This window comes from Parabacteroides sp. AF21-43, assembly GCF_003635435.1.
Taxonomy (GTDB): Bacteria; Bacteroidota; Bacteroidia; order Bacteroidales; family Tannerellaceae; genus Parabacteroides; species Parabacteroides distasonis.
Genome location: NZ_QTMG01000018.1, coordinates 1 through 57052, shown reverse-complemented (window position 1 = coordinate 57052; position 57052 = coordinate 1). Strand labels below are relative to the sequence as shown.

Annotated in this window: 60 protein-coding genes and 3 tRNA genes (1 of these 63 cut by a window edge); 30 read left to right on the top strand and 33 right to left on the bottom strand. The window is 43.8% G+C overall.

Going from position 1 to position 57052, the window contains the following annotated elements; translation table 11 throughout:
* The 3 genes from DWX84_RS13355 to panC all read right to left on the bottom strand — a co-directional run.
* Positions 1 to 1287 carry the 5' portion of an MATE family efflux transporter gene (locus DWX84_RS13355; protein WP_008774105.1) on the bottom strand. Its footprint begins 36 nt before the window's first position, so only the first 1287 of its 1323 coding nucleotides appear in the window; it begins with the start codon at positions 1285 to 1287; the stop codon falls past the left edge of the window.
* 98 nt (positions 1288 to 1385) lie between these two features.
* Positions 1386 to 1736, bottom strand: a complete 351-nt coding sequence (gene panD, locus DWX84_RS13350) for an aspartate 1-decarboxylase (RefSeq protein WP_005861624.1) — start codon at positions 1734 to 1736, stop codon at positions 1386 to 1388.
* Positions 1737 to 1749: 13 nt separating this feature from the next.
* Positions 1750 to 2589, bottom strand: coding sequence for a pantoate--beta-alanine ligase (panC, locus tag DWX84_RS13345; RefSeq protein WP_005861622.1), 840 nt, complete (start codon positions 2587 to 2589; stop codon positions 1750 to 1752).
* A gap of 100 nt (positions 2590 to 2689) precedes the next feature.
* Between panC and DWX84_RS13340 the strand changes: the two genes are divergently transcribed.
* Both DWX84_RS13340 and DWX84_RS13335 read left to right on the top strand, forming a co-directional pair.
* A complete protein-coding gene (locus tag DWX84_RS13340) occupies positions 2690 to 3514 on the top strand; it encodes a glycogen/starch synthase (RefSeq protein ID WP_005865855.1) in 825 nt (274 codons plus the stop codon).
* Between the two features lie 11 nt (positions 3515 to 3525).
* Positions 3526 to 4902 carry a DUF4270 domain-containing protein gene (locus DWX84_RS13335; protein ID WP_048928017.1) on the top strand — a complete coding sequence of 459 codons (1377 nt, stop codon included), beginning with the start codon at positions 3526 to 3528 and terminating at the stop codon, positions 4900 to 4902.
* 138 nt (positions 4903 to 5040) lie between these two features.
* On the opposite strand, the gene DWX84_RS13330 is transcribed toward DWX84_RS13335, so the two are convergent.
* From DWX84_RS13330 to DWX84_RS13320, 3 genes are read right to left on the bottom strand one after another with little or no spacing between them, the layout of a single operon-like run.
* Positions 5041 to 6333 carry a glycoside hydrolase family 57 protein gene (locus DWX84_RS13330; RefSeq protein WP_005861616.1) on the bottom strand — a complete coding sequence of 431 codons (1293 nt, stop codon included), beginning with the start codon at positions 6331 to 6333 and terminating at the stop codon, positions 5041 to 5043.
* A gap of 35 nt (positions 6334 to 6368) precedes the next feature.
* The gene (locus DWX84_RS13325) at positions 6369 to 7637 is read right to left on the bottom strand and encodes a glycosyltransferase (RefSeq protein WP_005865850.1); all 1269 of its coding nucleotides are present in this window, start codon (positions 7635 to 7637) and stop codon (positions 6369 to 6371) included.
* Positions 7638 to 7651: 14 nt separating this feature from the next.
* Entirely contained in the window at positions 7652 to 9586 is a 1935-nt protein-coding gene (locus tag DWX84_RS13320) for a glycogen debranching enzyme N-terminal domain-containing protein (protein WP_048928016.1), read from the bottom strand.
* A gap of 406 nt (positions 9587 to 9992) precedes the next feature.
* Here DWX84_RS13320 and DWX84_RS13315 point away from each other — a divergent pair, with 406 nt between their 5' ends.
* The 4 genes from DWX84_RS13315 (at position 9993) to DWX84_RS13300 (ending at position 14814) form a co-directional block, all read left to right on the top strand.
* A complete protein-coding gene (locus tag DWX84_RS13315) occupies positions 9993 to 12092 on the top strand; it encodes a M3 family metallopeptidase (RefSeq protein WP_172618143.1) in 2100 nt (699 codons plus the stop codon).
* Between the two features lie 80 nt (positions 12093 to 12172).
* The gene (locus DWX84_RS13310; RefSeq protein ID WP_048928015.1) at positions 12173 to 12607 is read left to right on the top strand and encodes a dCMP deaminase family protein; all 435 of its coding nucleotides are present in this window, start codon (positions 12173 to 12175) and stop codon (positions 12605 to 12607) included.
* Positions 12608 to 12620: 13 nt separating this feature from the next.
* Positions 12621 to 14354 carry a S41 family peptidase gene (locus DWX84_RS13305; protein WP_005865846.1) on the top strand — a complete coding sequence of 578 codons (1734 nt, stop codon included), beginning with the start codon at positions 12621 to 12623 and terminating at the stop codon, positions 14352 to 14354.
* The gene (locus tag DWX84_RS13300; RefSeq protein ID WP_005865844.1) at positions 14299 to 14814 is read left to right on the top strand and encodes a 5-formyltetrahydrofolate cyclo-ligase; all 516 of its coding nucleotides are present in this window, start codon (positions 14299 to 14301) and stop codon (positions 14812 to 14814) included. Before DWX84_RS13305 ends, DWX84_RS13300 begins: the two co-directional genes overlap by 56 nt.
* Before the next feature lie 109 nt (positions 14815 to 14923).
* Here DWX84_RS13300 and DWX84_RS13295 read toward each other — a convergent pair whose 3' ends face one another.
* Positions 14924 to 15217: a DUF721 domain-containing protein gene (locus DWX84_RS13295; protein ID WP_005865842.1), complete on the bottom strand. Its 294-nt coding sequence runs from the start codon at positions 15215 to 15217 to the stop codon at positions 14924 to 14926.
* A 2-nt stretch (positions 15218 to 15219) separates the two neighbouring features.
* Positions 15220 to 16317 (bottom strand): DNA replication/repair protein RecF, encoded by a 1098-nt coding sequence (locus DWX84_RS13290; protein WP_009276542.1) that lies wholly within the window; start codon positions 16315 to 16317, stop codon positions 15220 to 15222.
* Positions 16318 to 16465: 148 nt separating this feature from the next.
* Here DWX84_RS13290 and DWX84_RS13285 point away from each other — a divergent pair, with 148 nt between their 5' ends.
* The 5 genes from DWX84_RS13285 (at position 16466) to DWX84_RS13265 (ending at position 18424) form a co-directional block, all read left to right on the top strand.
* Complete coding sequence (locus tag DWX84_RS13285; RefSeq protein ID WP_009276541.1) at positions 16466 to 17149, top strand: tetratricopeptide repeat protein; 684 nt, start codon at positions 16466 to 16468, stop codon at positions 17147 to 17149.
* 76 nt (positions 17150 to 17225) lie between these two features.
* Complete coding sequence (ribH, locus tag DWX84_RS13280; protein WP_008774114.1) at positions 17226 to 17708, top strand: 6,7-dimethyl-8-ribityllumazine synthase; 483 nt, start codon at positions 17226 to 17228, stop codon at positions 17706 to 17708.
* A gap of 54 nt (positions 17709 to 17762) precedes the next feature.
* Positions 17763 to 17845, top strand: a tRNA-Tyr gene (locus DWX84_RS13275).
* Between the two features lie 60 nt (positions 17846 to 17905).
* Positions 17906 to 17978: transfer RNA gene (locus DWX84_RS13270), tRNA-Gly, on the top strand.
* A 113-nt stretch (positions 17979 to 18091) separates the two neighbouring features.
* On the top strand, positions 18092 to 18424 hold the full coding sequence (locus tag DWX84_RS13265) for a hypothetical protein (protein WP_008774115.1): 333 nt from the start codon (positions 18092 to 18094) through the stop codon (positions 18422 to 18424).
* A gap of 9 nt (positions 18425 to 18433) precedes the next feature.
* Here the strand turns inward: DWX84_RS13265 and DWX84_RS13260 are convergent, their stop codons facing one another.
* From DWX84_RS13260 to DWX84_RS13170, 19 genes are all read right to left on the bottom strand, one after another.
* Entirely contained in the window at positions 18434 to 18634 is a 201-nt protein-coding gene (locus tag DWX84_RS13260) for a hypothetical protein (RefSeq protein WP_048928013.1), read from the bottom strand.
* 51 nt (positions 18635 to 18685) lie between these two features.
* Positions 18686 to 19006, bottom strand: coding sequence for a DUF4491 family protein (locus DWX84_RS13255; protein ID WP_008774116.1), 321 nt, complete (start codon positions 19004 to 19006; stop codon positions 18686 to 18688).
* 291 nt (positions 19007 to 19297) lie between these two features.
* Entirely contained in the window at positions 19298 to 19681 is a 384-nt protein-coding gene (gene secG, locus DWX84_RS13250; protein ID WP_022192885.1) for a preprotein translocase subunit SecG, read from the bottom strand.
* Between the two features lie 7 nt (positions 19682 to 19688).
* A complete protein-coding gene (locus DWX84_RS13245; RefSeq protein WP_022192884.1) occupies positions 19689 to 20456 on the bottom strand; it encodes a hypothetical protein in 768 nt (255 codons plus the stop codon).
* A gap of 1 nt (position 20457) precedes the next feature.
* Positions 20458 to 20994 (bottom strand): LptE family protein, encoded by a 537-nt coding sequence (locus DWX84_RS13240; protein WP_005861582.1) that lies wholly within the window; start codon positions 20992 to 20994, stop codon positions 20458 to 20460.
* A 4-nt stretch (positions 20995 to 20998) separates the two neighbouring features.
* Positions 20999 to 22189, bottom strand: coding sequence for a sigma-54-dependent Fis family transcriptional regulator (locus DWX84_RS13235; RefSeq protein ID WP_087880726.1), 1191 nt, complete (start codon positions 22187 to 22189; stop codon positions 20999 to 21001).
* 104 nt (positions 22190 to 22293) lie between these two features.
* The gene (locus DWX84_RS13230) at positions 22294 to 23121 is read right to left on the bottom strand and encodes a lysophospholipid acyltransferase family protein (protein WP_005861578.1); all 828 of its coding nucleotides are present in this window, start codon (positions 23119 to 23121) and stop codon (positions 22294 to 22296) included.
* 3 nt (positions 23122 to 23124) lie between these two features.
* Positions 23125 to 24012, bottom strand: coding sequence for a CDP-alcohol phosphatidyltransferase family protein (locus tag DWX84_RS13225; protein ID WP_005861576.1), 888 nt, complete (start codon positions 24010 to 24012; stop codon positions 23125 to 23127).
* Between the two features lie 7 nt (positions 24013 to 24019).
* Complete coding sequence (locus tag DWX84_RS13220) at positions 24020 to 24748, bottom strand: SDR family NAD(P)-dependent oxidoreductase (protein WP_005865829.1); 729 nt, start codon at positions 24746 to 24748, stop codon at positions 24020 to 24022.
* A gap of 11 nt (positions 24749 to 24759) precedes the next feature.
* Positions 24760 to 25227 carry an adenylyltransferase/cytidyltransferase family protein gene (locus DWX84_RS13215; RefSeq protein ID WP_005861572.1) on the bottom strand — a complete coding sequence of 156 codons (468 nt, stop codon included), beginning with the start codon at positions 25225 to 25227 and terminating at the stop codon, positions 24760 to 24762.
* 168 nt (positions 25228 to 25395) lie between these two features.
* Complete coding sequence (gene pdxA / locus DWX84_RS13210; protein ID WP_005865827.1) at positions 25396 to 26505, bottom strand: 4-hydroxythreonine-4-phosphate dehydrogenase PdxA; 1110 nt, start codon at positions 26503 to 26505, stop codon at positions 25396 to 25398.
* A gap of 16 nt (positions 26506 to 26521) precedes the next feature.
* A complete protein-coding gene (locus DWX84_RS13205; protein WP_008774122.1) occupies positions 26522 to 27559 on the bottom strand; it encodes a DUF4837 family protein in 1038 nt (345 codons plus the stop codon).
* A 16-nt stretch (positions 27560 to 27575) separates the two neighbouring features.
* Positions 27576 to 28607 carry a 23S rRNA (adenine(2503)-C(2))-methyltransferase RlmN gene (rlmN, locus tag DWX84_RS13200; protein ID WP_048928010.1) on the bottom strand — a complete coding sequence of 344 codons (1032 nt, stop codon included), beginning with the start codon at positions 28605 to 28607 and terminating at the stop codon, positions 27576 to 27578.
* A gap of 136 nt (positions 28608 to 28743) precedes the next feature.
* Complete coding sequence (locus DWX84_RS13195; protein ID WP_005861564.1) at positions 28744 to 30879, bottom strand: SurA N-terminal domain-containing protein; 2136 nt, start codon at positions 30877 to 30879, stop codon at positions 28744 to 28746.
* Positions 30880 to 30975: 96 nt separating this feature from the next.
* Positions 30976 to 32229: a hemolysin family protein gene (locus DWX84_RS13190; RefSeq protein ID WP_005865821.1), complete on the bottom strand. Its 1254-nt coding sequence runs from the start codon at positions 32227 to 32229 to the stop codon at positions 30976 to 30978.
* A 1-nt stretch (position 32230) separates the two neighbouring features.
* Entirely contained in the window at positions 32231 to 32896 is a 666-nt protein-coding gene (gene lptC / locus DWX84_RS13185) for an LPS export ABC transporter periplasmic protein LptC (RefSeq protein ID WP_008774124.1), read from the bottom strand.
* A gap of 2 nt (positions 32897 to 32898) precedes the next feature.
* On the bottom strand, positions 32899 to 34263 hold the full coding sequence (locus tag DWX84_RS13180; protein WP_121961293.1) for a lipopolysaccharide assembly protein LapB: 1365 nt from the start codon (positions 34261 to 34263) through the stop codon (positions 32899 to 32901).
* 85 nt (positions 34264 to 34348) lie between these two features.
* Positions 34349 to 35632, bottom strand: a complete 1284-nt coding sequence (locus tag DWX84_RS13175) for a hypothetical protein (RefSeq protein WP_121961294.1) — start codon at positions 35630 to 35632, stop codon at positions 34349 to 34351.
* Positions 35619 to 36446 (bottom strand): type III pantothenate kinase, encoded by an 828-nt coding sequence (locus DWX84_RS13170; protein WP_005865812.1) that lies wholly within the window; start codon positions 36444 to 36446, stop codon positions 35619 to 35621. The genes DWX84_RS13175 and DWX84_RS13170 overlap by 14 nt, the downstream gene beginning before the upstream one ends.
* Positions 36447 to 36482: 36 nt before the next feature.
* Between DWX84_RS13170 and DWX84_RS13165 the strand changes: the two genes are divergently transcribed.
* From DWX84_RS13165 to DWX84_RS13120, 9 genes are all read left to right on the top strand, one after another.
* On the top strand, positions 36483 to 37529 hold the full coding sequence (locus DWX84_RS13165) for a DUF2776 domain-containing protein (RefSeq protein WP_005861552.1): 1047 nt from the start codon (positions 36483 to 36485) through the stop codon (positions 37527 to 37529).
* Positions 37530 to 37872: 343 nt separating this feature from the next.
* A tRNA-Thr gene (locus tag DWX84_RS13155) sits at positions 37873 to 37946 on the top strand.
* 126 nt (positions 37947 to 38072) lie between these two features.
* Positions 38073 to 38603 (top strand): DUF4199 domain-containing protein, encoded by a 531-nt coding sequence (locus DWX84_RS13150; RefSeq protein WP_005865810.1) that lies wholly within the window; start codon positions 38073 to 38075, stop codon positions 38601 to 38603.
* Between the two features lie 21 nt (positions 38604 to 38624).
* Positions 38625 to 39575 carry a glycosyltransferase family 2 protein gene (locus tag DWX84_RS13145; RefSeq protein WP_005865808.1) on the top strand — a complete coding sequence of 317 codons (951 nt, stop codon included), beginning with the start codon at positions 38625 to 38627 and terminating at the stop codon, positions 39573 to 39575.
* Complete coding sequence (locus DWX84_RS13140) at positions 39572 to 40093, top strand: nitroreductase family protein (protein WP_121961295.1); 522 nt, start codon at positions 39572 to 39574, stop codon at positions 40091 to 40093. Before DWX84_RS13145 ends, DWX84_RS13140 begins: the two co-directional genes overlap by 4 nt.
* A gap of 1 nt (position 40094) precedes the next feature.
* Positions 40095 to 40661: a manganese efflux pump MntP family protein gene (locus DWX84_RS13135; RefSeq protein WP_008774127.1), complete on the top strand. Its 567-nt coding sequence runs from the start codon at positions 40095 to 40097 to the stop codon at positions 40659 to 40661.
* A 44-nt stretch (positions 40662 to 40705) separates the two neighbouring features.
* Entirely contained in the window at positions 40706 to 42430 is a 1725-nt protein-coding gene (gene ilvD / locus DWX84_RS13130; RefSeq protein WP_121961296.1) for a dihydroxy-acid dehydratase, read from the top strand.
* 22 nt (positions 42431 to 42452) lie between these two features.
* Positions 42453 to 43484: an FAD:protein FMN transferase gene (locus DWX84_RS13125; RefSeq protein WP_121961297.1), complete on the top strand. Its 1032-nt coding sequence runs from the start codon at positions 42453 to 42455 to the stop codon at positions 43482 to 43484.
* 8 nt (positions 43485 to 43492) lie between these two features.
* Positions 43493 to 43870 (top strand): hypothetical protein, encoded by a 378-nt coding sequence (locus DWX84_RS13120; RefSeq protein ID WP_005865798.1) that lies wholly within the window; start codon positions 43493 to 43495, stop codon positions 43868 to 43870.
* Positions 43871 to 43872: 2 nt separating this feature from the next.
* Here DWX84_RS13120 and DWX84_RS13115 read toward each other — a convergent pair whose 3' ends face one another.
* From DWX84_RS13115 to DWX84_RS13100, 4 genes are read right to left on the bottom strand one after another with little or no spacing between them, the layout of a single operon-like run.
* The gene (locus DWX84_RS13115; protein WP_008774130.1) at positions 43873 to 44454 is read right to left on the bottom strand and encodes a Maf-like protein; all 582 of its coding nucleotides are present in this window, start codon (positions 44452 to 44454) and stop codon (positions 43873 to 43875) included.
* A 37-nt stretch (positions 44455 to 44491) separates the two neighbouring features.
* Positions 44492 to 45013, bottom strand: a complete 522-nt coding sequence (locus tag DWX84_RS13110) for an HAD family hydrolase (RefSeq protein ID WP_005865795.1) — start codon at positions 45011 to 45013, stop codon at positions 44492 to 44494.
* Complete coding sequence (locus tag DWX84_RS13105; RefSeq protein ID WP_022192879.1) at positions 45006 to 45773, bottom strand: Rossmann-like and DUF2520 domain-containing protein; 768 nt, start codon at positions 45771 to 45773, stop codon at positions 45006 to 45008. Before DWX84_RS13105 ends, DWX84_RS13110 begins: the two co-directional genes overlap by 8 nt.
* Positions 45770 to 46330, bottom strand: coding sequence for a nitroreductase family protein (locus DWX84_RS13100; protein ID WP_005861528.1), 561 nt, complete (start codon positions 46328 to 46330; stop codon positions 45770 to 45772). Before DWX84_RS13100 ends, DWX84_RS13105 begins: the two co-directional genes overlap by 4 nt.
* 121 nt (positions 46331 to 46451) lie before the next feature.
* On the opposite strand from DWX84_RS13100, the gene DWX84_RS13095 reads away from it, so the two are divergent.
* From DWX84_RS13095 to DWX84_RS13070, 6 genes are all read left to right on the top strand, one after another.
* Positions 46452 to 48863 carry a TonB-dependent receptor gene (locus tag DWX84_RS13095; RefSeq protein WP_121961298.1) on the top strand — a complete coding sequence of 804 codons (2412 nt, stop codon included), beginning with the start codon at positions 46452 to 46454 and terminating at the stop codon, positions 48861 to 48863.
* Between the two features lie 128 nt (positions 48864 to 48991).
* Positions 48992 to 49402 carry a methylmalonyl-CoA epimerase gene (gene mce, locus DWX84_RS13090; protein ID WP_005861524.1) on the top strand — a complete coding sequence of 137 codons (411 nt, stop codon included), beginning with the start codon at positions 48992 to 48994 and terminating at the stop codon, positions 49400 to 49402.
* A gap of 36 nt (positions 49403 to 49438) precedes the next feature.
* Positions 49439 to 50992 (top strand): acyl-CoA carboxylase subunit beta, encoded by a 1554-nt coding sequence (locus DWX84_RS13085; protein ID WP_005861522.1) that lies wholly within the window; start codon positions 49439 to 49441, stop codon positions 50990 to 50992.
* Between the two features lie 21 nt (positions 50993 to 51013).
* Positions 51014 to 51901: an OadG family transporter subunit gene (locus DWX84_RS13080; protein WP_005865789.1), complete on the top strand. Its 888-nt coding sequence runs from the start codon at positions 51014 to 51016 to the stop codon at positions 51899 to 51901.
* A gap of 21 nt (positions 51902 to 51922) precedes the next feature.
* Positions 51923 to 52354 (top strand): biotin/lipoyl-containing protein, encoded by a 432-nt coding sequence (locus tag DWX84_RS13075; protein WP_005865787.1) that lies wholly within the window; start codon positions 51923 to 51925, stop codon positions 52352 to 52354.
* 4 nt (positions 52355 to 52358) lie between these two features.
* A complete protein-coding gene (locus DWX84_RS13070; protein WP_005861516.1) occupies positions 52359 to 53519 on the top strand; it encodes a sodium ion-translocating decarboxylase subunit beta in 1161 nt (386 codons plus the stop codon).
* 66 nt (positions 53520 to 53585) lie between these two features.
* Here the strand turns inward: DWX84_RS13070 and DWX84_RS21645 are convergent, their stop codons facing one another.
* Together DWX84_RS21645 and tsaB are read right to left on the bottom strand one after the other, a co-directional pair.
* Entirely contained in the window at positions 53586 to 53732 is a 147-nt protein-coding gene (locus tag DWX84_RS21645; RefSeq protein ID WP_005865784.1) for a hypothetical protein, read from the bottom strand.
* A gap of 68 nt (positions 53733 to 53800) precedes the next feature.
* Complete coding sequence (gene tsaB, locus DWX84_RS13060) at positions 53801 to 54517, bottom strand: tRNA (adenosine(37)-N6)-threonylcarbamoyltransferase complex dimerization subunit type 1 TsaB (protein WP_005865782.1); 717 nt, start codon at positions 54515 to 54517, stop codon at positions 53801 to 53803.
* Positions 54518 to 54706: 189 nt separating this feature from the next.
* On the opposite strand from tsaB, the gene DWX84_RS13055 reads away from it, so the two are divergent.
* The 4 genes from DWX84_RS13055 to nadD are packed head-to-tail and all read left to right on the top strand — an operon-like array spanning position 54707 to position 56930.
* Entirely contained in the window at positions 54707 to 55579 is an 873-nt protein-coding gene (locus tag DWX84_RS13055; RefSeq protein WP_121961299.1) for a YicC/YloC family endoribonuclease, read from the top strand.
* A 14-nt stretch (positions 55580 to 55593) separates the two neighbouring features.
* Positions 55594 to 56160, top strand: coding sequence for a guanylate kinase (gene gmk, locus DWX84_RS13050; protein WP_048928006.1), 567 nt, complete (start codon positions 55594 to 55596; stop codon positions 56158 to 56160).
* 3 nt (positions 56161 to 56163) lie between these two features.
* On the top strand, positions 56164 to 56343 hold the full coding sequence (locus DWX84_RS13045) for a hypothetical protein (protein WP_022192875.1): 180 nt from the start codon (positions 56164 to 56166) through the stop codon (positions 56341 to 56343).
* 11 nt (positions 56344 to 56354) lie between these two features.
* On the top strand, positions 56355 to 56930 hold the full coding sequence (gene nadD / locus DWX84_RS13040) for a nicotinate (nicotinamide) nucleotide adenylyltransferase (RefSeq protein WP_048928005.1): 576 nt from the start codon (positions 56355 to 56357) through the stop codon (positions 56928 to 56930).
* Positions 56931 to 57052: the final 122 nt, after the last annotated feature.

Genomic DNA, 57052 nt, shown 5'->3' with positions numbered 1-57052 from the left:
ATAGATTACGCTAGCGACGAGCAATCCACTATAGTAAATAGCCTCTGTCAAGAAGCATACGGCTACCGGCAAACGCAAACGCATCCCTGCGACATATACAAAAAGCACATACAGAATCAATACCGCCGCTTCCATAAAAAGCGCAGAACGTGTATTTCCCGTACCCGACACCCCGTTGAACGCCACATTAGCTACCGATCCGATCAATAAAGAACCGACAATCACGTAGACGGATGGAACCGAGGCCGCCACTAATGAAGCGTCATTCGTATAAACAGACACGACCCATCCCGGCATCAAACTGACAATAGCGGCAAACACGACCATAATGCCCAACGATAACTTACAGATCTTCCAGATAGTCGGTATAACTTGATTGATCGCTCCCGCCCCGATACTATTACTCACGAACGTGTTTGTCGTGGTCGCCAAGGAATTAACGGGAATCAACATCACGACGTAAATACTACGTACGATATTCGCCACCGCCAACTCCCGTTGCCCCAAATGCTCCACAGCGATAAAGAACATAAACCAAGTAGCGATAGACAAGAAATATTGCAGCATCGTGAACACGGAAATATCCAGCACCCGTTTCAACAAGCCAAAATCGAAAGAACGAATCTGGTTAAGCGCATATTTACGTATATCTACGGTAAGTCTCGTGTAAACCACGAAAAAGAGAATCGATACCGCCTCGGCTATGACGGAAGCGATAGCCGCCCCTTGAATACCCATCTTTGGAAATCCGGCATGTCCGAAAATCAAAAGATAATCCAGTAAGACATTCGTCATTGCCATCAAGACAGCGTTCAATGTCAACACCTTTGTACGAGTAATACCAATAAAAAGAGCCCGGAACATCACGTTCACGAAAGAGAAGAAGAAGCCAAACACACGCCAATCCAAAAATTCCTCCGTGGCATTCAAGATAGCGTCCGAAGAAATCAATACACGCATCACGTCTCCCGCGAAAAAACGAGAAAACAAGAACAATATAGCAGCCAGCGACAATAGGAAGAAAACGCCTTGTATCATGACAGGCCCTATCTGGTCATAACGTCCCTCTCCGTTTCTACGGCCAATCACGATTTGAGATCCCGTACTAAAACCAAAGGCGATCGTAAAAGCGCAGATATAATAAAGTCCTCCCATAGCGGAAGCCCCCAACTCGACTTCACCAACCCTACCTAGAAAAGCCGTATCAGTCACGTTTATCACGTTTTGCGCCAACAAGCTCAAAAAGATCGGGTAGCTAACATTCCATATATTCCTGTTCGTGTACATAACTCGCTTATTACTTAAATTTATGAAGATAAAAAAAGCCCGCCGCATCCCGACGAGCTTTTCTTATGATTAGAGATCTCTACAAAGCCTAGCGTCTGCTATATCAACTTATTTGTCGCCGTATCGGGAAATACCACGGAAGGCTTGAATGTTTTCGCCTCCTCGAAATCCATCATGGCATACGACATAACGATAATAATATCTCCGGGTTGAGCCTTACGGGCAGCCGCTCCGTTCAAGCAAACCACTCCCGAGCCACGTTCGCCCTTGATAATATACGTCTCAAAACGTTCTCCGTTATTATTATTCACGATCGAGACCTTCTCGTTCGCGATCAAATTAGCGGCGTCCAACAAATCCTCGTCGATAGTGATGCTACCGATATAGTTTAAGTTAGCTTCCGTTACCGTTACCCGGTGAATTTTTGACTTTACTACCTCTATAAACATGTATGACTTATAATTAGTATTTGATATTGTCGATCAAACGTACCTCTCCGCAATATACCGTGATGCAACCTACCGGATAATCGGTATCCGACCAGTTCTTGATAGACTCTAACGTATTGCCATCTACGATCTCGTAATACTCAACTTCCATGACAGGATCGCTATTAATCGTATTGACAACATAGTCAATCACTTCTTGTACGCTTTTTCCGGGCACAAAGGTAGTACTTTCTTTTAACGTACGAGCAATTAACGGAGCTTTTTGACGTTGTTCCGGTGTCAAACGGGTATTCCGGCTACTCAAGGCCAAGCCATCGCCCTCACGAACGATCGGACAAGCATTGATCGTTACAGGGATATTCAATTGTTTCACCATCGCCCGGATCACAGCGATCTGCTGGAAATCCTTTTCTCCGAAATAAGCGTTATCCGGCTCCACGATATAGAACAATTTACTTACCACCTGCGCTACACCGTTAAAATGCCCCGGACGCTTAGCGCCTTCCATTACCTCAGATACCGTTCCCAAATCAAACGTACGGGTATCTGGCTCCGGATACATCTCTTCTACAGAGGGAGCGAATACATAGTCACAGCCGGCAGATTCTAATAACACACAATCAGCCTCCAACGTACGGGGATACGTTTCCAAGTCGTGTTTGTCATTAAATTGGGTTGGATTTACAAAAACACTGACTACACATACATCATTGTTTTTCACGCAATGTTGTACCAAGCTAAGATGTCCATTATGCAGTGCTCCCATGGTAGGAACAAAGCCAATTTTCTTATTATCCTGCTTTGCCTCAGCAAGATAAGCCTTCAAATCTTTAATACTATTTACTATTTTCATCAGATAGATGCTTAATTGACGGTGCAAAGCAACTAAATAATTACCGTAAATAAAAGATTTTTCGTATCTTTGTAGCGTCTTTATAAAACTAGTTTACAGAATGGATGCAAAAAAAATCTTGTTTATAGCCCAAGAAATCACTCCCTACCTTCCCGAATCCGAGATCGCGACAATATGTAGAAATTTGCCGCAAGGAATTCAGGAGCGTGGTCGCGAAATCAGGACATTCATGCCAAAATTCGGAAATATCAACGAGCGCCGCAATCAGTTGCACGAGGTTATCCGTCTGTCTGGTATGAATCTTATTATTGACGACACGGACCATCCTCTGATCATTAAGGTAGCATCCATTCAATCGGCCCGGATGCAGGTTTACTTTATTGACAACGAGGATTTCTTCCAACGGAAATCCACGGTCAGCGATGAGAATGGAAATGAGTATGAAGATAATGACGATCGTTCGATCTTCTATGTACGCGGAGTATTGGAAACCGTAAAAAAATTGCGTTGGATTCCTGATGTAATCCATTGCCATGGCTGGATGTCAGCGTTAACGGCTCTTTACATCAAGAGAATGTATGCCGATGACCCGTGCCTGCGTAACGCGAAAATCGTTTATTCGATCTACAACGATGACTTCAAGAACCCGCTAAACAAAGATTTCGCGACAAAACTGAAGGCGGACGGAGCCAAAGAAGCTGACTTGAAGTTAATCAAGGCAGATACAAGTTTTGTGGCCTTAACCAAATTAGCGATTGATTTCGCTGATGGTGTAATCCAAGGTAGCGAGACGATCAATCAAGAAGTCCTTGATTATATCTCTGCCAAGAAAGATACTCCTTTCCTTCCCTATCAGTCACCGGAAACTTATATGGACGAGTTCAATAAGTTCTACGACGTGGTATTGGATTCTAACACGAAATAATAAATGTAGTAATGAAAATCAAGCTTTTAATACTTGGACTTGGCCTTGGTGCTAGCATTTTGGCCGGGTGTAATGATGATTTTAGTTCGATAGGAACAAGTATTCAGCCAGGCGACGATACAATTGCGGTATATATGGACACGTTCCAGATACAAGCCACTACGGTGCAATTAGATTCTATTTACGCAAGGTCTACTAGCGCCCAGTTGGGTGAACTCTACGATCCGCTGTATGGTAACCTTGTATCGGATTATATGTGCCAATTCTATTGTCCGAGTGATTTTCAATTTGCGCATACACCTTATGAGGGAAAAATTGATTCGGTGGAATTCAATATATATTATAATGGTTCCAATAAAAACGGTGTATGGGTAGGAGACTCCTTGGCGCCTATGCGTGCGGAGATCTTTAAAATTACAAGTCCGTTACAAAAGAATTTTTATACAAATATTGACCCTAAGCAATATTGCAATATGCAAGAGTCAATGGGTGCTCAAGCTTATACAGCTTATAACACAAGTATATCCGACTCCCTTAGAAACTCTGATGGTTACAGCCCTCATGTAAGCATTAAAATGCCTACTGAGTTCGGACAAAAATTTTATGATGAAACGATTAATAATCCGGGTACATTCAAGAATCAAGAAACTTTCAATGAGTTTTTCCCGGGGCTTTATGTAACAACTACCTTCGGTAGTGGTAATATATTGTCCGTGGCTAGCTCTGTCCTTAAGATATATTATAATTATGCGGTTAAAAGCACAGCAGGAAAAGACTCTTTAATAACCACGTGGGAAGCTTTCTCCGTCACTAAAGAGGTCATTCAGCTAAGTCGTTTCAAAAATACGGATATGAGTCAATTGCTACAACCGAACGACAGCTATGCATTCTTTAAGACTCCTGCCGGCGTTTGTACACGCATTGTTCTTCCGACAAAGGAAATCACTCCGATCATGAAAGAGCGTATCGTGAATAATTTACCACTCGAGTTAAAAGCGATGCCGCAAGAAGATTGGCAATATGCATTGGCTCCTCCTCCTTATCTATTAATATTGCCAGAGGATTCGGTAAAAAGTTTCTTTGAGGGTAGTCAGATTGACAATAATGTAACCTCGTTTCTATCCAATGCTTACGATGCGACTACTCGTACGTACTCATTCCCGAATCTTGCCAATTTATTAAAATATCAGATGGAGAATAATCCGGACAAAGATTTGAGCCTACTTCTTATCCCTGTTCAACGAACAACTACCACAAGCAACAGTTACGGTCAAAGTACAGTTGTTACAACAGCCATCACGAATTATCTAGCTCCTTCAGGAGTAAAGATACGAAAGGATGAAGAGGTGATGAAAATTGGTATTACATCATGTAAATATGTCAGATAGCAAAGAATCTATATAATAAAAAAGCGAGATGTTTTTCATCTCGCTTTTTTTATATCCGTATCTCTAAGGCAAAAAATAACGGGTCCCTAAAAGGACCCGTCACTCTCCAAAAATAGTCTAGTCAAATCAATTAACGACTTATTTCTTCGCCGCCTTCTTTTTTAATTTATCTAATTCTTTCTGTAGACTCTCGATTTCCTCTCCTTGATTCTTAATCGTAGAAAGCAATGAATTCAATTCCTCATTCTCTATATTCTCCGGGAATTCCGCATTCACACGAACAATGAAATCGGAAAGAACATTCATATAGTTATTAAATGCGTCATACGGATTATCGTAAGGGCTAAAGCCTCCCTGTCCCATATGCTTTGTACTCATATAATAGAAATGGTCACTGCTCTGCAGATAGTACCAGTCCTGACGGATACGACGAGTCTGAGACAAACGAACACGTTCACCGATCTCGTTAATCTTACGGAACGCTTCCTGCTGCAATACATTTCCTAACCAAGAACTACAATCTCTCTCCTCATCTACCCAAGAGATCGGATAAGGAACGGAGATAGAGTCTACCGGCTTGATCAATGTAAATACTTCCGATGGAGTAGAGAAACTAATCCCCTTATCCGCGGCAAAACGAGGCAAAGCCTTGAAGAACTCAAAAATACCGGTTGAAGCTGGATGCAAAGATCCCAGCACCTCATAATTCATAAACAAATTAATGATTTGCTCTGAATCCGGAGTAGCAGCAATCCATGACATATACTTATCGGCTGTCAAAGGATATTCATTCCAACTATAATCACTGAAACGGTTCGATAAATCCTCGCTGAAACGGTCATTCTTCAATAATAAGCTCAACTTCGGAGCTACGCAAGAAGAATACATATAGTTCGGACTCTTCCAACCTAAGATATGCTTAGCACCCTCCGTCAACATTCCCTTATAGCCCATCTCAGAAACCATAGCGGAAATATCATCCGAGTAAATCAACTCCGTATTACGGAACACTTTCGGTTTAACCCCGAATAAAGTCTTGATCTTATCTTCTTGTTTCTTTACTTGATGCTTGAACTCCTCCGGATCTCCCAAGGAAGAAAGAGAATGAGCATAAGTCTCAGACAAGAATTCCACATTCCCCGTAGCCGCCAATTCCTTAAAGCTATCGATCACTTCCGGAGTATAAATCTCCATCTGCTCCAACGCTACGCCGGAAATAGAGAACGCTACCTTAAACTTACCACCACTGGTCTTAATCATCTCCAAAATAGTCCGGTTAGCCGGCAAGTAACACTGTTCAGCTATACGATGGATAATCTCCTCATTCTGGAAATCATCGTAATAGTAATGGTCGTTACCTATATCGAAGAAGCGATATCTTTTTAAACGGAACGGCTGATGTATTTGAAAATAAAAGCAGATCGTTTTCATAATATTGTTTGTTTTATTTTTGTCTTGTCGTTAATTTATTTGTTACCTATCACATTGTCGTAAATACGACGAACCTTTTGTCCGGCATATTCCCATTTGATATTATCCACCTCTTTCTTACCTTCCACTTTCAAGAACTCATGCATGGCAGGATAAGTAATAATAGAATACATGGCATCCGCTAACGCCTCAATATCCCAATAATCCACCTTAATCGCATAATCCAAGATCTCGGCGCAACCGGATTGTTTAGAAATGATAGAGGGTACACCACATTGCATGGCTTCCAACGGAGAGATACCAAAAGGCTCAGAAACCGAAGGCATCACATATACGTCACTGGCTTTCAACACCTCATAGACCTGCTTGCCCTTCATAAATCCGGTAAAGTGGAAACGATCTGAAATATTACGTGCTGCGGCCAAACGAATCATTTGATCCATCATATCACCACTACCAGCCATCACGAAACGTGCATAAGGAGCCTTAGCCAAAACCTTGGCGGCAGCCTCAACGAAATATTCCGGCCCTTTCTGCATCGTGATACGACCTAAGAATGTAATAACCTTATCCTTTACACCCTTTTTATCTGGGATCGCTAAAATCTCAGGACTTAAAGGCTCTACGGCGTTATGTACGGTCGTTACCTTAGAGGGATCTTGATGATATTTCTCAATCACCGTCTGACGAGTCAAATTACTCACCGTTATGATATGGTCTGCATTGTCCATACCATTCTTCTCAATCGCATAGACATCCGGATTCACATTACCACGACTACGATCATAATCCGTAGCATGAACATGGATGACCAAAGGCTTACCACTCACATTTTTAGCGTGAATACCCGCCGGATAAGTTAACCAGTCGTGCGCATGGATGATATCATACTCTTCCGTACGAGCGATCACGCCTGCCACGATCGAATAGTTATTAATCTCTTCCAGCAAGTTATCCGGATAACGTCCGGAGAACTCAAGGCACCCTAAATCAGTCACATGACGATAACTGAAATCCGCATAAATATGATCCCTGTACTTATAATACTGGTCAGCGTTCATTCCCGCTTTGGAAACCCGTTGCTGCACATATTCACGGTCAACATCCTTCCAAACAATCGGAACTTGGTTGACACCCACTATCTTTAGAAAGCTCTGGTCTTCATCGCCCCAGGGCTTCGGTATACAAAAAGTAATATCCATATCGGGCTGCATTGCCATGCCTCGTGTCAAACCGAAGCTGGCCGTTCCTAAACCGCCCAAGATATGAGGAGGAAATTCCCATCCAAACATTAATGCTTTCATAATGGTACTTAGTTTTATTCGGCGTTATACTTCTTCAACAAATCCACAACACGGAGGATAGCAGCAACGTTCATCGCAAATGAGACAGCTCCACGTCCGGTAAACGGCGGGTTACCATCAAACAATTCCGGGATCGTTCCTATACAATGCAATGACATCTCCTCCTCTAAGCTTATCAACATACGTTCAGCAAAAGCAACGCCACTCTTTCCAAATACACGCAAATAAGCTTCTAAATAGGCGCCTAACAACCACGGCCAAGCAGTACCTTGGTGATAAGCCAAATCACGTTCATATTGCGGCCCTACATAATACGGGCGATATCCTTCGCTCTTCGGACTCAAGGAACGCAAACCCTTCGGGGTAAGCAACTCTTTCGTCACGATATCCACCACGGCACGTTTCTGCATCCTCGTCAATGGGGAATAAGGCAATGCCACAGCGAAAATCATATTAGGCCGTACGCTCCAATCTACCGTAGAACCATTCACGGAATCGAACAAATAATTATACCCGTTCACAAAGGTTTCCGGGAACGATTTATCCATCGACTTGATAATCGGATCAATACCCTCGACAGGTACTCCCCCCATCAATTCCGTATAGAAACAAAGAGCATTATACCAAAGAGCGTTAAATTCCACTATATAACCGGAACGAGTTACAACAGGTTTTCCGTTTACGGTAGAATTCATCCAAGTAATCGCCTTATCTTTTCCATTAGCGAAAAGTAAACCATTCTCCATCAATTTCATATCGGGATGTTTCTGGTCCCGTATATAATCGATAACTTCTTTCACGAAATCGCCATATAGCTCACGTGCCTTTTCAACGCCCTCATGCTTAGCATACTGTTGGATCGCCCAGATCGCCCATAAAAAGACATCCGGATGCTCGATCTCACGAATCACCGCATCGAAACGCCCATTCTCCATATACGCCCGAATCGCAGGCATCGCCGTATGCATGATCTTCTCAAAACGAACCGGATCATCGATAGACAACGTACTACCCGGAAGAGCTACGAACAAATCTCTCGCACGTACTTTAAACCATGGATAGCCCGCTAATAGATAAGCATCGTCTTCCTTGGGACGAAAATAAAATTGCTGAGCGGAATTCTTCAAGCAATTGAAGAAGCTAGTACGAGGCGTACGAGCTACGACCTCATTCTCATACAGTGCCTTCAAGCGGGTAGTTGCCACTGCACTATCGCCAGCGCTGAAAATAATAGTCTCCCCTTTTTTGATAGGGACCTCGAAATATCCGGGAACATACAAATCCTCCTGATAAGGATATCCCCTCTCTTGTTCTTTCGGATACTCGATTCCATTGTACCAATACGGCTCATACACAAATTTAACTTTCTTGTTAAATTGCATATACAGTTCCGGATAACCGGGATACATACATGTCTTGATTCCGTTTGTGACTTCCTCGTAAGATTGGTTCACGTTACCATTGGCTTGCGTTAAGTTCTTCACACTACGGAAAGCGAGGAAAGGACGGAAACGTAAGGTCGTAGCGGAATGAGCATCTTCCAACGTGTACTTGATCATGATACGATTCTCGTACATGGAAAACACTTTCTCTTTCGAGAAGATCACACCTCCTACACGGTAAAGCGTACGAGGTACTGTCTCTGAGCTATACTCGCGGATGTACTTATGCCCCTTGGGACTGAAATTATCGCCTGCATATTTATGCAACCCAAGATTAAATTCGGCACCATGTTGAATTACCGTCTCATCAAAAGAAGACAGTAACACATGGTTGTCATCATCAATCGCAGGCACAGGCATAACGAGTAGTCCGTGGTATTTCCTGGTATTACAATCAACAACAGTAGTGCAGTGATAGGCTCCCAAACGGTTGGTTCGAAGCACCTCACGAGTCAGCGACTCTTCCAGGTTTATCATTACTGTTTTGTCAAATTTAAGATAACTCATATGTGTATTTGGGTTTTAAGTTACTTTCTTTAATATCAAAATGAAATTATTTTCGTTTCTGAGAATCAAAAGTATTATTTAATAACTAAAAAAACAAACTGTCTTTTATATTTATTTAGAAAAAAAGGCATCCTTCTTCTACGATAAACTTATAGATCAAGACTTTAAAAAGAAAGGTGCTCTAAAGGAGTGTTTTCAAACATATAAATTTTTGTTAAATCAATCCTATCATCATATTCATCAAAGCTCAAAATCAAGGTACAGCCCCCCGAAAACAAGCCTCGGTTTAGTCATAGGAAATGTTCTATTTTTCATTTTAAATCAATCTGAATATAAAAACAAACGCCGATAATGTTCCTGTGATTAAAATGCCTACCTTTGCGGAAATTTTCAAACAATTTTTAATATGAGGAAGTTATTATATAATGTAGTAATTTTATTAAGCGCAATTCAAATGACACACGCAGCAAATAACCCTTTCTTCGGGAAGTTTAAAACACCGTTCGAGACCCCTCCTTTCGATAAGATCAAGATCGAGCATTATGAGCCCGCTTTCGACGAAGGAATCAAGCAAATGGAAAAAGAGGTGCAAGAGATCGCCAATAACCCGCAACCGGCTACTTTCGAGAATACGGTAGTAGCTCTGGAACGTAGCGGCAAATTATTGGAAACAGTCTCTTCTGTTTTTTTTAATGTATTAGGGGCAGAGGCTAACGACGAGATGATGGAAATCTCGCAACGTGTCTCCCCGAAGTTATCCCAAACCTCCAATAACATCTTCTTAAATGAGAAGCTACTTGCTCGGGTCAAATCAATCTATGATAAAAAAGAACAATTGAACCTTTCTACCGAGGATGCTAAATTGCTGGAAGACCTTTATGAGTCGTTTAAAGCGAATGGGGCTACGTTAAATAAAGATGACAAGGAAAAATACCGCAAGCTAAGTATGGACCTAAGCATGTTAACCTTGCAGTTCGATCAAAACGCCTTGAAAGATAAAAACCGGTTCGAATTACTAATAACGGACGAGAACGAACTATCCGGTTTACCCGAAAGTGCTCGTGACGCAGCGGCCATGTTAGCCAAAAGTAAAGATAAAGACGGATGGTTATTCAATCTCTCGGCTCCGAGTTACATTCCATTCATGCGTTATTCCGACAAGCGTGATTTGCGAGAGAAAATGTATCGTGAATACATGAGCGTAGGAAATAAAGGGGATGAGTTCGACAATAAGGACATTATCAAAAAGATCGTTAATATCCGCCTAGAGATCGCCCAGTTGATGGGATTCAAGAATTACGCCGAATATGCGCTAGAACACACAATGGCTAAAAACTCAGCGAACGTATACAAATTATTGAATCAGTTACTCGAAGCTTATAAACCGATAGCGATCAACGAATACAATGCGGTAGAAGGATTTGCGTTAGGTACAGAGAAAGAGAATATCACCGTTATGCCTTGGGACTGGAGTTATTATTCCGAGAAGTTACGGGATATCCGCTTCAAGGTAAACGACGAGATGACTCGCCCTTATTTCGAGTTAAGCAACGTAAAGAAAGGCGTATTCGGATTAGCTACCCAGCTCTACGGTATCACCTTTAAGGAAAACAAGAAAATCCAGGTTTATCATCCGGAAGTAGACGCTTACGAGGTATACGATGCCGATGGTAAGTTCCTTGCTATCCTTTATACGGACTTCTTCCCTCGTGACGGAAAACAATCCGGCGCTTGGATGAACAATATCAAGGCTCAATACAAAGATAAAGACGGAAAAGATAGCCGTCCTCAGATCGTTATCGTGATGAACTTTACCCGTCCGACAGACACGAAGCCCTCTTTGTTAAGTTTCGACGAGGTGAACACACTCTTGCATGAGTTCGGGCACTCCTTGCACGGCATGCTAGCGCAAGGAACATATTCCAGCCTTTCGGGAACCAGCGTTTATCGTGATTTCGTAGAATTACCTTCCCAGATCATGGAGAACTGGTTGACTGAAAAAGAGTTCTTAGATCAGATCGCCGTTCATTACCAGACCGGAGAGAAAATCCCGCAAGAGATGATACAAAGCTTGGTAAACGCCTCAAACTTCAACGCTGGCTACCTTTGCTGCCGCCAATTAAGCTTTGGCTTGCTGGATATGGCATGGCATACGTTGGAGCAACCTTTCGACGGTGACGTAGCGGCATTCGAGAAAAAAGCTTGGGCTCCGACCGTAATCATGCCGGAAGTACCGGAAGCCTTGATGGGCACAAGCTTCGGACATATCTTCTCCGGAGGATACGCGGCTGGCTATTACGGATATAAATGGGCCGAGGTATTAGACGCCGACGCTTTCTCCGTTTTCAAATCGAAAGGAATCTTCAACAAGGAGGTCGCGAAATCTTTCCGTGACAATATCTTATCCAAAGGTGGAACAGAAGATCCTGCCGTGTTATACAAGCGTTTCCGTGGACAAGAGCCTACGATAGACGCCTTATTAATCCGTAATGGTATTAAGAAGTAATAATTTACCGGGCGATAAGCCCGGTAAATCTAAATAATCACTACCTTTGTGTCTGGATTAAAAGACAAAAGAGTAAACAAATGTGCGAGAAAACAGAAAAACAGCACGAATTAGATAAACGTTACCTGCGAATGGCCGCTATCTGGGCCGAGAATTCGTACTGTAAACGACGCCAAGTGGGCGCATTATTAGTAAAAGATAAAATGATCATATCCGACGGATACAATGGAACACCCGCCGGTTTTGAAAATATTTGCGAAGACGAGAACAATGTCACCAAGCCTTATGTTCTACATGCGGAGGCTAACGCCATCACAAAAGTGGCAGCCTCATCGAACAGCAGTAAAGGAGCGACCATTTATGTGACCTCCTCCCCTTGCATTGAATGCGCGAAATTAATCATACAATCCGGGATCAAGCGAGTGGTCTATTCCGAGAATTATCGAATAGCGGACGGCTGCGAATTATTGAAGCGTGCCGGTATCATAGTAGATTATATAGATTTGAACGAATAAATAAAACGTTTTTATGGATAAAAACAAAAGACTGACCGTATGGCTCCCGGTTATCATCGCGGCTAGTATCGCTTTAGGTATCTTTATTGGGAACCATTATTTATCTATCAGTCAAGGAAAAAAACGGTCCTACTCCAGCGGCAACAAGATAAATGCCATCTTGGACATTATCGACGAGCAATATGTTGACACGGTTAGCATGTCTAAGTTGGTAGAGAGTACGATCCCGAAAATATTCAGTGAATTAGACCCTCACTCCGTATATATCCCCGCCGAAGACGCTTCCGTGGTGAATGAGGAGCTGGAAGGTTCTTTCAGTGGTATTGGCGTATCATTTAATATGCAAACCGATACGATCCTAGTGATCAGCGTAATTAGCGGTGGTCCCGCAGAGAAAGCAGGTTTACTGCCCTTCGACCGGATCATCTCGATCAATGATTCTATTTTTTCCGGAAAGAAAAAGAACCAAGGAGAGATCATGAAGACACTTCGGGGCGCAAAGAACAGTACGGTGAAACTAGGCGTACAGCGAGGGAATTCTCCTGAGTTGCTCTATTTTGACGTAACCCGTGGAGATGTCCCTGTTAATTCGGTCGATGTTTCTTATGAGGCGGCTAAAGGTATAGGTTACATCAAGGTTAGCAAATTCGCCCGGAATACTTATAATGAGTTCATCACGGCGATCGCCAAGTTAAAACAAGCGGGCTGTACCTCTTTCGTGATCGACTTACGGGGTAATACCGGCGGATATATGGATGCCGCTATCAATATGATTAACGAGTTTATGCCGGAAGGACGCTTGATCGTCTACACGGAAGGTAAGTCGTTCCCCCGTTCCGACGTATACGCGAACGGAACCGGAACTTGTAAAGACGCCCCGATCGTAGTATTGACCGATGAGATCTCGGCTTCCGCCAGTGAGATATTCTCCGGAGCGATCCAAGATAACGACCGGGGTACGATTATCGGACGAAGAACGTATGGCAAAGGTCTGGTACAAACTCAAATGTCATTGAGCGACGGTTCAGAGATGCGATTGACCATCGCCCGTTATTACACGCCGTCCGGTCGCTGCATCCAGAAGAAATATGAGATGGGTAATACGGACGCTTACGACCAAGATATCTATAACCGATATATGCACGGCGAGTTTGACTCGGCCGATAGCATCAAGATGGATGATTCCTTAAAATACCAGACCGTAGGCGGACGTACCGTATACGGCGGGGGCGGTATCATGCCAGATATCTTTATCCCTCGCGACACGAGTGGCGTTACCTCTTACTACTCAAATGTGGTAAATAGCGGCGTGCTTTACCTGTATGCGCTCGAGTACTCAGACCGCCATCGGGAGAAACTAGGCTCATTCAAGACTTGGGAGGAATTATATAATTACTTGCAGCAACAACCGCTCCTTTCCGACTTCGTGAACTTCGCGGCTACCAAGGGCATCAAGAGACGTCCCACATTAATTAATATATCCGGCAAGTTAATCGAGAACCAATTGCAAGCGTATATCGTAAGGAATTTCTTCGACGAGGCGGGCTTCTACCCCATTTTCCTAAAAGATGACGTTACCTTATTACGTGCGATCAAGATCTTGCAAGAGGGAAAATCCGTGCCGAACGCGGAACTATTAAAACAATCAGCGAATGGAGACTTACACAGCCAAGCAGGCCCTACGAAAAGATATGGCCTCTCGAAAGAAAGAATATTCGAGGATTACCTTGTGCGAGCTATCGGATAAGATCATGAACCACTTGGAACAGACGGAACTGTTCCAAGCGGCTTCTTGTATCGCCCTTTATCACGCTATAGCAGGAGAAGTACAGACCGCCGGCTTTATCGAGAAATGGTACCAAAAGAAAAAGCTTCTGTTGCCCTTGATCGTTGGTGATGATTTGAGATTGCTTCTTTACGAAGGACCGGAATCCTTAAAACCCGGACCTTTCGGGATATTAGAGCCTAAGGCGGACGGCATAGAAGTTCCAAAGAATGAGATCGACTTGATTATCGTGCCCGGAGTCGCCTTTGATAAAGACAAGAACCGCATGGGACGAGGAAGGGGATTCTACGACCGCCTTCTTTCCACGCTCAACGCTCCCAAGGTTGGCATATGCTTCGGGTTCCAGATGATACCGCAAGTCCCGGTAGAGCCACTCGACAAGAAAATGGATTACGTAATAACAGAAGACACCATCTATTGATCTCTCCGCAGAATATATACTTACTGGGTCAAGCCATATATACTTACCGGGACTGGGCAGTATATGTTACTTGACCCAGTAAGTAATATTGCGAATGGTAAAGCCACACTCAATGAAAAACGATATTGGTAATGACCGAGGCACCCGCATAATCATTCAAGCTTTTCACCAACCGTTCCCGGCAAAGCGTCAACTCGCTACGAAGTACGGAGGAAGTCAATGAGACATGAAGCACCTTATCACGTACATATATATTACGTGTGTACTGCATGATCGTAGGCCCTAAAACTTCTCCCCACGCACGTTGGACCCGGATCTCCATCATTTTCTCGTACAACTCGGTATTATCCTCGAAAAAGTCACGAAGCACCTCACCCAATGTCTGTGTATTTCTTCTCTGCATCCTTATTCCTCCATAGGTTGTACCTCGCCACGTTCCACACGGAAGAGGGCATAGTCATGATTCATAGCCAATAAGATCTCATCCAGATACTTCCGGTTCGTATCCGTAATAAAAATCTGCCCGAAGCCATTCTCGCTGACCAGTTTGATGATCTGCTCCACACGGCTAGCGTCCAGCTTATCGAAAATATCATCCAACAGCAAGATAGGTGTAGTCCGTCCCCGTTTATTTAGGAAAGCGAACTGAGCGAGTTTCAAGGCGATCAGATACGTCTTATTCTGTCCTTGCGAACCAACCCGGCGAATCAGGTACCCGCCCAACGTCATTTCCAGCTCATCCTTATGGATACCGGAAGAGGTATAGCCCAATATACGATCCCGTTCCCGGCTCATCGCCAATTTACCGGCAAGCTCCGTTTCCTCCAATTGCGAGATATAATGTAGCCCTACCTCCTCGGCAGAGCCGCAGATCGTCTGGTAGTACTCATTAAAGATCGGGGTAAAATCCTCCACCAGTTTTTTCCGCTTCTCGTAAACGATTTGGCCGTACATACCCAGCTGCATCTCCAATACCTCATAAAGAGAGGCATCCATGCTCTGATCTTTCAGCAACGTATTCCGTTGGAGCAACGCTTTATTATATTGGATAAGCGCATGCAGATAAGGCTTGTCCTGCTGCGAGATGATTAAGTCCAAAAAACGGCGTCGCTCATCGCTCCCCCCCCGGATCAAGTCGGCATCAGCCGGAGAGACCATGACCAACGGTAATAGGCCGATATGCTCGGACAGCTTGTCGTACTCCTTCTTATTCCGTTTGAACTGTTTGCGTTGCCTACGCCGCATGGCACAGAAAATCTCCTCCTCACGTCCCTCATAATCATAGTTACCCTGCACCACGCAAAGATCTTGATCACTGTTTATTATCTGGCTATCAGGCGTATTGACATGACTCTTGCAAAACGAGAGATAATGAATGGCATCCAATAGATTCGTCTTCCCCATCCCGTTATTGCCGAAAAAGCAATTCATCTTGGGCGAGAAAATAACCTCGGACTGAAGTATATTTTTGTAATTGAGAACAGAAAGCTTCTTTAGTATCATCTAAACCGTATTAATCGTACAAAATTAAAAAATATACTTCTAAGTATAGATTATATCAGCAAAAAAAACTACTTTTGCGCTTTGAATCGCCAACCGTATGGTATGGCTTAAAATCAGCGATAAAATTAATAAATAACTATAACACATTATGGCTACTAAAGAAAAGGACACCAACAAGGAGTTAGAAGTAGAAGAGATTGTCTCCAAATCGGAGCAATTCATTGAAAACAATTCAAAGAAGATTATTTACGGTATAATAGCTGTCGCACTCGTTGTTGGAGCTGTTTTGGGAATCAAGCATGGTTATTTAGTTCCTCAGGAGAAAAAAGCTGCCGCCGCCATGTTCAAGGGTGAGCAATACTTCGCCAGAGATTCTTTCGCCTTGGCTTTAAACGGCAATGGAGCTGACTATGAAGGTTTCGAGGCTATCATCGACCAATATGGAAGCACGGACGCCGGAAACTTGGCGAAAGCTTACGCAGGTATCTGCTACTACAAGATGGGCGATACGCAGAAAGCGATCGATTTATTGAAATCTTTCAGCGGAAAGGACCAAATGGTATCTCCGGCGGTTACAGGCTTGATCGGTGATTGCTACGTGAACATGGGTAATACGAAAGAAGGCATCAGCTATTTCGAGAAAGCCGCTAAGGAGGCCGACAATGAGGTAATCAGCCCGATTTACTTGAAGAAGGCCGGTATCGCTTACGAGAACTTGAAAGAGTACGACAAGGCTGTAAAGGCTTACACGACTATCAAGGACAAGTATTACACTTCCATGGAGGCATCCGATATCGATAAGTATATCACCCGTGCTTCGGCAGGAAAATAAATAAACAGTATATTATATAGTATAACAGAGGATGTCTCGGTCAAACAAGGCATCCTCTTCTTTTAAAGAGACAAGTATGGCTACAGCTTATCAGAATTTATCCGAGTACGATTTCAACAGCGTACCCGATGCTTCAGAGATGAACATCGGCATCGTAGTTGCGGAATGGAACAAGAACATTACCGAGAAGTTATTGGAAGGTGCTTGCAACACGCTTGAAAAGCACGGGGTGAAACCGGAAAACATCGTAGTTAAACGAGTTCCGGGAAGTTTTGAACTGACTTTTGGAGCCAAAAGATTGGCCGAGACTAAAGAATTAGACGCAGTGATCGTTCTGGGATGCGTCGTAAGAGGCGACACGCCACATTTTGATTACGTTTGTTCCGGCGTTACTCAAGGTATTACAGAATTGAATTTAATGTACGATATCCCTTTCATTTTCGGCCTGTTAACTACCGACACCATGCAGCAATCCGAGGATCGTGCGGGAGGTAGATATGGCAATAAAGGGGACGAGGCAGCGGTTACCGCAATAAAAATGGTAAATTTTTCTGCCTAAACGCTTGCAGGTTTCAAAATAAATCGTACCTTTGCACTGCAATTAAGAACAAGGGGGCAGTTACCAGAGTGGCCAAATGGGGCTGACTGTAACTCAGCTGGCTTTCGCCTTCGGTGGTTCGAATCCATCACTGCCCACCTTAATTGATCGGTTCACTATGTGAACCAATTCTTTCGAAAACCGAAAGAATACATATTGCGGAAGTAGCTCAGTTGATAGAGCATTAGCCTTCCAAGCTGAGGGTCGCGGGTTTGAGCCCCGTCTTCCGCTCTAGGAAAAGAGGAAAATCGAAAGGTTTTCCTCTTTTTTTATATCCTCGTATTACTATATATCCGGGATAATGTCTACTTTAGCCCCCAATACAACAAATAACAAAAAGAGAGATGAAGATGGTGAAAGGGATATACGTGTTGCTGACAATGTTCCTATTGATGGGATGCGCTACGGTAATGAATCCTTATAAAATGGACAACCGAATGCATAAGATAGAGCTAGGGATGACCAAGCAAAAGGTTATATCGATACTAGGAAAGGATTTTGAGTCGGCTGGCGCACGGATAACCCCCGACGGTCCGATAGAGAGTATCAGTTATAAGACGGTAACCATGACGATAGCCGACTACTCTGAAGGCTACTACATCCTAAGCTTCAAGAATGGGATACTAGTGGAGTGGTTCAAGGAAAAGACACCGATCAATAACAATACAGCGAACTAAGGTCTCCTTTTAGGCCACTAAAAACAAATAAGGCAGATGCCTCTGGGCATCTGCCTTCATTCTTTTACGATTATAAACTTTCTTCGATACATGAATCCGGTTATGACTGACCGGCCTGCCGTGGTTTTCTAACTCGGCCTCACGACTGCCTTTCCGGTTAGCCTTTATGTACTCGACTAACGGATCTTGCTTTTTTCTCTTTCTCTTCATAGCTTTATTGCTTTTATATCGCTTTCACGAGCGCAAAGATACGAAAAGAATTCATTTCACCTCACTATCGTCCCAAGGGTATTTTCTTTTCGGATTTCTAGGGAACCAACCTTTCTGCACACGCTCCTCCTGTTCGAAAATCTCCTTGATCGTCCAGAACGATGAGAAGGCGAATACGCCGCAAATAGCGGACACAAACACGCTGTCTATAAACAGGGAGGCTATCACTCCTAAAATCCCCAAGACAAGGAATATCCACCAGCATTTCGTCCCCCAATAATACTCGGCCTTCACGACTACCGGATGAAACAGACCGATAATCAAAAATGTAACGATACCGATCAACAACCCATCAAAATTTATCATATCCATATCTGAGTATTTATACTTATTACTATTATATGTAACAAATATACGAACAATATTCCACTTAACTGATCATTTCTTTCTATGAAGAGATAGAAGCCCCTATTCGCAATAATCGTCTCACAAAGATGAAACGATCTTTTCATATACGTAATACGATCTTTTCACCCTTGTGATACGATCTTTTCACATAGGTGAAAAGATTAAGAGATAAAGAAGCTTCCACTTAAAGTAGCACAAAAAAAGCCACATCCATTGTTAGTGGATATGGCTTCTATATTATTCTCAAATACAATCTTATTTGTTGCTTTCCTCCGCAGGTGTAGTAGTAGCGGGAGTTTCCTCTGCCGGAACTGCCGGTTGTTGCGCTGTACCAAAGTCCGGAGCGATCGTGTTAGGATCGATAGAGACAGCGTCGTTCACTTGTTGCTTGATCTCTGATTGAGCGGCATGCTCAGTTCTGGGGATAAATGCGGTAATCACGATACTCAGTACGATTACGGCACCCGCCAAACTCCAAGTAGCTTTCTCCAAAAAGTCTGTGGTCTTACGTACACCCATGATTTGGTTAGAAGAAGAGAATCCTGAAGCCAAACCTCCACCTTTCGAGTTCTGGATCAACACGATCAAGATTAATAGTATAGAGGCAATCAGGATTAAGATAGAAATAAATACGTACATCTTAGTTTTATTTTTTAGTGTTAATAATCAACTTTTCCAAAAATCTGATTTGGTCTGCAAAGTAAACATTTTTTTCTGGATATTTCAAGCTTAAGTTTTTAATAATTTGCAAAGCCTTATCATATCGCTTCTGTTTTATATAAATCCGGGCTAAAGTTTCCGTAAGGCACGAGTCTTCCAGCGATTTGGACTGTTCATCATCCAAATCTTTCACCGACTCTGGAGTCTCCGCACGGCTGGTTTCCTCACGGATTTCCAGCCCGCTACCCGGCATACGCTGTTGGTCATTTTTAATGAACGAATCGATCAAGTCGTGATGTCGAAGCCTATTCTCCGCATCCTCTCCAGATGGCTTCTCTTCTTCCTCTTTCGATAATGACCAAAACATATAATCTGACGATACCGATGGCTGGAACAGGAACGGGGCTTCTTTCTTAGGCTCCGGTTCCTCGTTACGGTTAGAGAGGAATGCGTCTATCAAGGAGAAAGTATCCTCTTTTCGCATATCCGGCTCATGCTCCACACGGGAGTTCAAGCCATATTTATCTCCCTCTATCAGTTGGAACAGCTTTTTCCGGTCCGGCAAGAATATCGCCATCTTCTCCAGCTCCGAGGTAAAACTCATATCATTTAATACGGCCAGATTCTTTAGATACAACATCCGTGCCACTTGAAAATACGGGTAATCCTCCACGATTCGTCGCAACTCAAGAAGAGTCCCCTCGGTCAATTCCGAAGGCTCCTCCATCAAACGATATAAATCCTCCGCCCTCATTCTACCAATTGGCAACCGTAGCGTTATAGATTTGGTCTACTATTTCCTCTATGATTTCCTCGCATAATGTTCCCTCTACCTGCTGCGGCATCAAGTTACTGTCGAACTCGCGGTAAGCGGAGAACGACTGCTCAAAATCCTCATCCGGGTTAACCCGGTTGGAGTAACGAACCCGCACCGTGATCGTCAACCTCGTCTGCGAGGCGATAGCATCCTCCTTCACGGCCATTGGAGCGAAATCGTAACCAGTGATCTCACCCTCCAACTCAAGGTCGCCATTGCTCGGAACCAGTTGCAGACGAGTCTGACGGATGTAAATATCCTTCAAATCCTCCGTAAACTGCGGCGCAAGGGTCGGATTCACGTAGGGAGCTTGGTTCGTGAAGTCACGAATCGTAATGGTCTTCACCTTCGTATAATCGATAGAGGCTCCATTAAACTTATAGGAAATAGAGCAAGCCGTAGCCAATACCGTCAAAAATGAGAGTATAAGCCAATTGGCTGCCGACAAACGTATGTTGACAATCTTCTTTAGCATATTTTTATTCCAAATTGTATTCCTTGATTTTTCGATATAACGTACGCTCCGATATCTTCAAGTCGGCTGCCGCGTTCTTCCGTCGCCCGTTATGCTTCTCCAGAGCCTTACGGATCATCTCCTTCTCCACCTCTTCCAAGGATAAAGTCTCCTCTTCCACATCCTCGGCATCTTGGATCGTCGGGTGCATGGCATGAACCGCCGCCGGATGGATCGGATGCGCATAAGGGGTATCGTCTGCCACCGTTGGCATCGGGATATTCCCTCCCATGATATCATGCACTAATTTCTTTAGCTCGTTCACGTCCTTTTTCATATCGAACAAGACTTGATAAAGGATCTCCCGCTCGCTGTTAAATATCTTTTGATCCGGATCTTGCTTCACCAATACCGGATATTTCTCAACGTTCACGTTCGGCAGATAAAGGTGCAGGACATCCGCCGTTATATCCCGTGTCTCCTCGATTACGGAGATACGTTCCGTGATGTTTTTCAATTCACGCACGTTACCCGGCCAACGGTAAGAAACCAATAATTGACGTGCTTCATCATCCAAGCGGATCGGCGGCATCCGGTATTTCTCGGCGCAATCACTGGCGAACTTACGAAATAATAAGACAATATCTTCCGGACGCTCCCGCAAGGGAGGCACTTGAATAGGCACCGTATTCAAACGATAGTACAAATCCTCCCGGAATTTACCTTCCGAAACCGCCTGCACTAAATTCACGTTCGTAGCGGCAACGATACGTACATTCGTCTTCTGTACCTTGGAGGAACCGACCTTGATAAACTCACCCGTCTCCAACACACGAAGCAAGCGTGCTTGCGTAGGAGTTGGCAGCTCTCCGACCTCATCCAAGAAGATCGTTCCACCGTCCGCTACCTCGAAATACCCTTTACGGTCGGCCAACGCCCCGGTAAAAGAACCTTTCTCGTGCCCGAAAAGCTCCGAGTCTATCGTCCCTTCCGGAATGGCGCCACAGTTTACGGCTATATATTGTCCATGCTTACGCTGACTGTTCTGGTGAATAATTTGCGGGAAAGTCTCCTTTCCTACTCCACTCTCTCCTGTAATAAGAACAGATAAGTCGGTTGGCGCTACTTGAAGCGCAACGTCGATCGCACGATTTAATCCCGGGTTATTACCAATAATCCCAAAACGCTGTTTTATCTGTTGTACATCAACCTTCATCACTCTTTCACTTTTAAAATCTGTAATTATTTCAGTTACTCTGCCAAAATTACAAATCTTAATTCAAACTACCACTATTGATAACAGATTCTATCGGTCGTTTCTTATTTTTTAGCACCATATGTACGTTTATACAAGAACTCGGCAAGATCCTTGTCTTCCGGGATGGCGGCGATCTCTTCCGGCGAGATAGGCTCACCGATATATACATCCGCTTTCTTTCCACGCTTATTGAAAGCCTCAGTAGGAATACGCAAGGTACGTATTTGCCAGCTGATATTCCCTAGCCAATAGAAAAAATGGGTATTTTGGAAATCAAAATAAACAGGGTATACCGGTGCTTTCGCCTTACGAACTAAGCGGATCACGCTATGCGCCCACGATAAATCCCGTACCTGTTTCTCTTTTTTATTATAAAATGAGATCGCTCCAGCAGGGAAGAAACCCATCGGATGACCTTCTTTCAGGCGTTGCAGGGATAGTCGCACGCCATTAACATTCGCCGGATTCGCCCCTCGCTTGTGGGAATCGGGCACCACGGATATGAAATTATCCTCCATCGCCCCGATCTTGGTCAAGATGCCGTTCACCATCACCTTAAAGTCCGGACGGCGGGAAGCGAAAATATCAATCAGCATGATTCCATCCAACGACCCGATCGGATGGTTGGAAACGGTAACAAAAGCCCCTTCCGGCAGATGATCTAAAATCTCCTTATTATGAACCTCATAGCTGAGATCGATAATGGGGTCATGCAATAAAGCGGAAGTAAACTCAGCGCCCCGTAAATGACAATTCCGGGCATGTACCTTATTAACCAGATCCACACGTAAGCACTTTATCAGCAACTTACCTAACCATGTCCCCACTCGCCCCTTGAAGAACGGGGCCATCTCTTGCAAATCGTAAATGTCAACAACACTCTTCTTCATACTTTATCCTAAAAACGAGGCACACATCTTCTCGTGTTTCCTCATCACTATCGCTAGTACGATGTTCAACACGATGATCTCGTATAGGTAATAAGCCCAGACCTGTCCCGTTAGTACGATCACAAACATAACCATCGTCCGGCCATTAAAGGTCAACAAGTCTATGTAACGCATTAAATGACGACTCTGTTTACGAAAGTCCACACGGATATTCTCCGGAATATTATCCCCATACTTCGCGTGCAAATTTTGTAACATACTCTGTAAGGTAGGCGTAGCCTTCACTTGCAACATCGTATACCAACGATATAAGAAGTAGAAAAACTTGTTAATGCCATACTTCATCTCCTTATGTTTCGCCTCCACCTGTTCCAAAGACTGAAACTCCGATCCTTTATCCTTACTGATAAAATAAAGGTGAAGCGTCTTATAATAATCCGTGATATTCGCTTGGACTAAATGAGACAGACCGGATAAGACCGCCAAGGCAAAGAACCAATCCGTACCGTAATCATGAGACAAACGAAGAGCGAATCCGATATAGATCGAAGCGAACCAGATATCCCCGGCGAATCCGTCCAAGATACGCCCGATAGCGGACTTGATCCCTGTAAGACGTGCCAGCTGCCCATCCACGCAGTCGAGGATATTGGCAAATACCAACAATAATATACCACAGATATTATATGTCAAATTATCGTGATAAAACATAAATCCGACCGCCGCACCCACGAAGATCGAGATAACCGTAATCATATTCGGGGTAATCCCCGTGCCTCGCAACATACGAGCAATACGAAATCCTATCGGACGATAAAAAATTCGGTCTATCTTATTTTCTGTTTCTATCGACTTTAACGATGCTTCGTATTCCTTATCCAACTCGCTCATTTGTTTCTTATTTATACGAGTAACCGCCATCCACAACGACTACCTCGCCATTAAAATAACTATTCTCTATCAACATTTTATAAACTTCCGCCAATTCATCCGGGTCGCAGAACCGTCCCAAAGAGACCTTGTTCTCTATATTCCGACGGATCTCGGCAGGCTTTGTTTTCTGCCATTCCGTATCGACAAAACCGGGAGCCACGGCATTCACACGCAGTTCATAGGGAACTAAGAACTTCACCATGTTTTTGACCAGCGCATGCACCGCGCTTTTCGTCACCCCATATGCCAAGGATACCGAATGAGGCTGTATTCCCATCAAGGAACCCGTAAACACGATACTTCCCCCCTTATTAATCCGTCCAACAATCTTCTGTAAAAGGAAGACCGGGAAATGGATATTAGCAAAGAAAACCCGTTCCCAATCCTCGAATGAAAGTTCCTCAAAAGGATCCCGACAGGTCATTCCCGCATTGAACACAAGGCCGTCCAAACGTAGCCTATTCTCCTCCAAGAAAGAATCGATAACCCCGATCGTATTCCGATCCGAGATATCGGCCCGCAGAATAGAAACCTGTATATCGAAACGCCCCACCAACTCGCTACGTACCTCCTCGGCCGCCGCTTGGTCGGAAGCATAAGTCAGTATAAGGTTATATCCGGCCTTTCCTAAACAGGACGCTACCGCCTTTCCTATCCCTTTTGTCCCACCGGTAATTAAAATAAATTTATCCATGAAACTGATCGTTATTTAGCGGCAGATCCTTTCACTGTTTCCGGCTTCGCCTGACGTTGGGTTGTCAGATTCGCCTCATAAGAATCATGTATCGTTTTTTTCAGATTCGAGGAGGAAACCCCCGTTCCGTAAGGGAAATAAAATACCTGAACGCCTAAATCCTTCAGATAGTCGTACTTTCCGAACCAGTCATCACCTACCACGAAAGCGTCGATATTCAGCTTCTTCACGATTTCCGTATGATCTAAGGAATGTTGTGGAATAACGATATCGGGAGTCTTCAACGCCTCGATGATCTGCAAACGTTCATGGAACGGAATGATCGGCTTCGCTTTATAAGAAGAGACCAACTCATCTGTACTAACCCCGACGATCAATATATCCGCCAAACTACGGGCGTAATTGATCATCCTAAGATGATTATAATGGAACATATCAAACGTCCCGGATGTATATACTATCGTTTTGTCTTTAAACATAATCGTAATTTTCGTTTTAAACCGCAAACTTACGCAAACTTTTCCTATCTTAAAAGTTTAAAACCAAAAAGCGTCCCACGCCCCATACAAAAATGTCATGTCAATAACATCCATTCGTTATTAACATGACATTTTATGTATTTATTGAAACTTGTCAGGAAAGATCTACTATAATCCGTCCGTATCGTCCTCTTTCGTCAAGTCCAGTTTCTCATTATCTCCCCCCCTATCGAAATATTGCTTACGCAACGGATTGGCGGTAGCCTCTTGATAACGCAACCGGTTCCGGAAGATATCCAACGCCGCATATAAGGCTTGGCGGAACGACTCTTCCGAAGCCACGTTCTGCCCGGCTATGTCATAAGCTGTTCCGTGTGCCGGAGAAGTCCGTACGATCGGCAATCCTGCCGTATAGTTCACCCCGTCATCCATCGCCAACGTCTTGAAAGGAGCGAGCCCTTGATCATGATACATCGCTAAGACACCATCAAATTTATCATACATCTGCGAACCAAAGAAACCGTCAGCCGCATAAGGGCCAAATGACATTACGCCTTTTTTCTCCGCCTCTTGCATTGCCGGTATGATAATCGTCTCCTCTTCCGTACCCAGCAATCCGGCATCACCGGCATGAGGGTTTAAGGAAAGAACCGCGATACGTGGCTTCACAATACCGAAGTCTTGCTTTAACGACTGATTGAAAATACGCAGCTTATTCACGATATCGCCCACGTTGATGGAAGACGCAACTTGCGACAATGGAATATGCCCCGTCACCAAAGCGACACGAAGATCATCTTTCATCAAGATCATCAAGGCTTTTTTATCCAAACCACCGAAGCATTTCTCCAAATACTCAGTATGCCCGGGAAAATGAAAATCCTCGTTCTGGATATTATGTTTATTGATCGGGGCGGTAAGCAGTACATCCACTACTCCCCGCTTCATATCCGTAACTGCCGCTTCCAACGCCTTGAAAGCCGACTCACCGGCAACCGGCGTAGATTTCGACAACTCCACCTTGGTCTCGTCCTCCACGCAGTTAATAATGTTCACCCGGTTTACTCCCGCATCCTCCGCATGTGAAATAATATTCATATTGATAGGAGGAAGCTCCAATGCCTTCCGGTGATAAGCGGCTATCTTGGACGAGCCATAGATAATCGGCGTGCAAAGCTCCGCCATGCGGGTATCGGAAAAGGTCTTTAATATTACCTCATAGCCGATACCATTTATATCTCCGTGGGTGATCCCCACTTTAATCAGTCGTTCTTCCATATATTTTGTTTGTTTATTACTTTTTCTCTTTTGGGATATCTAATGTCTCAGTTACCGGTTCATCAAATTCACCCGGCAAACGTAACGTAAATAAGGCAGCTTCTATTCTACGCATGAAATTACGCTTGTCTGTCTCCGGAGCATACACAAATCCCTCGGCTACAACCACACGATGATTCTTTTCATCCAAGCGGGTGTGGCTTACGAACGGGCCTCCCATCATATCGCCTTGCATTCTCCACAAACCGCGCATCACGCCGCAATATTTACCATTTAAGGTTATTGGCGTATACTCCACTCCCGCACGCGTTTCTGTTTGCATATAGGAACCCGGGAACGAACCCGGCAGATTCGCCTTCAATACAGAATCTCGTTTAGCGACCAGATATTCCTCCGTAAACGTATTCGGATCAGTATAAGGGAAAGTATATACGATTAAGTCCATACGGCCTGTGTTAGCGTTATTGGAAGACCAGAAGAAATCTGTCGTATCCTTATAGTACGTGAAGTTTGCCGGAGCGTTTAACATCACGTTCAGGTCGCTTTTCAGGTTATCCATAACCACCATACTATATTCCTTTTGTAATTGCTCTATCGCACGATTCATCTCCACCTTTACGAAGAAATCGACCAACGCCTTCTCATGGGTCTTTGAATACTCGACGATCGACTCCGTATTAGGAGCTTTCAGCGAAACAACCACCTGCCCTCTAGCCCAGACATTATTCTCGTAGCCTACAGAAACTTTCGTATAAGCGGTGGGGTCTATCGTAACCACTAATATATTCCTTACATACCGTAACAGACCTGTAAAATCCTTTGGTTGTACGTAGGTAATCTTCAAAGAAGGCTCGGCTTGCGGAAGTCCGGGCACCGAAGAGGCCAACTCAGACTTTATGGCTTCTCCCGCAGGGCCTTTCCAATCCTTTTGATCCATAACCACGACAACCTCATATGCGAAGCCCGTAGCTTGAGTCATCACAGAACCTGAATTACATGCTCCCATCAAAACAAGAAGCAGCAACATACCGATGAATAAAGAACGTGTTTTCATACCTGTGTGTTTTATATTATACAAATGTAACATTTTTCGCGGTAGAAAGCATTCCACAAGCGGCGAAAATATCCTCCCCACGTGACGCCCTTATCGTACATACAACTCCTTTGGCGTTTAAGAAATCCCGAAACGCCTCCATTTTAACGATATCGGAAGTCTCTAAAGACACATTCGGTATCGCATGAAAACGGATCAAGTTTACCCGACAAGGAATTCCACCTAATAAACAACTCAAAGCTTCGGCATGTTTCAAGCTATCGTTCAAATTTTTAAAAACAATGTACTCAAAAGAGACACGTCGTTGATGCGAAAAATCATATTGTTTGATTAAATCGATCACCTCCCTCGCTGGGAATGCCTTTTCAACCGGCATCAAGGAAAGACGTTCCATAGGATAGGGCGAGTGCAGACTTACGGCCAGATGACATTCGCTCTCCTCTAAAAAGCGTTTCAAGCCTTTCGTCACACCGATGGTTGAAACCGTGATACGCTTCGGGCTCCACGCATATCCATACGAGGCCGTGAGTATTTCCAAAACCTTGAAAAGCTCGTCTACGTTATCCAGTGGCTCCCCCATTCCCATGAAAACGATATTCGTCAATGAATCGTTTTCCGGCAAGGACTGGATCTGGTTCAATATCTGGTTCGCTGTCAGGTTTGCCGTGAAACCTTGTTTTCCCGTCATACAAAACAAGCAATTCATTTTGCATCCGACTTGAGAAGAGACGCAAAGAGTCGCCCGATCATCCGTAGGAATATAAACAGACTCAACAAAACGCCCCGGTCCGGCAGCATATAGATATTTGATCGTACCGTCTTTCGACTTTTGATACTCAGATGGCGGATAAGCCCCGATCTCGAATGAATCCTCCAATAAAGCACGTTTGGCAACCGCTATATTCGTCATCTCCGAAATCCGGGTTATTTTCTTTTTATAAATCCAATCGGCCATTTGCTTAGCCGCATATGCGGGAAGACCCACCTCAGACGCTACACCTTTCAGTTCCTCCAAGGTCATCCCTAATAATTGTCTTTTGTCAACCATGCTATCGATATTTTCTTATTCGCGAAAGTACGAGAAATATTCCACAAAATAAAGATCCCCTGTTTTGCCGTCAAAATAAATATATCTTGACGACAAAACAGGGGATCTTTTTTATCTTAAGTATAAATACTCTTTATTAATAGAAACGGATACGGTTGTCTTCCACCTTAGCGTTGTTGACCATAGATTGGATAGCTTGGAATCCTACACGATACGCGTTCGAAGCATCCAACGCACGGATTTCCTCAGCCTCGTTGAACTCCTTACCATCTTTATTTCTTGCGTATACCTTGAACACATATACACCGTTGTTACCTTTAACCGGAGCACTTACTTGGTCAACTTGAGCCATAGAAACCATAGCGTTCAAGTTCGGTTCGATACCGATACCAGCGATACGGCGAGTACCAAAGTTCACGAACTTTACAGAGTCTACAGAAGAACCCATCGTTTCAGCATATGCCTCAACTGAAGTTAAATTCTTAGCAGCCAATTCCTGAGCGATCTTATCGCCTTTTTTCTGGGCAGCCAATTCAGCTCTCAAAGCCGGAGCGACCATATCAACCGGACGATACCCCTCGGAAATACTTCCTTCTACAGCAGCCACGACAAATTTATCACTACACTCGAAGATCTCAGAGATAGAACCTTTATCGTTCTGGAACGCCCAACGAATTACCGGACGTGAATTCTTGATAGAACCTAACAACTGATCATCCGTAGTAACCGTTGCACCTGAAATCAAGTTATAACCGGCTTCCTTCGCATTCTCCTCCAATTTAGCCATAGAGTTGTTCTTCGATACGAACTGATTCAACTCATTGTAGATGTTGCTATAGGTCTTAGAGCTAGGAGATACAGTCATGTCGATATCTGCGATCTTATATTTTTCAACATTTCCTGTTTTCTCTGTTACTTTTACAAGGTGAGTACCATATAAAGATTTCACAACCGCTACCTCATTCAATGGAGTTGAGAAGACAGCCTTCTTAAAATCATCATTCACACCTCTCAAAGCGGTAACCTCTGTAAACCAACCTAGTTCACCACCATTCTCGGCGGCTTGGTCTGCTGAGTATTTCTTAGCTAATTCAGCGAAATTAGCGCCACCTTTCAACGCCCCCATCAAGCTATCAGCCAAAGCTGTTGTCTCAGCCTCAGATTTACCGGCCAACATGATGTGGCTAACTTTTACTGAGTCCGGAGCGACCGTCTTATCGACTAGCTTAAACATTCTGTATTTGTCATTCTCGAATACAGGACCATAAACAGCGCCAACCTCAGAAGTCGTAGCGAATTGTTTCATCTCCGGATCCAAAGCCTTCTCCGTGAAGAAAGCGTCAACATAAGGAACCTCAGAGTTCTCGTTTACTACATCAGCCACTCTTTCAGACGTAGCCAGCTCCTCTTTCAAGCTCTCGATCTCGGCCTGTGCCTTATCATAATCCTCTTTACTCGGACGGATATCTACGGCGATATATTTAATTACCTTAGATTCTTTTTGTTTATAAAGCTCCTTGCGTTGGTTATACAATTTCTCGATCTCGCTCTTGCTTACCTCAATCGTTGAATCCGGAATCGTAGCATATGATTGCATAGCGTAAATGATATCCGAATTCTCGGCATTATCATTATAAGCTTCCTTAGCGTCCAATGAATTCGCGGAAATAGCCTTGCTCAATAATGTCGTATATTTTTGCTCCAAACGTTGACGTTTGATGTTCTTCTCCCAGAACAACCAGAAGTTCTTAGCTTGAATCAGCTGTGCCTGTTGATCTGCCGGATAGCTAGCGATATTATCGGAATCGATTTGTTTCAAGAAATTCAACAAAGCGGCCTTATCAAAAGCACCAGTCTGAGGATTCGTAAACATTTGCATTTGTTGGATCAACGGAGAGATATTCTCACCTTGAACCATATCAAACAATTCTTCCGGACTTACTCCCATACCTAATTTAGCAGTAGCCTCGTCCAACACGACCTCTTGTACCATCGCATCGAATACGGACTGGCGAATCTGTGTCATATATTCCTCGGGCAGGCTGGCTGAACCGGATTGCATCTTATACATCTCGGCCATCTCATCAACGCGACCTTGATAATCTTGAATTTTTACAACCTCTCCATCAATCTCGGCGATCCGTTCCTGTGATTGCCTAAAATAAGTAGAACCAGAGTTTAAAAAGTCTCCAATGATAAAAGCGAACAATGCCAAACCCACCACGAGTACCAGCAGTCCTGCTTTGCTTCTAATTTTTTCCAGCGTAGCCATTTATCTTTATTATTTTTTAAAGTTTATTATTTCACATTTTAAGGGCACAAAGATATGAAAAAAAGGAAATTCCACAGCATATAATCCTTTTTTTTATCAAATCCCTACTTTCATACGTACAAGTTCGATCTTCGTAGCCGTTACTTTGATTATCTTAAACGAATATTTATCGATCTGGACAGTCTCGTTCAATTTCGGGAATTTTTGATAGAAGTGCAAGATAAAACCGGCGATGGTGACATAATCATCCGACTCCGGAAGATCCAACCCGAACATTTCGTTCAAGGTATCAATCTCCATTCTACCCGACAGCAAATACTCATTGTCCGATACTTTTTTAGCCACATGCGACTTCATATCGTGCTCGTCCTCAATCTCTCCGAAAATCTCCTCCACCAAATCCTCAAGTGTCACGATACCCGACGTACCGCCAAACTCATCCACGACAACAGCCAAGCTCTTCTTCTCTTGCATCAGCAGTTTCATCAGTTTATTCGCCGCCATCGTCTCCGGAACGATCGATACGCTACGGATATGCTGGGTCCAATCCTCCGGATTCTTGAAAAGCTCGGAAGAATGGATATACCCGATAATATCGTCAATATTCTCGTTATACACCAATATCTTCGAAAGTCCTGTCTCGATAAACTTAGAACGCAATTCCTCTATCGTAGCAGACGTATCACAGGCTACAATCTCCGTCCGGGGCACGATACAATCCCTCAAACGGACATTCGAGAAGTCTAAGGCGTTTTGGAAAATCTTAACCTCCGTATCCATATCCGAATTTTGCGGAGCATCTTCCAGACTTTGCTGTATAAAATAATCCAAGTCTACCTTGCCTAATGCCTGAGGTGAACTTTTCAAGTTCTTCACGCCCCCTAACTTCAAAATCAAAAAAGATAGCAGGGATGAGAACTTGGAGACCGGATACAGGATGATATATATGATAAATAATGGTATCGCAAATATATTGAGTGATAAATTAGGATTCAACTTAAATATGGTCTTGGGAATAAACTCCCCGGCAAACAAGATCAAGATCGTAGATATCACGGATTGGATAAAAACGATCAATGCCTCATTCGCAACCACCTTGGCTATAAACGGCTCCAATACGATTGCCATCTGAAGACCATAAACGACCAACGCAATATTATTTCCTACCAACATGGTAGAGATAAACAAATTTGGATTACGATAGAAAATACCCAGTATCTTACTGGATAGACTACGTTCCTTCTTATCCAGCTCGAAACGAAGCTTATTGGAGGAGATAAAAGCGATCTCCATCCCGGAAAAGAATGCGGAAAATGCGAGGGAAATTAAAATATAAGTCAGCGTCCCCACCTTAATTACTTTTTATTGAATCTATTTGTGACACATCTACCCGGGCACTATCCCCCTGAGCTGTCCGTGTCGTATCGGCCGGAGCATCGCTCACCGGGAAAATACCCTGTGAGTTAAATATCTTATACTGAGTCATATCTTGGTTCGACTCAAAACCTATACCTGTTATGATCTTATCTTCTTGCTCGATACGCATAAACTTATCAGAATAAACCTTCTCTTGCTTCTGGTCCCAGAACAATTGGGAAGTCTCAAAATGCTCCCCTTGCAGACTTTCCACCTCTACATTACCGATCAGCTCCCAAAGCCCTTTTTTATCATAATAATAGGCTGTATCCGCCTTAATACTCGCTTCTGTCTGGAATAAGGTATCGAACTTCTCCACGTAGATCCCCTCAGGGAAATACCAATGGGGTTCCGCCGCCTTCCCATAAATCTGCCACTCTTTCGCTTTCAAGCGATATCTCGTGATACCAGAATCGGAGATCAAGGATGACACATCCGTAGCCTTCATCGTATAAGTCTTGTCCGGGTCAAACTCAACATCAACCACCTCCTTATGCTCCTTACTGCAAGAGGCAGAAAACAAAAGAAGCATAACAACCACCACGAAGGTAGTTGTTATGCCCATATTTTCCGTTTTACAATGAAAACGATTTCCTATCATAATTACCGAATCGTTGTACGCTCTCCGATCCAACCACCGACAGTGAAAGGTTTGCCCTTCTCCAAATCCGGGTGCATGAAGATCTCCTCCGTAGAAGGAAGGTGAGCACGATAAGATGATATCAAAGTATTAGCCTCTTCAGCAACACTCGGATCTACCTGTTTCGCTTTCTCAAATTTATCGATAGCGGCATTATAAGCAGCTCTTGCCAGTACTCCGTCGTTCGGGAAAACAGACTTGGAAGTAGCGGCATACATCTTACCGATCAATAAATAGGCATTGCCATAATTAGGATTTGCCTCCAAAGCTTTCTGGCAATATTGTCTAGCCTTTGAATAAGCATTTTGCTCAAACAGCAACAATGCGATCATATAATAATCATCAGCTTTTGAAGTCGCGTCCGTTTCTAAATTTGCGGCCTCATCAAAGTATTTAATAGCCGTATCATAATCCTTTATCTTAACGGCTTTCTTTCCTAGCCCAACAGCTGCCTCGGCACTAGGTTCTTGACGATAAGCATAGTCTGATGCCAAAAAGTAAGCCTCGATTTCTTGGCAACCTGTTCTTCTCAACAAGGATATAGTCTCTTTCAAATAAGGTAAGTTGTCCTTATTCTCCTCGATCTTAGCAGCATACAAATTCTGCAAAGTCTCGCAATCGGCAGCACCACTATTCGCAAAGGCATTATCAACACCACTCTTATATGCGGTCAAGGCATTCACTTCTTTTTGATTGTTTGCAGCCTGCGCAGCTTTTAATTGAGCATCCAAGCCACCAGAAACCTTCAAATAATCTTGAATATACTGTTCTTTGAAGTTCGGATCGTTAACCATTTTCTTCATAGAAGAGAAACTAAACAAGGAGAGACCTAGAGCCTCCGTATCAGCACCTTTCTCATCAACGATCTCCTTCAACCAAGTATAGGCCTGATTATAGTCGGCATTATCGCCAGTTTGCGCTAAATAATCTTGCACTTTTCGAGCAACGATCCAGTCTTTTCCATACCGGCGATCATTTCCAAAATATTTCACACGCTTGTCGTAAACTCCCATCAAATCATCAATAAGAGCTTTCTTCTTAGCGGGATCTTTCTCTTGGGCGATCTTCCAGCCCATAATTTTCACACCGTACAAATAGATATCTTTTGTAGCGGCAGGACACTCATCGTACACGATCTTCCAGAAATCAAAGGCGTCTTTGAAGTTTCCGGCTTTCGCATAAGGAACGAACAAGCTGATATTGGTAATACAACGCACGCTATCCTCACCGGAACCGAACTGTGTACCATTATCTACTCCTTTCTGCGCATAAGCGCCTAACGTACCCATAGTACATCCAAGCGCTAGTAATAAAACTTTGATCTTCATATCTCTTTCTATTAAAGTTAGCTATAATATTTATATTCCTTCAAAAAAGTATCATACTCATTAGACCCTTTCGGCCATTCCCGGTTTAATCCACTTTTCGTTTAAAAAACCATAATTCGTTAAATGTATAGTTCACCGTAAACCGGAAATACTGCTCATCAATCATTGTACGTAATTCCGGACGGATCTTCACGTATTCAAATGACAGGTTCACTAATGAACGGTTATCGATCAATGGAAGCCCAAAACCGACACTCGCCCCATATTCATTATAACCATGTCCTTTATAACCATTCTCCTCGGAGCGACTGACTCTTAAGTACGAATTGCTATAATGAAAACCGGCACGGTATCTGATACGCCCCAAATAATTACGATTATCATAACGAGGAATAAACTCGGCACCAGCCGCCACACGTGTACGATTCTTGAATTGGCCTTTCTCGTTATCAAAATAAGCGTTCGCCCAGTCCTCATACAAGAAATCAGCGGCTAACGTCAACCGGTTCTCCTTCACATAAGAGATACCTGCTCCGTAAGAATTCGGCATATCAAACCGATAATCCTTAATCGTATCATTCCTCGTATATCCAGATGTAGAAGACAAAGAGCCAACAGTCTGAATATCATACACAGTCGTATTCAACTTCTTTCCGGGAGAGTAGACGAAACCTACCGTGACATGCTCCGTCTTACTCAAAGGATGCGTATATTGAATACCAAAATCTAACTTTAAATCACGAATCTCATAACGTTGGTTTCTATACACATTGTCCGCCCCTGTCGAGCTGGGAAAAATCAAGTTACGGGAATGTGTAATATTTCCAAATAAAAATCCGGCGTTTACACCAATGGAAAGACGCTTCTTCCAAATATCATAGGAGAGCCCTAAATAGGCATCGCTTAAGCCACCTTCGCCACTAAAGCTTTCTCCCCAACTTAAACCGCCCTCGGTACGGCTCTCGCCGAAATCATATCCTACATATGAATAAGGTAATAAACCAATACTCATCGCTAAACGCCGGGTGATCGGAAATTGCATGGCGATATACTCCACGTTTCCATTCATCTGTCGTTGCTTGTTCGTACCGTCATAGAACCAAGACACCTGACCGGACGCACCAAAATCAAAAAGGAATGTCAACGAGTCCATGCAACTATAAGATGCTGGATTTAATGGATTTATCTGTTTAGAGGACCTTAATCCATAACCGACTCCACCCATCGCCCTTCCGGCACCAAAAGATCGATCCGCCAACTCTCCATATCCAAATCGCGTATAAGGCGAGTTCGTGTTATTTTGAGCCCACAATGGCAATTGTGTAAAGATAAGAAAACTTATTATTACTACCTTATTAATTTTCAACATTATACTCTAAGATTCTGTTTAATCCTGTCAACACTAAATTAATGTCTGCAAAGATGGAGTTTTTTAGCCGTCTTTCAAAATAAAACGAATGACCGCCTGTTAAAAAAACCAAAAGATCCGGATATTTTACTTTCAGCTCGTCAATATATCCGTCCATCTCGTAAACAATCCCATTCACCACACCCGCTTGGATAGCCGTTTCCGTACTTCTCCCGATAAGCGGTATATCATCCTCTTCCGTTACCAAAGGCAGCTTCTTCGTAAAATGGTTCAACGCTCGAAAACGAGTAGTCATCCCCGGAGAGATATTCCCCCCCAGAAAGATACCCGGCGCTTCTATCACCTCATACGTGATAGCGGTACCGGCATCGATAACCAGCAGATTTTTTCCCGGCCGCAAATAATTCGCCCCCACGACAGCGGCCAAACGGTCCTTGCCTAGCGTTTTCGGCGTCCCATATTCCACCTTGATCGGTAAAGCTACATGTTCATCCAGAAAGACAAAACGCTGAAGCTTATTTTTTAGATAAGCGATCAACTCATCGTCCGTATCTATCACCGTCGATAAAATGCCTTGCGTAAAAGCGTACTTCTCAAAAAGAGCAGCGACCACAGATACACCGAATTGCTTGTATACAAAAGAAGCCTCTATATGCCCATTTTTATACACAGCGACCTTTGATGACGTGTTACCTTGTTCTATAATAAGATTCACTTCTCTGATATTTTCCGCAAAGAAAAACAAAAATGATGAAATAACACGCAAAAACATCGCATAACCTCTAAAATTCTTCTTGAACAAAAAGGATCGCATCTCTGTTTGAAGAAAAATCTAAATAAAAAACAAGTTATGAATTACGGGATTAGTGTCTTATTCAGGGCGATTCCATTGCTAATGGCCCTCTTTTGTTTCGGTTATGGATTTTTTGTCTTTAACTATGGAGTGGACTCCAGCAGATTCGTCGCCGGACCTGTCGTATTCTCTCTTGGCTTTATTTGTATAGCTTTGTTCGCTACGGCAGCGACCATTATTCGTCAAATTATCCATACATATAATAATGTAGCCAGATTCGCTTTGCCTATCCTTGGATATCTCTCGGCAACCATCACTTTTCTGGCGGGCTTTATCTTACTCATGTCCTCACCGGCGCCAGCAGACTTTGTCGCGGGCCATGTCATTTGCGGGGTGGGCCTTATAACCGCATGCGTAGCGACAACGGCTACCGCCTCTACCCGATTCACCTTAATACAAATGAACGCCAAAAGCGACGATCCCAGAATACCAGACAAAGCGTTCAACTTTTGGCAGGGGGTATTCTTGATCCTTGTAGCATCATTTATATCCATAGTCGCATGGATTTGGGCTTACCGGTTGCTAGCGCATAGCGACGAGCATTCCCAATACTTTGTCGCCGGGCACGTGATGGCCGGACTAGCATGTATTTGCAGCAGCTTAATCGCTTTAGTCGCCACGATCGCCCGACAAATAAGAAACACATATTCCCGATTGGAAAAAAGGTTATGGCACCGTTTTGTCATCCTGATGGGATCTATCAGTCTGATATGGGGTCTCTTCGTATTAGGAGATAGCGACCCGGCTAATGCCTCAACCGGATATATCATGATCGGCCTTGGATTAGTTTGCTATAGTATCTCCAGCAAGGTGATCTTGCTGTCTAAAATATGGAGGGAAGAATTCAAGCTTGCCAACCGGATTCCATTGATTCCTATATTCACGGCTTTATTCTGCCTTTTCCTCTCCGCTTTCCTTTTCGAGATGGCGGCCGAGCATAGTTATTATGCCATTCCCGCACGGGTATTGGCCGGACTGGGAGCGATCTGCTTTACGTTGTTCTCCATCGTCAGCATATTGGAAAGCGGAACCTCTTCCAAATAAACTGTTTTTTCATCGTGATGAAAATACTTTTTCTTCACGGTGAAAATACTTTTTCTTCATGATGAAAATGTTTTTTCCTCACAATGAAAAAATCAACATTCTTTGATAAACCATCGGCCACAATACATAAAACATTTTTTAACATTACCAAAAGCATAAGGTTTTCAATTCTTTATAAACAATTATCATCCCAAGAGTAAGAAAACGCTTGCAAAGTAAAAAATAATATCTACTTTTGCACCCGGGTAAGTCCTACACGGCATGCTCCCTCGGAATCCCCCAGGGCTTGACCGCAGCAAGGGTACTTGGTTGTAGCGGCGCGATGTAGTAAGCTTACCCACCTGCCTCTTTAGCTCAGTTGGCCAGAGCACGTGATTTGTAATCTCGGGGTCGTTGGTTCGAATCCGACAAGAGGCTCAGATAAAACACAACTTAAAAGGAAGCTTATACGTAGGCTTCCTTTTTTCTATTTTAGACATAATATAGTTGCGCATTTGCATTAATATATTAACTTTGCTGATAAGAATTCAAAACAGCAACATCATGGAAGAGAATAAGAATTTACTTTTAAAAGGCGCTATGACTTATGGTTTGGCCATGGGTATATATTGGGTAGTGAAATACATCTTTTTCATCTTCAGCGTTTCAGTCCCCTCCTTGAGTCTTGTCTATTGGCTATTGACGCTCGCCGTCCCTTTCATCGCCTACTACATGACGAAAAGATATCGGCACGACATCGGTGGAAGGATCAGTTTCTTTCATGCATGGAGATTCGGCACGATGTTGTATTTTTTCGCCGCATTGATCGTCTCGCTTGAATACTTTGTCTTTTATCAGTTCATCGCCCCACCTGATTTCGTGGCAAATGCGATCGGGCAATTAACGACTGCATTAAAAGATAGCCAAGTTAACTCGGATATGCTCGACTCGCTCAGCAATATTCGCATCTCGCCAATCCATATGGCCATACAAGGAATATTTAATAACGTATTTTACGGCATCATACTTTCTATACCGGTAGCGGCTCTCTTGTGCAGGAACAATTCGACTGGTTCCATCACTGAAAACCGCTAAAAAGTTAATTACAGACAAATAATGGACATATCAGTTGTTATCCCGTTGTATAACGAAGCCGAGTCTTTACCCGAGTTATTCTCGTGGATAGAGCGGGTGATGAAAGAACATAATTATACCTACGAAGTCATTTTCGTGAATGACGGTAGTACGGATAATTCTTGGGAAGTGATCGAGGAGTTGAAACAACGTTCTCCACATATCCGGGGAATCAAGTTCCGTCGCAACTACGGCAAGTCGCCGGGATTGCACTGCGGATTCCAGCGGGCTAAAGGTGACGTAGTCATTACCATGGACGCCGATCTACAGGACAGCCCGGATGAGATACCCGAACTTTACCGGATGATCACCGAAGACGGGTACGATCTGGTATCCGGTTGGAAAAAGAAAAGATATGACCCGTTGTCTAAGACGATCCCCACGAAATTATTCAACGCGACAGCTCGTAAATTCTCGGGAATAAAGAACTTACACGATTTCAATTGCGGATTGAAAGCGTATAAGAATGTTGTCATTAAAAATATAGAGGTGTATAACGATATGCACCGTTACATACCTTATTTAGCTAAGATTGCCGGATTTCACAAGATTGGCGAGAAAGTAGTGAAACATCAAGCCCGCAAGTACGGAACTACTAAATTCGGGTTGGATCGCTTCGTGAACGGTTATCTTGATTTGATCACGCTTTGGTTTACTTCCAAATTCGGAAAGAAACCGATGCACTTCTTCGGTTTATGGGGAAGCGCTATGTTCTTCATTGGTTTTATCGCTCTAGTAATCGTACTCAGCATGAAATTGATCTCGATGTACTCTGGAGATCTAAGACCTTTGGTTACAAGTTCCCCTTATTTCTATATTTCATTGACAGCGATGATTCTGGGAACCCAGATGTTCCTAGCGGGCTTTATCGGGGAGTTGATTTCCCGCAATTCTCCGAATCGCAATAACTATAAAATAGAGGATGAGATATGAGTTTCCTAGAATTAGCGAGAAAACGTTGCTCTATCCGAAAGTATGCCCCCAAAAACGTAGAGCAAGAAAAGATTGATTATATCCTAGAAGCAGCTCGTTTGGCCCCTTCGGCGGTAAATTATCAACCTTGGTATTTTGTATGGGTTCAAAGTGCGGAAGGAAAAGCTAAATTACAAGAATGCTATCCCCGGGAATGGTTCAAGCAAGCGCCTTATTACTTGATCGTTTGCGGAGATCATCAGCAATCTTGGAAACGGGGCGATCATAAGAATCATATGGATATCGATACGGCTATCGCCACGGAACACATTTGTTTAGCCGCTGCCGAACAAGGATTGGGTACTTGTTGGGTTTGCAATTTCGACACGGAGCTTTGCCGTAAACATTTTAAAATTCCGGAAACGATCGAGCCTGTTGTACTGATACCGTTCGGCTATCCTTCCGACCCGGCATTATTCGATGAGACTCCAAAGAAACGTAAGCCCATAGAAGAAATTATTAAACGGGAATCATTCTAGTATGTTATACATTGAAGTTCTGCTACTAGCGATCGGCTTATCCATGGATAGCCTAGCAGTATCAGTTACCGGCGGCGCAGTTCTTAAGAACAACTGCACCGCCGGTAATATTATTAAGATAGCGAGCGTGCTCGGTATATTCCAAGCCGGAATGACCGTGATCGGTTATACGATGGGATTAGGATTCGAAAAATACATTTGCGCCTTCGACCATTGGATCGCATTTACCCTCTTGCTTTACTTAGGTGGAAAAATGATATACGATAGCACGAAGGAAGAGGAGGAAGACGGGAAATTCGATCCTCTATGTAACCGGACATTATGCGGATTGGGAATAGCGACAAGTATCGATGCCCTCGCCGTAGGAATCTCTCTGGCGATCTTAAAATCACCGCTCTTGCTGCAAGCCTCGACTATCGGTGTTGTCACCTTCGCTATCTCTGCCTTCGGTGTCTATTTCGGTAACCGATTCGGCAAGAGAATCGACTTGAAGCTGGACCTCATCGGAGGTTTAATCTTAATCGGTATCGGTACAAAGATTTTGATAGAGCATGTATTCTTTAGCTAGGGATACCTTATTGAATAAATAACCTTATACATTAATTAATAGACATGAAAAGCCAGCAATTACGAAAACTAGCGCCGGAGCTGGATTCACTCCGGCTAGGCAGCGGTTGGAAAATCGACGAATTGAGTAAACCGCAAATCATTGTAGAAAGCAGTTACGGACATAGCCATCCGGGAAGCGCCCATCTGGATAAATTGGTGGACGAGGCCGGAATCGGTATAAAGGAAAAGGGGGGACGTGCCGCAAACTACTTCGTCACTGATATTTGTGATGGAGAGGCGCAGGGACACGATGGTATGAACTACTCATTAGTCTCCCGTGATATCATGGCCGCCATGATGGAGATTCATGTAAAAGCGACTCCTTTCGACGCTGGTGTCTTTATAGCCAGTTGCGACAAATCCGTCCCTGCGCATTTGATGGCGATAGCCCGGCTAGATATGCCTGCTATATTCATGCCCGGTGGTATAATGAAAGCCGGTCCCAACCTACTCACGTTAGAACAAATCGGTACCTATAGCGCCCAATACGAGCGAAAAGAAATAACGGAAGAACAATTCATGGTTTATAAGCGTGACGCATGTCCGGATTGTGGAGCTTGCTCTTTCATGGGTACCGCCTCTACGATGCAAGTAATGGCAGAAGCGCTTGGCATCGCTTTACCGGGCTCCGCCTTGATCCCCGCCCATTTACCCGAGTTAAAAGAAACCGCCCGTAAAGCCGGAGAACATGCACTCGGACTAGCGAAAGAAGAGTTAAAACCCTCCGATATCATGACGATACAAGCATTTGAAAATGCGATCATGGTACATGCCGCCATAGCGGGTTCCAGCAACAGCCTGCTTCATCTTCCAGCTATCGCCCACGAACTGGGAATCCAGTTATCACCGGATTTGTTCGACAAGATACATCGTAAGATCCCCTACCTTTTAAATATACGTCCCAGCGGTTTTTGGCCCGGCGAATATTTCTGGTATGCGGGAGGCGTACCGGCGATCATGGAAGAAATTAAAGAATTCCTCCATCTCGACGTCATGACTGTTACCGGCAAAACATTGGAAGAAAACTTAAAAGATTTACAACTCAACGGCTTCTATGAGAATTGCCATAAATATCTTCCTACCCTAGGAGTAAAGGTTGGCGATATTATCAAACCTCTTCATACACCGATCAAGGCACAAGGAGCCATCGCTATATTGAAAGGAAATTTAGCGCCCGAAGGGGCAGTCGTAAAACATTCGGCGATTTCACCCCGCTTGATGCAAGTCACCCTGAAAGCGAGGGTATTCGATTGTGAGGAGAACGCTATTGAGGCGGTATTACAAAAGAAAATCCATCCGGGAGAAGCGGTATTTATCCGTTATGAAGGACCGAAAGGAAGTGGAATGCCAGAAATGTTTTATACGACAGAAGCGATCGCCTCCGATCCTGAGCTGGTAGAGACCATCGCATTGATCACCGACGGTCGTTTCTCCGGAGCGACCCGAGGCCCGGCGATCGGACATGTATCCCCGGAGGCTTCCGAGGGGGGACCAATCGCCTTGGTCGAGAACGATGACTTGATCCGTATCGATATTCCAGCGAGAACATTGGATATAATCGGTACCGACAGTATTGAGAGAAGCGTGGAAGAGATAGAAAAGATCCTATCCGAAAGGCGTGCACATTGGATAAAACCAGAGTCACAATATAAAAAAGGAATCCTTGATATTTATACACACAATAGCGTCTCCCCCATGAAAGGGGCATATATGGAATTTTTTATGTAAGTTCGCGACATAAAATTTCATAATGATGCGCAAGAATATTTCCATATTAGTCAGCCTGTTGATCTTATCGCTTACGGCTTGCTCGGACAAGGGCCAATATTTCGAAGAGAGTGGTTCTGTTTTTCATACAAGTTACCACATCAAATACAAGGCCAAGCAAATCCTAACCGATAAGATCGACAGCGAGCTGCAACGTTTTAACCTCTCCTTAAATCCTTTCAACCCCAACTCCACGATCGCGAAAGTCAATAATAACGAGGATGTGGAGGTAGACGAATGGTTTACCGAAGTATTCAATAAGGCGGAAGAAATCTCCCAAAAATCAGGAGGAGCTTTTGATATTACTTGTGCTCCATTAATTAATCTATGGGGATTCGGATTCAGTAAGATGGATAGCGTAACCCCGCAGATGATCGATAGCATCAAGGCTTTCGTCGGTTATCAAAAAGTGAGATTGGAAGGAAAGAAAATCATCAAAGAAGATCCCCGGATTCTATTGAATTGTTCGTCCATCGCAAAAGGTTATGCTTGCGATGTCATCGCCCGCCTGCTGGAAAAGGAAGGCGTAAAGAACTACATGGTAGAAATAGGTGGTGAGGTCACCATGAAAGGCGTAAATCAACAAGGTGACTGTTGGCGAGTCGGCATCAACAAGCCGGAAATAGGGACAAGTGGCGTAACAAATGATGTTGAAGAGATCGTACAATTATGCCAAAAAGGGGGTGTGGCTACTTCTGGTGACTACCGAAACTTCTACATCAAGGATGGTAAGAAATATGCCCATACGATCAATCCGGCGACCGGTTATCCCGCTGGACAAAATATTCTTAGCGCGACCATCGTGGCGGAAGATTGTATGACAGCAGACGCTTACGCTACGACTTTCATGGTTTTGGGAGTCGAGAAAGCGAAGCTACTGGCACAATCCATCCCCCAAATAGAGTATTTTATTATTTATGCGGACAACAACGGACAACAGAAAGTCACCTACTCAAAAGGTATGTTGGAATACCTTCCTAACAGAAAAACATTGGCTATCCTCGAAAATCCTTAAGTTCCTACATGAAGCGTTATCTAAATCAACTTGAATGCAAAATACTGAGAGCCGGAGATTCCCTGTTTAATACCACAACCACGGATAATCTATTAATCTTCGTATTTTCGGGAAAACTTATTATTTACAGCCAAGAAGGGACACATATAGCGGAAGTGGCAAAAGATCATTTCATGCTACTTGCGCAAAACACCAATCATAAGGTTATAGCCTCAGCCCCTACCCGCCTTATCTTAATACATGCGGGCAGCCTATCCGACATGATCATAAATGACCCGGAATGGAATGTGGAGAAACCGGTCGTCTTACCGATTCCCCCAGCCTTAGCGCACACATTAAATCAGATAGAATATTATATGAAGGATAAATACTTTACCTTGAATTGAGATTAAAAATGTTTCAATTCCTGATAAAGCTTTTGCACAGGTAATCCCATCACGTTATAAAAGCTACCATTGATAGCCTCTACCCCGATATAACCGATCCACTCCTGAATGCCATACCCTCCCGCTTTATCATAAGGTTTATATTTATCCAAATAATAATTAATCTCTTCATCACCCAATTTTGCGAAACAAACCGCAGATTCGACGGAAAAGCCTACATTTTTGTCCTTCGTCATGATACAAACGCCAGTTATTACCTGATGTACATGATCCGACAAAGCATGAAGCATAGCATAAGCTTCCTCCCGGTTCGCAGGCTTCCCCATAACCCCGTCAAACGTCCAGACGATCGTGTCCGCCGTGATCAGCAATTCATCATCTGCCATAGTCGATTTATAGGCCTCCGCTTTCGAACGGGCAATATATAAAGGGATCTCCATGGAGTCAATAGAATCCGGGTAAGACTCGTCAATATCCGGAATTACCCTCACCTCGAAGTCGATATCCAGACCAGATAACAAATTCCGTCGTCTCGGAGAATTAGAGGCTAAGACGATCTTGTACTTTTTTAAATTCTCTAACATAACCTATTCGATTAAGCGTTACACATTCACCAAAATTTTACCACCCAAAAGCCTCCTCGCCGAACCAGTGTCCTTGAGCCCGCATCGTTTGCTCGATCACGTCCCTAGCTACGCCTTCGCCACCTCGCCGGGAGGATATATATTTCGCTATCTCCTTGATCTCCGGAGCCGCATCCGCAGGTGCCACCGGCAATCCGACTCGCGTCATTACCTCATAATCAGGAATATCATCACCCGCATACATGATTTGCTCAGGAGACAAGCCCGTTTTTTCCATGAAATCCTTAAAGTCATGCACCTTTACAGCGCTACGCATATAAATATGTTGTATTCCTAAACGAGAAAAGCGAATCTGTACGGCTTCCGTATATCCGCCCGTAATTATAGCGACCTCATAACCTTTCTTCACGGCCAATTGCAAGGCATAGCCATCCTTGATATTGACAGTACGCATCGGATCGCCATTCGGGTGAAGCGGAATCACATCGCAGGATAGCACCCCGTCTACATCAAAGACAAAAGCCTTTATTTTTCTCAAATCATAGTTTATACTACTCATGTCGAGCCTCCTTATGTATACTTCGGCTAATCAGCTCATATAGATTTCGCATATCCGGATCTTTAAGCATAGCCATATGTTTGTTTATCACATTCTCGTCATATCGTATAGCTGGTCCCGTTTGGGCTCGCGCCGGCGACATTACATGTACCTTAGCGGCTGTCTCGTCTATCAAAGGTAGCAAGACCTCTCCCGGTATTTGCTGTTCTTCCAAGATCTTTTCAGCTAGCGCATACATATGATTCGTAAAATTACAAGCGAAAACCGCCGCTAAATGTAAGTTCTTTCGCTTCTCGGAGGAGAGGAAACGGACATCACTGGAGAGCGCCCTAGCCACCTCTCCCAGCACCTTCTCATCTTCAGACGAGTTCGCCTCTAAAAAGAACGGTATTTTCTTGAAATCCACCTCCCTACTCTTACTAAACGTTTGTAACGGATAAACCACCCCATATCTAGCCGTAAGACCTTCAAATACAGAGATTGGCATACTCCCTGCCGTATGCACCCACAAACCGTTATTCGGTTTTACACGGGCGATAACATCTTGGAGCACGGCATCTTTCAAAGAGAAAACATACAAGTCGGCATCTTCCACAATATCTTCCGGGACAACAGTCCACCCACATCCCAATTCATCGGCTAAAATCTTAGCATGCTCACTTGTGTGACTATACACTTGCCCGATACTCATTCCGGACTTACGCATTTCCAACGAAAGCCGGGTAGCTAAGTTTCCAGCACCAACAAATACGACTCTCATTCTTCCGCCTCTTTATTTTCTTCCGGAAGAGAGAACTTTCCTATATGTATCTTCTCCCATTGTAAATGGGATTCATCAAAAGGCTTACGAACCTGATCCTTATAACCGATACCAATGATAGACAAGACATCCAATTGATAAGGGATATCCAGCAACGAACGAACATAATTATTCGAATCCGCCTCGTCCTCTGTTACCCGGTTCCGGATCTGACACCAGCAACTGCCCAATCCCAAATCCTCCGCCTGCAATTGCATATAAATAGAAGCGACCGAAGCGTCCTCGATCCAAACATCGCTTTCCATCACATTCGCCAAGACAACCACGGCCAAGGCACAACCCTCCAGAAAAGCAGAACCATTTTTCTTACACCCGGCAAGTTTCTTCAACATTTCCTTATCTTCCACGACCACGAACTGCCAAGGATTACTACGTTTTGAGGCCGGAGCCATCAACGCCGCTTTCAAGATCAGTTCTACCTGCTCGGGTGAAAGTAGTTGTTCGGTAAACTTACGTGTACTTCTTCTATTTTGTATAAGTGTTGCAAAACTCTCCATTTTTTTCGTTCTTTGTACTCTTTTAATATTAAGATTCGCAAATATAAATATAATTTTTTGCACCCATATATACGTATCGTTCTTTTTTCTCGTTAGTATTTTTATAATTGAACAATAGATTATGAAGATTCGTGCGATAGCCGCGCTGCTATTTATACTTATTTCCGTGAGTGCCTTTGGCGAAGGCCGCATAAAAATCACTGGTTATGTCCGTGACGCCGACGGTAACCCTCTGGAATTAGTGAATGTCCGGGTTAAGAACACGTTGATCGGCTCCATGACCAACGAGAAGGGATATTATTCCTTTTCCATATCGCCGGGGGATTCTATCTCCATTATTTACTCTTGTCTGGGATATAATAAGGCTGAACGTATCATTCCCTCGGCACAAGCCGATATGCGCCTGAACGTACAGATGAACAATACCTCATTTGATTTAGGGGAAGTATCTGTTACTGCCATCCGCAAGCAGACCACGACCATGGAGTCCCTAAATGCGGACAAAATCAAGTTATTGCCCGATCCCTCCGGAGGTAGTATAGAGAGCTTGGTCGTTACGTTTGCCGGAGTATCGTCCAATAACGAGTTAAGTTCCCAGTATTCCGTACGTGGAGGTAGTTATGATGAAAATATCGTTTATGTGAATGGGATCGAGGTATTCCGTCCGCTTCTGATTCGCTCGGGACAACAAGAGGGCCTTAGCTTTATCAATCCGGACCTGACAGAGGCGGTCAATTTCGCCGCCGGTGGCTTCGAGGCCCGTTACGGAGACAAGATGAGTTCCGTGCTGGATATTACCTATAAAAAGCCTAAGATATTCGAAGGCTCGGCTTCCGCGAGCTTGTTGGGTGCGAATGCTTATGTAGGCAGTTCTATCGGTAAATTTACCCAAGTAACGGGTTTCCGCTTTAAAAGCGGTCGGTCTATTTTGGGTACCATGGATACAGACGCAGAATACGACCCTAAATTTATCGATCTGCAAACTTACATCACGTACCAATTGGCCCCTAAATGGGAAATCAATTTCTTGGGAAACCTCGCTAACAATAATTATAAATTCACCCCTTATAGCCGGGAAACCTCTTTCGGTACAGCCGAGCATCCCAAGAACTTCAAAGTCTATTTCGACGGAAGGGAAAGAGACCGTTTCCAAACCTTATTCGGTGCGCTTACATTGAAACACAACCCCAATGAGAACACAGAGTTGGGACTTCAAGCCTCCGCTTTCAAAAGCAAGGAAGAAGAGGGATACGATATCGCCGGAGAATATTGGCTGAGCGAGAACGGAGCGGAAAATCCGAATGACGACGCGTCAGCCGCCATGTCCGTAGGCCGTTATCACGAGCACGCACGAAACCGTTTGAACTCCACCGTCATGAATGTCGGGCACTATGGGATGGCCCGCCTTTTAAACAATACGTTGAAATGGGGAGCCACGGTACAAATGGAGAAAATCAATGATAAGATCAGTGAATGGGAAAAAAGGGATTCCTCAGGTTATTCTTTGCCCCAAACCGGTAATAACGTAAGTGTATATTCGAACCTCTTTTCTGATAATCAGATAGAAAGCACACGCTTTTCCGCTTATGCGCAAGACGCATTCAAATTCAGGACCAAGCAAGGTCTGTTCACGTTAGTCGCAGGAGTTAGAGGTAGTTATTGGACTTATAATAAGGAGTTCCTTTTCAGTCCCCGTGCCTCATTGGGCTTTATCCCGAACTTCGACCAAGACTTGACGCTCCGTTTCGCCACCGGACTGTATTATCAATCGCCCTTCTACAAGGAATTACGTAGAGTAGACAAAGATAAGAACGGCAATAATATCACGGTATTGAACAAAGATCTAAAGTCACAACGCTCCATCCATTTCATATTGGGAGGAGATTATACGTTCCGTGCCGTAGACCGGAATTTCAAGGTGACCGCCGAGATGTACTATAAAAAGCTGGACAATCTGAATCCCTACACCGTAGATAACGTCAAGATCCGCTATTACGGTGAGAACTGCGCCAAAGGTTACGCCATGGGACTCGATGTCAAATTCTTCGGAGAATTCGTACCGGGTACCGACTCATGGATCAGCTTCTCCTTGATGAAAGCCCAGCAAACCATCCGGGAAACAACGACCGTTCCTATGGCCAATAGCCAAGGCTACAACATCTCACTCTTCTTCCAAGATTATTTCCCGGGCTATAAACGAGTCAAGCTAAATCTGAAAGGAGTTCTATCCGGAGGACTTCCCCAGACAATCCCGGGCAAAGGATACGAAGCCGGCTATTTCCGTACGCCCGCCTACAAACGTGTAGATATCGGCCTCTCCTATCAATTGGCAGGAGGCACGGACGCTATCATGGACAGGGGCTTCTTCCGCCATTTGAAAAACATTTGGCTAGGTCTGGATGTATTTAACATATTAGACATCAAAAACGTTAGTTCCTACTATTGGATAACAGATGTATATAATGTCCAATACGCAGTTCCAAACTATCTGACCGGACGTCAATTGAACGTTCGTCTGATTGTCGATTTTTAATAAAATGTATCTTTAAACACATTTACTGGGAGATAAAAACAAAAAATTATTTCCTCATTCATAAAAAGTAGTGTACATTTGCACACAATAGAAACAAACATTTACTAAATCTTTAAATTATTATTGACATGGAACTTACACATATCGAACATTTAGGTATCGCAGTGAAGAGTATCGAGGCTTGTTTACCCTATTATGAAGGCGTTCTTGGATTAAAATGCTACAATATCGAAGTAGTAGCAGACCAAAAAGTAAAAACCGCATTTTTCAAGGTAGGACAGACTAAGATTGAATTACTAGAGCCGACCAGCGAAGATAGCACGATCGCAAAATTTATCGAGAAAAAAGGTGAAGGTATCCACCATATCGCATTCGCGGTACCTGATGTACAGGCAGCTTTGAACGAGGCTGAGGAAAAAGGCGTTAAATTAATCGATAAAGCTCCCCGTGGTGGCGCGGAAGGCTTGAACATCGCTTTCCTTCACCCGAAATCAACTTGCAGCGTATTGACAGAGCTTTGCATGCCGGGCAACAAATAATTAATCCGTTCATTTCTAACAACAAATCAAAATACAATGAGTAACCAGCTTGAAAAAGTAAAAGAGCTCATCGCACTTCGTGAGCAAGCTCGCTTAGGTGGAGGAGAGAAAAGAATCGAATCACAGCACAAAAAAGGCAAATATACCGCTCGTGAGCGTATCGCCATGTTGCTTGACGAAGGTAGTTTCGAGGAATTCGACATGTTTGTTCAACACCGTTGTACAAACTTCGGTATCGAGAAAACTAAATATTTAGGCGATGGTATCGTAACAGGTTATGGTACGATCGACGGACGTTTGGTATATATCTTCGCTCAAGATTTCACCGTATTCGGTGGAGCCTTGTCTGAGGCTTTGGCTATGAAGATCTGTAAAGTAATGGATCAAGCCATGAAGATGGGCGCTCCCGTTATCGGTTTGAACGACTCCGGTGGAGCTCGTATCCAAGAAGGAGTAAATGCCTTGGCAGGATACGCTGAGATTTTCCAACGTAACATCTTGGCTTCCGGTGTTGTTCCTCAGATTTCCGGTATCTTCGGCCCTTGCGCCGGTGGAGCCGTTTATTCTCCGGCTTTGACAGACTTCAACATCATGACACGTGGTACCAGCTACATGTTCTTGACAGGTCCGAAAGTAGTAAAAACCGTAACAGGTGAGGATGTAACCCAAGAGCAGTTGGGTGGAGCCAGCGTACACACTACCAAATCGGGTGTAGCCCATTTCGCTGTCGATACAGAAGAAGATGGTTTGCAATTGATTCGTAAATTGCTCAGTTTCTTACCTCAGAACAACTTAGAGGAAACGCCGTTAGTTGAGTGCAAAGACCCGATCGATCGTCTGGATGATGTATTGAACGATATCATTCCCGATAACGCCAACCAATCTTACGATATGTATGAGGTTATCGGTACAATCGTCGATAACAACGAGTTCCTAGAGGTCCATGCGGACTACGCTAAGAATATCATCGTAGGTTTCGCTCGTTTCAACGGACAATCCGTCGGTATCGTAGCTAACCAGCCGAAGGTTATGGCAGGATGCTTGGATAGCAACGCATCTCGTAAAGCAGGTCGCTTCGTTCGTTTCTGCGACGCTTTCAATATTCCTTTGGTAACATTGGTTGACGTTCCGGGATTCCTTCCGGGTACAGGTCAGGAATACAACGGTGTAATCCTTCACGGCGCTAAATTGCTTTACGCTTATGGTGAGGCTACCGTTCCTAAGATTACCGTTACATTGCGTAAGTCTTACGGTGGAGCTTATTGCGTGATGAGTTCTAAACATTTACGTGGTGATATGAATTACGCATGGCCGACAGCCGAGATCGCCGTTATGGGCCCGAGCGGTGCCGTAGAGGTTATCTTCGCCAAGGAAGTAGCAGCCGCTGAAGATCCGAAAGCATGCGCAGCAGAGAAAGAAGCTGAATATAAGAAAGCATTCGCTAATCCTTATAACGCAGCTCAATACGGTTATATCGACGATGTTATCGAACCGCGTAACACTCGTTTCCGTATAATTCGTGCTTTGCAGCAATTGCAGACTAAGAAGCTAAGCAATCCTGCTAAGAAACATGATAACCTGCCTCTATAATCCGTAAAACAGGAGATGAATATGATAAATAAGAAAATAGGGGTATTGCTACTGTTCGCTTTGCTCATTTCATTCGGGGCAAAGGCACAGCGCGCAACCTCCATGCGTATTAATGAAGTATTGGTTATCAACGAGGATAACTTCGTTGACGACTATGGCAAACGTCATGGCTGGATTGAGTTGTTCAACACTTCGGCCGGAACGGTAAATATCGCGGGATGTTATTTGACAGACGACAAAAACAATCCGATGAAATATCCGATCCCGAAGGGAGACGTATTGACTCAGATCCAACCCCGCCAGCACACACTATTTTGGGCTGACGGACAGCCGGGCAGAGGTACATTCCACGTTAACTTCGTATTAGATCCCTCTAAGGAGAATTATATAGCTCTGTATGATGCAGATGGTAAAACATTGATCGACGAAGTTACGATCCCTGCCGGACAAATGGCTGATATCAGTTACGGTAGAGTGATCGATGGTAAAGATGAATGGGCACAGCTGAAGAAAGTTACTCCCAGTACGAATAACCTAACATTGGATTCTAATGAGAAAATCGATAATTTCAAACAGAATGACTCTTTAGGTATCGGTATGACCATTACCGCTATGGCTGTAGTGTTCTTGGGATTATTTTTGTTATACATCATCTTTAAGCAGATCGGTAGATTGTCTATATCCGCGAGCAAACGTAACGCTCAAAAAGCTGCGGGAACAACAAGTGTATCGGTTGACGCCGGACAAGAGTCTGGTGAGATCTTTGCCGCTATCGCTACCGCTTTGTACGAGATGAGTGATGACAATCATGACATCGAGCACACGGTTCTTACGATCCACAAGGTACAAAGGACTTATTCTCCTTGGAGTTCAAAACTCTACGGTTTGCGTCAAACCCCACATAAGTAATTATCTAAAAACGAACAAAGAATGAAAAGTTTTAAATATACCATTAACGGTAACGTATATAAAGTACACATCAATTCTGTAGTGGATGACATCGCAGATGTTGAAGTAAATGGTACACCTTATCAAGTAAAATTAGAGAAACCGGCGAAGAAACAAATGGTTACATTGAAACGTCCGGCTCAAGCACCGACAACAGCAAGTGGCGACCCTGTAGTTACTCGTCCGGCAGCCTCTACTACACAAGGTGCTGTTAAGACTCCGCTGCCAGGTGTTATCTTGCAGGTTAAGTGCAACGTAGGTGATACCGTGAAGAGAGGTCAAACATTGATTATCCTTGAGGCTATGAAGATGGAGAACAACATCAACGCAGACCGTGACGGTAAGATTATAGAAATTAAAGTACACAAGGGAGACTCTGTGCTAGAAGGTGCTGATCTCGTAGTAATCGGATAAGACTATGCAAGAGAGCTTTTTAACATTCTTAGGTGAGAACTTACAACTGTTCCTTACCTATACAGGTGTATACAACGCTACTCCGGGACATCTCATCATGATTCTGGTAGGTCTGTTGTTTATATTCCTGGCGATTAAATATGAGTTTGAACCGATGCTTTTGATCCCTATCGGATTTGGTATCTTGATCGGTAATATCCCTTTCAAGGACGCAGGTCTTCAGGTAGGTATTTATGAGCAAGGGTCTGTACTGAACATCCTCTATCAGGGTGTGACCTCTGGATGGTATCCGCCATTGATCTTCCTCGGTATCGGGGCCATGACCGACTTCTCCGCATTGATCTCCAATCCTAAGTTGATGTTGATCGGTGCAGCGGCTCAGTTCGGTATCTTTGGTGCTTATACGATTGCTCTTCAAATGGGATTTGAGCCGAACCAAGCAGGTGCTATCGGTATTATCGGTGGTGCTGACGGTCCGACGGCTATCTTCCTTTCTTCTAAGTTAGCGCCAAACTTAATGGGTGCGATCGCGGTATCCGCTTACTCATACATGGCGTTGGTTCCTATTATCCAACCGCCGTTCATGAGATTGCTTACGACTAAGAAAGAGCGTTTGATCCGTATGAAACCGCCGAGAGCCGTTTCTTCCACGGAAAAAATTATCTTCCCGATCGTTGGTTTGTTGCTTACTTGCTTCTTGGTTCCGTCCGGTTTACCATTGTTAGGTATGCTATTCTTCGGAAACTTATTGAAAGAAAGTGGCGTGACTCGTCGTTTGGCAGAGACTGCTCGTGGTCCGCTGATCGATACAATCACGATCTTATTGGGTATCACGGTAGGTGCTTCTACCCAAGCTACACAGTTCTTGACATTGAACTCTATCAAGATCTTCGGTCTAGGTGCGTTATCATTCGTGATCGCTACTTGCGCCGGTGTATTGTTCGTTAAGTTATTCAATTTAATATTGAAAGATGGCAATAAGATCAATCCGCTTATCGGTAACGCCGGTGTATCCGCCGTTCCTGACTCAGCTCGTATCTCACAAGTTGTAGGTTTGGAATATGACCCGACCAACTACTTGTTGATGCACGCTATGGGTCCGAACGTAGCAGGTGTAATCGGTTCCGCTGTAGCTGCCGGTATCTTGCTAGGATTCCTTGGTTAATAAAACAACTATCTATATTAAAAAAGGCGAGGTCCGAAAGGATCCCGCCTTTTTATGTTATTGTTCTCAGTTAGTTTGCTCTATAGGAACCGGAGTAATCTCCGTACTCGTATCCTCCACCAACGTTGTCCCGAGGAACAACCAGATCATCAAAAGGATTATAGCGACAACCACACCAAATACCAATAGCGTATTCACACTTTTCTTTCTCATGTCTTTAACTGATTTATTCATTTTAGAATAAACAGCCGGAACATGAATTTGGTTGTGTACCCTTACTCTTATTTGTTTTTCCCTAACGCCTCGTTCAGCACTTTGTTCTTAGCGATCGTTGCTTGGAATTCTTTCAAATAGAAAGGCTCAAAATAAGCCACATTCTCAAAACGGCCATCATCATATGCTTTCTGCGACAAGGATGCCATATTTACAGCTAATGGATAGATACCATCTATAAAACAGGCGTTCGGAGAAGTGATTGCCGTCTCACATTTAGCGGCACCGTCTCCAAAGAAACAAACCTTACCGTTCTCTAAAAAAGAAGCATACGAATCAGCATCTACGATATCAGCAGTCGTGGCACGTATCGTGTTGAGATGGGAATCATAAATCGAAGAGTAGACTTCCATACGACGGGCATCCAACATAGCGCAATACAAGCAATCGGCCTCCTCCTTATTTTTCCGGATAGCGGCAGACGCTAAAATATCCAGCGTATGAATACCGATCAAAGGAATACCATACCCAAAGCATAATCCTTTAGCCACAGACACCCCGATGCGTAACCCCGTATAAGATCCGGGTCCGCTACTTACCGCCACGGCATCCAGTTTTATCCCTTTCGACTTCGCGGCTTCTAATGCCTCTTCCATATAAACGCCCAATAACGCCGCATGAGACGGCCCCTCGAAGGAAGCCTTCTCAAAGACCACCTCCTCCCCTTCCGACAGGGCTACTGAACATACGGAAGTGGATGTCTCGATATTTAAGATCAATGACATAATAATTAACTATTAACAATTGATAATTGAACGAACAAACAATCTCAAACCTTCAATCTGATTAGGCTACGAAGGTATACAAAAATTCATTATACTATCAAGGCAGCCCTATGAGAAACATCTATTTATGAGAAAATAAACATCAAATCTAAAAGGAAACCACTATCTTTGCGCAAACTTTTGAGAAAAATGATACAATCAATGACTGGGTTCGGTAAGGTTACTGCCGAGCTCCCTTCAAAAAAAGTAACCGTAGAGATAAAGGCTTTAAACAGTAAGCAATTGGATTTGTCCACCCGTATCCCTTCCATATACAAGGATAAGGAAATGGAGCTTCGGAGCCTGTTACTTCAATCTTTGGAGCGGGGAAAAGTTGAGTTCAATATCTTTATAGAATATATAGGCAAAGATACTCCTACACAGATCAATCTTGCCGCCGTAGAGAATTATTACAACCAAATCAAGGAGATCGCAGAGAAACTGAATATCAGCGTTCCGAACGATTGGTTCCAGACCTTGCTCCGAATGCCGGACGCAATCAAGTCCGAGACCGTAGAACCGGACGAATCCGAATGGGAGGTGGTTTTAAAAACGGTAAAGGACGCTATCAAGCACCTGTGTGATTTCCGTATCCAAGAAGGAGCCATGCTTCAAAAGCTTTTCGAGCAAAAGATAGCCAATATCGCCGCTCTGCTGAAAGAAGTGGAGAAATACGAGGGGGAACGTATCGAGAAGATCAAGGCTCGTATCATGGATAACCTGCAAAAGATAGCCGAGAAGGACTACGACAAGAATCGTTTCGAGCAGGAGATGATCTATTACATAGAGAAGCTGGATGTCAACGAGGAAAAGAACCGTCTGGACAACCACTTGAAATATTTTATCTCAACCATGGAATCCGGTCACGGCCAAGGCAAGAAGCTCGGTTTTATCGCTCAGGAAATGGGGCGTGAGATCAATACGCTCGGATCAAAGAGCAACCACGCCGAGATGCAGAAGATCGTGGTCCAGATGAAAGACGAGTTGGAACAAATCAAGGAACAGGTACTAAACGTATTATAATAAGATTAACGAGAATGGCTGGCAAATTAATTATCTTCTCCGCACCCTCGGGTTCCGGAAAATCAACCATTATTAATTATCTTTTGAAACAAGATTTACACCTTCGTTTCTCCATCTCGGCTACCAGCCGGGCTCCGCGGGGAACCGAGAAGAATGGTGTGGAATATTATTTCCTTACGCCGGAAGAGTTCCGCAGTCGTATCACTAATGGAGACTTCTTGGAATATGAGGAGGTGTATACCGATAAATATTACGGTACGTTAAAAAGCGAGGTAGAGCGTATCTTGAATGAAGGGGACAACGTGATTTTCGATGTGGATGTGGTAGGCGGATGCAATATCAAGAAATTCTATGGAGACCGTGCCCTGTCTGTCTTTATCCAACCTCCTTGCATCGATGACCTACGGAAGCGATTGGAAGGACGGGGAACAGACAGCCCGGAAGTTATCGAAAGCCGTATCGCCAAGGCTGAGTATGAATTAGGGTTCACGGGACAGTTTGATAAGGTTGTCGTAAACGATGATCTGGAGACTGCCCAAAAAGACGCGTTGAAGATCATTCGTGAGTTCTTAAACAAATAGTCTATGCCTAATATATTCAAGAATACCCGTTTTATGATGGGGCTTTCTATCGTTTGTGGGATAGCGAGCCTCGTATTAGGTGGTATTAGCCTGTATTATAAGGAGTATATCATCGGGGGTGCCCTGATATTTAATATATTCATTTGTTTTATCAACTATAAGGGTTGGCAAAAGAAGGGGTAAGTATAAATCGGATGAGACTCAAGACCGGCATCTACAGTGGATCGTTCAATCCCATTCACATAGGCCATCTCGCCTTAGCGAACTGGCTATGTGAGTTCGAGGGACTGGATGAGGTGTGGTTCGTGGTCACGCCTCATAATCCGCTGAAGAAAAAGGATGACTTGCTAGATGACTCACTACGGTTGGAAATGGCCCAAGCCGCCATTGACGGATACCCGAAATTCAAGGTCTGCGATATTGAGTTCCACCTGCCGAAACCTTCTTATTCCATTGATACCTTGCGAGCCTTATCCAGCAACTATCTGGATAGGGACTTTTATTTTATCATGGGAGCCGATAACTGGCTGCTTTTTCCCCGATGGAAAGAATATGAAAAAATACTCCAAAACTACAAACTGCTGATTTATCCCCGCCTAGGATTCGATATCTCGATCCCAACCATTTATCCGAACGTGAAAAAGGTAGACGCTCCCTTGATGGAAATCTCCTCCACATTTATCCGTAACGCTTACCAAACCGGCAAGGATATCCGTTTCTTCCTGCCGGAAGGAGTGCGGCCTTATTTCGGGTCAGTAGCAAATCAGTGACATACCTGCGATAGAAGATATACTTACTTGGGCTATGAAGTATATATCCTATGCCACTTGAAGTATATATTCTTCGAGAAGGGAAGTTATACCGTGACTATGCCTAAATTTACTTCACAGAT

Bases quoted from the DNA above. Each gene is read 5' to 3' on its own strand.
- DWX84_RS13330 (WP_005861616.1), bottom strand. From the start codon at position 6,333: ATGAAAACGATCTGCTTTTATTTTCAAATACATCAGCCGTTCCGTTTA.
- ilvD (WP_121961296.1), top strand. From the start codon at position 40,706: ATGAAAAGCCAGCAATTACGAAAACTAGCGCCGGAGCTGGATTCACTC.
- DWX84_RS13285 (WP_009276541.1), top strand. From the start codon at position 16,466: ATGGCTACTAAAGAAAAGGACACCAACAAGGAGTTAGAAGTAGAAGAG.
- DWX84_RS13260 (WP_048928013.1), bottom strand. From the start codon at position 18,634: ATGAAGAGAAAGAGAAAAAAGCAAGATCCGTTAGTCGAGTACATAAAG.
- tsaB (WP_005865782.1), bottom strand. From the start codon at position 54,517: ATGTCATTGATCTTAAATATCGAGACATCCACTTCCGTATGTTCAGTA.
- DWX84_RS13100 (WP_005861528.1), bottom strand. From the start codon at position 46,330: ATGGAGAGTTTTGCAACACTTATACAAAATAGAAGAAGTACACGTAAG.
- DWX84_RS13305 (WP_005865846.1), top strand. From the start codon at position 12,621: ATGGATAAAAACAAAAGACTGACCGTATGGCTCCCGGTTATCATCGCG.
- DWX84_RS13080 (WP_005865789.1), top strand. From the start codon at position 51,014: ATGATAAATAAGAAAATAGGGGTATTGCTACTGTTCGCTTTGCTCATT.
- DWX84_RS13245 (WP_022192884.1), bottom strand. From the start codon at position 20,456: ATGAGGGCGGAGGATTTATATCGTTTGATGGAGGAGCCTTCGGAATTG.
- DWX84_RS13120 (WP_005865798.1), top strand. From the start codon at position 43,493: ATGAAGCGTTATCTAAATCAACTTGAATGCAAAATACTGAGAGCCGGA.
- DWX84_RS13290 (WP_009276542.1), bottom strand. From the start codon at position 16,317: ATGATACTAAAGAAGCTTTCTGTTCTCAATTACAAAAATATACTTCAG.
- DWX84_RS13220 (WP_005865829.1), bottom strand. From the start codon at position 24,748: ATGGATAAATTTATTTTAATTACCGGTGGGACAAAAGGGATAGGAAAG.
- DWX84_RS13070 (WP_005861516.1), top strand. From the start codon at position 52,359: ATGCAAGAGAGCTTTTTAACATTCTTAGGTGAGAACTTACAACTGTTC.
- DWX84_RS13335 (WP_048928017.1), top strand. From the start codon at position 3,526: ATGAAAATCAAGCTTTTAATACTTGGACTTGGCCTTGGTGCTAGCATT.
- DWX84_RS13085 (WP_005861522.1), top strand. From the start codon at position 49,439: ATGAGTAACCAGCTTGAAAAAGTAAAAGAGCTCATCGCACTTCGTGAG.
- DWX84_RS13055 (WP_121961299.1), top strand. From the start codon at position 54,707: ATGATACAATCAATGACTGGGTTCGGTAAGGTTACTGCCGAGCTCCCT.
- mce (WP_005861524.1), top strand. From the start codon at position 48,992: ATGGAACTTACACATATCGAACATTTAGGTATCGCAGTGAAGAGTATC.
- DWX84_RS13265 (WP_008774115.1), top strand. From the start codon at position 18,092: ATGAAGATGGTGAAAGGGATATACGTGTTGCTGACAATGTTCCTATTG.
- pdxA (WP_005865827.1), bottom strand. From the start codon at position 26,505: ATGGAAGAACGACTGATTAAAGTGGGGATCACCCACGGAGATATAAAT.
- secG (WP_022192885.1), bottom strand. From the start codon at position 19,681: ATGTACGTATTTATTTCTATCTTAATCCTGATTGCCTCTATACTATTA.
- ribH (WP_008774114.1), top strand. From the start codon at position 17,226: ATGGCTACAGCTTATCAGAATTTATCCGAGTACGATTTCAACAGCGTA.
- DWX84_RS13115 (WP_008774130.1), bottom strand. From the start codon at position 44,454: ATGTTAGAGAATTTAAAAAAGTACAAGATCGTCTTAGCCTCTAATTCT.
- lptC (WP_008774124.1), bottom strand. From the start codon at position 32,896: ATGATAGGAAATCGTTTTCATTGTAAAACGGAAAATATGGGCATAACA.
- DWX84_RS13150 (WP_005865810.1), top strand. From the start codon at position 38,073: ATGGAAGAGAATAAGAATTTACTTTTAAAAGGCGCTATGACTTATGGT.
- DWX84_RS13310 (WP_048928015.1), top strand. From the start codon at position 12,173: ATGTGCGAGAAAACAGAAAAACAGCACGAATTAGATAAACGTTACCTG.
- DWX84_RS13075 (WP_005865787.1), top strand. From the start codon at position 51,923: ATGAAAAGTTTTAAATATACCATTAACGGTAACGTATATAAAGTACAC.
- DWX84_RS13235 (WP_087880726.1), bottom strand. From the start codon at position 22,189: ATGAAGGTTGATGTACAACAGATAAAACAGCGTTTTGGGATTATTGGT.
- DWX84_RS13205 (WP_008774122.1), bottom strand. From the start codon at position 27,559: ATGAAAACACGTTCTTTATTCATCGGTATGTTGCTGCTTCTTGTTTTG.
- DWX84_RS13215 (WP_005861572.1), bottom strand. From the start codon at position 25,227: ATGTTTAAAGACAAAACGATAGTATATACATCCGGGACGTTTGATATG.
- DWX84_RS13295 (WP_005865842.1), bottom strand. From the start codon at position 15,217: ATGCAGAGAAGAAATACACAGACATTGGGTGAGGTGCTTCGTGACTTT.
- panC (WP_005861622.1), bottom strand. From the start codon at position 2,589: ATGAAAATAGTAAATAGTATTAAAGATTTGAAGGCTTATCTTGCTGAG.
- DWX84_RS13325 (WP_005865850.1), bottom strand. From the start codon at position 7,637: ATGAAAGCATTAATGTTTGGATGGGAATTTCCTCCTCATATCTTGGGC.
- DWX84_RS13135 (WP_008774127.1), top strand. From the start codon at position 40,095: ATGTTATACATTGAAGTTCTGCTACTAGCGATCGGCTTATCCATGGAT.
- gmk (WP_048928006.1), top strand. From the start codon at position 55,594: ATGGCTGGCAAATTAATTATCTTCTCCGCACCCTCGGGTTCCGGAAAA.
- nadD (WP_048928005.1), top strand. From the start codon at position 56,355: ATGAGACTCAAGACCGGCATCTACAGTGGATCGTTCAATCCCATTCAC.
- DWX84_RS13340 (WP_005865855.1), top strand. From the start codon at position 2,690: ATGGATGCAAAAAAAATCTTGTTTATAGCCCAAGAAATCACTCCCTAC.
- DWX84_RS13045 (WP_022192875.1), top strand. From the start codon at position 56,164: ATGCCTAATATATTCAAGAATACCCGTTTTATGATGGGGCTTTCTATC.
- DWX84_RS13095 (WP_121961298.1), top strand. From the start codon at position 46,452: ATGAAGATTCGTGCGATAGCCGCGCTGCTATTTATACTTATTTCCGTG.
- panD (WP_005861624.1), bottom strand. From the start codon at position 1,736: ATGTTTATAGAGGTAGTAAAGTCAAAAATTCACCGGGTAACGGTAACG.
- rlmN (WP_048928010.1), bottom strand. From the start codon at position 28,607: ATGGTTGACAAAAGACAATTATTAGGGATGACCTTGGAGGAACTGAAA.
- DWX84_RS13140 (WP_121961295.1), top strand. From the start codon at position 39,572: ATGAGTTTCCTAGAATTAGCGAGAAAACGTTGCTCTATCCGAAAGTAT.
- DWX84_RS13125 (WP_121961297.1), top strand. From the start codon at position 42,453: ATGATGCGCAAGAATATTTCCATATTAGTCAGCCTGTTGATCTTATCG.
- DWX84_RS13195 (WP_005861564.1), bottom strand. From the start codon at position 30,879: ATGGCTACGCTGGAAAAAATTAGAAGCAAAGCAGGACTGCTGGTACTC.
- DWX84_RS13315 (WP_172618143.1), top strand. From the start codon at position 9,993: ATGAGGAAGTTATTATATAATGTAGTAATTTTATTAAGCGCAATTCAA.
- DWX84_RS13170 (WP_005865812.1), bottom strand. From the start codon at position 36,446: ATGCGATCCTTTTTGTTCAAGAAGAATTTTAGAGGTTATGCGATGTTT.
- DWX84_RS13175 (WP_121961294.1), bottom strand. From the start codon at position 35,632: ATGTTGAAAATTAATAAGGTAGTAATAATAAGTTTTCTTATCTTTACA.
- DWX84_RS13165 (WP_005861552.1), top strand. From the start codon at position 36,483: ATGAATTACGGGATTAGTGTCTTATTCAGGGCGATTCCATTGCTAATG.
- DWX84_RS13180 (WP_121961293.1), bottom strand. From the start codon at position 34,263: ATGAAGATCAAAGTTTTATTACTAGCGCTTGGATGTACTATGGGTACG.
- DWX84_RS13225 (WP_005861576.1), bottom strand. From the start codon at position 24,012: ATGAGCGAGTTGGATAAGGAATACGAAGCATCGTTAAAGTCGATAGAA.
- DWX84_RS13105 (WP_022192879.1), bottom strand. From the start codon at position 45,773: ATGAGAGTCGTATTTGTTGGTGCTGGAAACTTAGCTACCCGGCTTTCG.
- DWX84_RS13110 (WP_005865795.1), bottom strand. From the start codon at position 45,013: ATGAGTAGTATAAACTATGATTTGAGAAAAATAAAGGCTTTTGTCTTT.
- DWX84_RS13255 (WP_008774116.1), bottom strand. From the start codon at position 19,006: ATGGATATGATAAATTTTGATGGGTTGTTGATCGGTATCGTTACATTT.
- DWX84_RS13230 (WP_005861578.1), bottom strand. From the start codon at position 23,121: ATGAAGAAGAGTGTTGTTGACATTTACGATTTGCAAGAGATGGCCCCG.
- DWX84_RS13300 (WP_005865844.1), top strand. From the start codon at position 14,299: ATGGCCTCTCGAAAGAAAGAATATTCGAGGATTACCTTGTGCGAGCTA.
- DWX84_RS21645 (WP_005865784.1), bottom strand. From the start codon at position 53,732: ATGAGAAAGAAAAGTGTGAATACGCTATTGGTATTTGGTGTGGTTGTC.
- DWX84_RS13320 (WP_048928016.1), bottom strand. From the start codon at position 9,586: ATGAGTTATCTTAAATTTGACAAAACAGTAATGATAAACCTGGAAGAG.
- DWX84_RS13145 (WP_005865808.1), top strand. From the start codon at position 38,625: ATGGACATATCAGTTGTTATCCCGTTGTATAACGAAGCCGAGTCTTTA.
- DWX84_RS13240 (WP_005861582.1), bottom strand. From the start codon at position 20,994: ATGCTAAAGAAGATTGTCAACATACGTTTGTCGGCAGCCAATTGGCTT.